This is a genomic window from Escherichia sp. MOD1-EC5495 (genome assembly GCF_002965965.1).
GTDB classification, from domain to species: Bacteria; Pseudomonadota; Gammaproteobacteria; order Enterobacterales; family Enterobacteriaceae; genus Escherichia; species Escherichia ruysiae.
Map to the genome: position 1 here is coordinate 1 of NZ_PTRI01000020.1, position 57,671 is coordinate 57,671.

The following is a 57,671-nucleotide window of genomic DNA, read 5'->3' on the forward strand; positions in this document are numbered from 1 at the left end:
AGGCCAGTAATGGGTTAAGTGATAACAGGTGTCTGGAAATATAGGGGCAAATCCATTCTATATTCAGAAAAATGTTATTTCTTACTAATTCTCTCTCAGGTATGTCATTTTTATTTTCTGCCATCTGCTCTCTGAATGAATCAACGTTATACTGATGCTCAGTAAAAGTACGCTTTTCCACTATTCCGGCGTTATCAATCAGCTCTAACACTTTGTTATACATATAAGGCATATAGGAGGTCATAAAGTGATCAAAAATATTTACATTTACGCCTCTGTCCGGATTACAACCTTTGGGGAAAAAGTCAGTTAGATCTGCTTGCGTCAGTGATGCTTTAAATTCTTTCTGCTTCTGACCTGCCTGCTGCATCTCCTGCTCCGCCAACGCAGGAACCAGGTAAAGTTTAGCTTTAAGAGGAAGTAATTTTCTGATGGTAATACACCCTGCCGGCGTTGGCAGACCTCTTTTGCATTCTTTCCATTCCCGACTCTGAGTGACCGTGAGAAAGGCTACCGTATTGCCGTGATGCCAGAAGCAATCCCCCCAGGTTACCATCTGGTAAGCCAGAAGTTCACCCAACGACCAGAAAAAGCCCAGTGCCCCCCCCAACCATCCCCATAATTTATATAACTCGTTATCCAGGTTGGCTTCTACGGGTACGGCTGGAATTGGATCATTATCGTTAACATGACGGAAATGGGTAATCTCCGACAATTGCATCACAGCATCGCGGGTAAAGGTTCGCGGCATTCCATAAGTATAGAGAACTGGATTAATATTTTTTAATTTTGCTGCATGAATTAATGCTAATGCCCCACCTAAACTATGTCCACAAATAAAGAGCTCTTTGTTTTCAACTAATGCTCTTAGTATCTTTATTTCATATTTAAATTTCTTTTCTACCCGACTATATCCACTCCAAAATCCCGTATGTACTTTTCCAGCAGAAAGTAACGTACTACATCCCGTTTTATTTATATCGCATAGTTCTGGACTTACTGGTCTGAACTCAATATCCGTTCCTACATCAAACAAGCTAGCCGTCCCACGCCAGGCAACGATTATCTTATCCACGTTATAAACATAATAAAGCTGCGTATCACCGTCTGCCTTTGTCACAGCAGTATTTTCCTTTGCCTGTGCTGTTCCATGCGAATTCTTACTGTCTACCTTAGGCGAAGTATCTCGCGAGGTATCCATAAACACTGGAGGATAATATCGATTACTGTAGGGAACATCCTGTACTAATGTATTCCATGCGGAACCATCTTTATAAAGTTGGGGTAAGCGAGAAAGATCCTGGCACTGGTTAATAAAAAAACGTGTAATTGACACCGTATCCAGAGTACTGCCATTTGCATAGGCAAGCGTCGCTGCCGCCCCAAGGTTAATTCCATTCGCAATGGAATAGTCCTTTTGATGGTGTAGAACAAGCTCCCACGATCTGAAGGGGCATATTTCTATTACATGACGTTTTTCAAGTTCATTCGTTCGGAATTTAAAGCCCTTAAATGCCGTATTTGCAGGAAAGTGATATGCGGGTAACATTTCCCCTGGTCTTAATTCAAGGTTTGGTGAACTCTGACAAAGTTCACCGATAACGGCATAATGCCAGATATACCCTTTTTCTTCAGCTTCAGGACGCACAACAGAATCATTTTCTGCATCGCGGCTAACACGTAAGGCACGTTTTTCCATTTCCGTAGCCAGTTGATTGCCATCTAACGCCAGCCTTAATTCAAGCCCATGCGGCATATCAATGCGAATAAGCCCATCTGCCTCACTTTGACCCGTATACGTAAGGTTATCAACTGGTCCGGATACTGGATGCGAACTTTCAGCACGCCATGGTATATTCGCTACGGGATCTCCCTGCTCATCAACCAACTGAATTTCAACCCAGTAAGGTTTCTGTTTTCCAGCCGTAGCTTTTTCCTCTGTATGCGTCACAGATGTTACTAATGTATTTCCTACCATAAACATCCTTCTTTATGCAGGTTAAAAAATTTATGAGCTCTTTTCTCTTGTAAGATAAAATGTCCCAACCTTAATTATCTCCGATAAGAATACAGCGGCAAGAAATATCGCCCCTACTTTGATTGACATAGTTTTAAACATCCATGGCAATATCGAAATAGAAGGGATCATGAAGAACAATCTGAATGGTGTTTGAATATAGACAACCCAATTCACATACTTCCACTTTTTTAAGAACATTACAGCAGAAAAAACAATCGAGACATTAAGCAATAACGAAAAAGAAAAAAGGACTTGCGAATACGCCCCTTGCTGAGGATAAATATGGCTAAAAGACAATATATCATCAATTAAAGGAATTCGTCCCTGAGAGATATTCAGCCAGATAAATCTGACGATGAAAAAGAGATCAAACACCGCCCAACAATACAATATATGTTTCTGTTTTAAGCTAAATTTCATTTAATTCCCTCATAGACATCATCAGCGGTCGTTGGTTGCCAGTGCCACGACTGACCTGTAACAGCCCAGGCATCATCACCTTCCAAAAAAGTTTGCGTTACCTTTCTCTGTTCTCCGTAACGATATACTGCTGATTGCTGCTCTATCTCGGCTGTAGTATCAGATGGCAAAGGCTGCCATTCCTGGATTTTATCTCTTTTCGTATTCATATAGTCCTTCCCTTCAGAACCAAAAATACGGCCCTCATCTCCCATAGAAGTTAAACGGTTGATTGCCATAATTGCAGTATTCTTCAACCCGTAATAATCATGATCAACAGTAACCCAATGCCCAGGACCTTCATCTTTTATCTCACGTGGAAACTCAATTTTTACATTACCTGGTGTCGATGAGTAAAACGGTGCAGTCTTCCCTGACGAGTCAGATATTCCTTCAAGTACCTCGCCATCTGGAGGGGTTACTCTATAACTAGTGAATGGTTTGATATCCCCTGATTCAGGATCGGTAACAGTAAACGTTCCGCTATACCCCTTAGGGAAAGTAAGAGGTTGAGAATCAAGTGTCGCAGCTCCCGTCTGATTAACATTGGCCGCTTTCAGCAAAATATTCCCTGAACAGCCCAGTTCAATATTCCCACCACTGAGCTTTATATAAGCACCACCACAACTTAAAATCAGTTCCTTGCTGGCATTCACCTTCACGCTTCCCTCACCACTGGTGAGAGTAATGTCCTGTAATGCTGAAACATTCATGGCATCAGATTGTGCCTGAATATCAACCTTCCCTGCCCCAGCATACATTTTCATTCCTGCTGCTTGTGCAAACAAACTTACAGACTTGCTTGCCGCTACAGTGAATGATTGCCCGGCGCTAATATCGGTGTTTTTACCTGACATGAGGCCAATACTTGCCCCACCTGAAGCAAGTCGGACAGTCTCAGGACTTAGAATGCCTATTCCAGCCGGTGCAACAGCCAGCATTCCTGGCATTTTCAAATATTTCAGTGAGCTGTTAAGCGTCTTTTGACTGTCGATATCAGATACCGTTGCCTTCGCCCCTTTCGCGGCTGACTGAAGATTACATTGCGCGTGTTGTTGGCTTCGGTGACGGGGTCTGCGTGGCGGGAGTCGTGCAGCGCATGGGCGATATACGGCCGGTCCGGGTCGCCTTCATGGAACGCGATGGCAACCTCCGTCCCCTGTATCAGCGGGAAGTGAAAACCGTATTTATCCCCGCCGTACGGTCTGGCAAAGCGCACCGGCATACTTTCCATGCCCTGACTTTTGTCGTCACGGTCGGCATCGAACTTCACCCGGTACATCCCCGACGCATCCTGCCACGCGTGGATATCGTTGTCCCTGGCGCTGGTCACCCGCGCCGTCATTGTCCCGCTCACCACCGGCCGTTTTTTAGCTGCCGGACGCCAGCAGCGGTTTTCGTAATACGGCATCCCTTCCCACGTCACGGTCAGGGCATCCTTACGGCTCGCACTGTAGACCGTGCGGATAATCACAATACCGTTGTCCGTTTCTGACGGCAGGGTCGGCGGAACAGCCCGTTCACTGATGGTCAGCACCTGAGCCGGGGAAAGCCGGGCATCATTACTGCTGCCGCTGACCATTGTCTGTCCTGACAGGAAGCGTTCATGCTCAAGCCGCGCCCAGAAATTGCCGGTTTCCGCCGCCGGGGTGATTTTGTCGCCCCGTTCAAGATGACGCGGCAGGTAATGGTACACATCGCCGTAGGTGTTCCCTTCCCCGTCGCCACGGGTCATGTCCGCCGGCACCGACGTCAGGATGTTCTGCGCTTCACGGTGATTGTAATCATCCGCCGTCACCGAACGTGCCACCACATGATGCCGGACGTTAATCCCCCACACCGAATCCGCGCCATTGTCACTCATCCCCGACGGACTGCTGAGCGCCAGCGTTTTACCGAAAGTCCAGGCGCTCTGCCTGTCGGCAAAGTGCACCACTTCCGTCAGGGTGTCCGGCTGCAGGGTGAAAAAATAAAATATCCCCACTTCAGCCAGCAGGCGCTCAATAAACGCCAGGTCACTTTCCCGGTACTGGTTTATCTGCTCACGCTTCGGATAACCGGCTTTAAGAGTGAACTCATACTCCCAGCCTCTGAGACCATGCTCCTGCAGGACTTCCGTGACCACTTCCGGTACAGATTTATTGACGAAAAAACGGTGGGTGCGGTACTGCCTGCCCAGCAGGGACAGAAACGGCTCAATAATTATCCGGTACGTCGCCTGGTCACGTGAACCGCTGACACGACTGAAATCTGTCACCACCCCGTGCACCACTTTCTGCCCGCTCAGCCCTGTCAGTGGCCCTGTTCCCATGGTCAGCGTCGCCGGTTTACTCAGTAACTGCGATGCACTGATGTTCAGGTCACTGCTGGTAAACAGAACGGTGTAATGATACAGCCCGCTCATGCACTCCTCACCACTGAAGGCCTCCACATCCGGCGATGCGGTACAGGACGGAATATCCAGACGGTAGCGGTTCAGCCCGCCTTCAGTTAATGCAGACAGGGCGTTATTCAGCGTATCTGTCAGACTCATAATATTGACTCCATGGGATAACCCGTTGTCCATGACGCTGTTACCGACGGGCAGGTTGCGGGATTAAATAAGGGATTCAGCCGGTAAGAAAAAGAGTGATTATGGCTCCAGCCCAACGGCACTAATAATGACCTTTAATAACAACAGTCTCATTTCAAAATACCCAAATTTTTGCAGTACAAAATTATCAGCAATAATCCGTGCCTGCTGTTCCATCGGATAATCACTTAGCTCCTTTAGCCAGGTTTAAACTCCAGTCCAATCCCTTCATCATCATTCCAGCCCAGCGTCAGCGAAATCGGCTTTTGTTTCGCCGCCATATGAACCAGCAATTGCTGACTCAGTACCGGCAAAATTTGCTGGTTGAGCAGGTTGTCGATATTGCGCGCTCCGGTGTCCGGTAGCAGGCAGGCACTGGTCAAAGCGTCATACAGACTCTCGTCAACATATGTGGTCAGGCCATAGTGGCGATGCAAGCGCGTGCTGACCTGTAAGAGTTTCATTGCCACGATGGCACGCATCGCCGCTTCCGTTAGCGGGCGATAAATCACCGTCTGGAAGCGGGCAAGCAGCGCAGGCTGGAAGTGTTCGCGCAGGATCGGGCGCAGCAGTTCGTGCAGGTCGCCTTCACTGGCATCTGGCTGTTCATCAAGCAACTGCATTACATAGTCGCTGCCAAGGTTTGAGGTCATCAGAATGACCGTATTGCGAAAATCGATTTCACGGCCTTCGCCATCGCGCATAAAGCCCCGATCAAAAACCTGATAGAACAGATTCATCACGTCACGATGCGCTTTTTCGACTTCATCGAGCAGCACCACGCTGTACGGGCGCTTGCGCACCGCTTCGGTGAGGATGCCCCCCTGCCCGTAGCCGACGTAGCCTGGAGGAGAGCCTTTCAGTTGGGAGACGGTGTGCGGCTCCTGATACTCGGACAGGTTGATGGTAATCAGTGATTTTTCACCGCCGTACATGACGTCAGCCAGCGCCGTTTCGGTTTTCCCTACACCACTTGGGCCAACCAGCAGGAACACACCCTGTGGGCCATTCTCAGAAGTAAGGCCTGTTTTCGCGGCACGCAGGCGCCGGGAGACGGCTTCAAGCGCCGCATTCTGCCCGACTACGCGTTTGCCGATTTCGTTTTCCAGCGTCAGCAGTTCGGTCTGCTCGTTTTTCATCAGCGACGACAGCGGGACGCCCGTCCAGTCAGCAATCACGGTAGCAACGGTACGCACATCCACATCGACTGAAAGTAACGGGTTGCTGTGCTGCATACCGTTCAACTCCTGTTGCAGGGAGTACGTTTTACTCTGACGGGAAATGTCCTGGCGGCTTTCCAGCAGTTGTTCGGTAAGTTTCAGCTCCTGACCGTACCGGGTTTCCAGTTCGTTGAGTTCAACGTTGAAGGTGTTCTTTTCCTGTTCTATTGCCGTCAGGCGTTCACCGTAGTTTTGATTACCGACAGCCATGTCTTCCTGTAGTGCCTGCCTCTCCATTTCAAGAGCGGTGATCCGGGAGCGGATACGGATCAGTTGTTCAGGCACGGTGTCGAGACTCATGCGCACACGGGCGCTTGCGGTGTCGAGCAGGTCAACGGCTTTGTCCGGTAGTTGGCGACCGGTGAGATAACGTCGGGAAAGCGTAACGGCAGCGCGAACCGCATCGTCGGTGATATGCACATTATGGTGTCCGGCGTAGCGAGATTTCAGGCCACGCAGCATCAGGCAGGCGGTGTCATCGTCGGGCTCGTCCACTTTCACCATCTGAAAGCGGCGCTCAAGTGCGGCATCGCGTTCGAAAAATTGTTTGTATTCAGACCAGGTTGTAGCGGCGATGGTTCGTAATTCACCACGCGCCAGTGCCGGTTTCAACAGATTGGCGGCATCCGCACCACCAGCCTGGTTACCCGCGCCGATGATGGTGTGCGCTTCATCGATAAACAGCAAAACTGGTACTGGTGACTGCTGCACTGCATCAATCACGTTTTTCAGACGCTGTTCAAATTCCCCCTTCACACCCGCTCCTGCCTGCAGCAGACCGAGATCAAGAGTGCGTAGCACGACAGGTTTGAGCGACTCCGGCACATTGCCTTCAGCGATTCTGAGCGCCAGCCCTTCTACCAGTGCCGTTTTACCGACACCCGGCTCACCGACCAGAATCGGGTTATTTTTTCGGCGGCGAGAAAGAATATCCACCATCTGGCGAATTTCAGTATCACGCCCAAACACCGGGTCGATTTTGCCTTCGCGGGCTTTAGCAGTGACGTCGAGGGTAAACTTATCCAGCACGTTTTGCAGTGCCGGGCTGAGTTCTCCCTCTTTTATCTCCACGACAACGGGATTTCCAACAAACGCCAGCTCCGCTTCCTGTTGCATTTCAGGACGCTCGTCTGACTGAGCATCCAGTAACGGGCGCAGGCGTTCCAACTGACTCAGGCCCAGGGTCAATAACGGCCACAGACCATCGCAACGCACCAGGTTCTGTTTATCAACCAGAGCCATCATCAGGTGATGACTTCGGATCTGCGCCTCACCCGCCAGTGAGGCAATCAGCCAGGCTTCTTGCATCAGCGTCTGGATGTTTTCTGAAAGCTGCGGACGACTGCGCACTGAGCGCGGTTGTTTGTCGAGCCAGCCAAGCAAATCCTGCCAGAGGCTGTCCATGTCCCACTCGTAGCGACGAGCCAGCACAGTGAGATCGCCCTCGCCCTGCTCCAGTAATTTCAGCAGCCAGTGCTCCGGCAGAATTTCCGTATGCGCACGGGTCTGGCAGAGCGAAGCCGCCCCTTCCATCGCACGGGCACAGTAAGGGTTCAAACGTCGCAGCAGGATGGCTGGATTTTCCATGAATTTCTCTCTTTGTCGGTTCCTGGACACGCTACCGCCCCTCGCTGTTTCCCAGGAAGGAGACCAAAGCGCATACGGTCAGGCTGGCAGATTGTGGGTTCTTTGCTGAAAGCCCGTTGACTTCAGACGTTCAGCAAAAACGAAAAAGCGGACAGAGAAGCTCTGCCCGCTCGTGACTTACGCGGTCGCGCGTTCGTTCCATGAATCGGAATGAATGATGTTGCCGTCTTTGTAGGTCCAGGTGATTTTTTCGTAGCGCAGTTCGATCTGCTCAAGGTGGTTGTGCTTCTCGAAAGAAGGATCTTTGATGTCGTGCATTACAGGGTTCACCTTCACCACTTTCACGTTCTCAAGTTTGGTGTTGAAGTACTCGACCTCCTGACCCGCATCGTTAATTTTGTACCACTTGAATTCTGCAGACTTGAGGGTCTGTCCGGTGGTCACCGCCTTGTACAGGTATGGGCTGGAGGAATCGATTTCCTTGGTAAACAGGAACGGTGTGTGGATTCGGGTGCCGGTCAGCTTGCCTGTGTTGTTATCGGTCGGGATGTACAGATTATGTTCCTGAGCCACCACTTCGATGCTGCCTTCACGATCCTGAACGTCCACAGACCCTTTGATGTCCGCGCCGCCATCGTCCTTCAGCCAAAGATAAACAGGAATTGCCATGGAATTACTCTCTATTATGTTGTGATGCGCCATCATCCTGCGATGACGCCAGGGTGTGACCCGGTATCTGACAGGCATTAGCCTGCGATACCAGACTGATTTCGACACGGCGGTTTAGCGCACGGCCTTCCGGGGTGTCATTGGTTGCGAGCGGGCGACTTGCACCATAGCCCTGCACCGCAAAACAGCTTTCCGGCACGTCACCGGTGTCATGCATCCAGTCGCGCACCGCTTCGGCACGTTTCTGAGAAAGCGTCTGATTTCGTTGTGCGTTGCCGGTGTTATCTGTGTGACCGGCGACCACAATCAGCCAGCCAGGCCTTGCCTTGACGCCCACCAGCGAATTAATCAGCATTTTGGTGGACCCGGCTTTCAGCGCCGATTTGCCGGAATCGAACAGCGACATGCTGTCAAGGCGGATAGTCTTCGGCTCCTGTACGATTTTTTTGATAACCGTCTGCGGTGACGGTGATAGTGATGGTGGTAGCGGCAGGTCATTCACGGCGGCTTCAACAGCAGGTATCAGACGCGACCCCTGATATAACCCGAGGCGATAACGCAAGGTTCACCGCGCCGCTGCCAGTCCTCCAGCAGTGCGCCATCAGCGCGCAGACGCTGCTGTGCCTGGAGTTTAGGCGTGAGAGGGGTGTCGGAGAGACGGTGGTATAAGGCAAGATGGCCGCCGACATTGCGGATCAGACGCTGGTTGTTAACCCAGGACGCCAGCATCGCCAGTGCAAGAAAAATGCTCCCCAGCAGCCCGGCATAGCGCCAGAACACCATCCGACGACTGACGCCACGACGACGCGGCAGCGCCGACAGCAGCTGTTCAGGCAACGGCAAAAGCTCACCGCTCTCCACCGTATCAGGCGGCAGCGCAGTAACAGAGGCAATGTGTTGTTGCCAGAGGTTCCCGGCGAGACCGCTCACGGGAGCCATGCACAGCCCTTGTATACAGGGCTTCAGAGCTGGCAGTTCTCCCTGACGCTCCGACAGCAGACTGTTAACTGCGGTATTCAGCCAGGCAAGTCCACTGTCCAGCCATAGCACCTGGCTCAGGCGGGACAGCCACTCACCCGAAGTTGTTTCTTGAGCCCAGTCGGTCAGTGACAAATTCCCCTGACCGGGTTGATATACCTGGAGTCCTGCCCGTTGGCTGACAGTAGTAAACCAGACCGGCTCAGCATCAACACAAGCGACTGGCGGTGACAGCCAGATAACGATCCACTGCGGCGGGAGTTGACCAAGTGAGATATGGCATTGCGCAACAGCACGCTGCCAGCCACGCAGACTCTGGGTTAACTCCGCATCCGAGGTGTGGCGTTCGGGTAAGATCGCCAACAATATCGAGATCTGTGACACCAGAGCCGGACGAATCTGACTCAGGTGTTGAGCCAACAATGGCAACTGCTCTGCATCTTTTACCCACAGATACCAGCCCTGACGGGTTTCACGATGCCGTGTCCCCTCCGCAAATAATGCGCTGTTATCGCCACACACCAGAATGACTGCCCCCTGAAAATCTTCCGGTGGCAGAGACTCACCCACAATATCCCTGAGCGCCGGTGCCCGTATCAGTGATGTCCGATACTGACGCCAGAGCATTCCCCCACAGACCCAAATAATTAGCAGGCTGAATGCCACACGGCTCCCGACCGACGGTGACCAGAATCCCAGGATAAGCCACAGTGCCAGTACGCCCGCCAGGACGGTTAACAGACTCCGGTAAACATCACGCATCCTTTACCCCGGCCTGACCGTCTGACTCACCAGTTCGGTGAGGGAGGAAGAGAAGAAGTACCACAGCGCAGCCAGTACTGCCGCCCCGATAATCCAGGAAAGCCAGTACAGTCGGCGACCGCTGCGCAGACTGGATACCCTGGCGACAATCGGCGCATCCTGAGCAAGCGTAAAAGCGGGCACTCGTTCCCCCAGCGCACGCACCACGTCTTCACGACGTTCGTCGTTCTGCGCCCGGTACTGTCCAACAAATCCCAGTTGTAAAGTACGATACATACAGGTCAGCACGGCCATGTCCGGTGCGGACTCTTTCAACAGGTTGCGGATACGCTCCCATAACACCTCACCTGCGTTCAAAGTACCGAAGAAATGAGCCTGCAACGGATCACGGCGCCAGGCCAGATAACCATCGTCAGAAGTGCCCCGATTGAGAACGCTTTCATCCAGCAAGGCGCACAGCGCGTATACCATGTGCTCCTGGCTGCTATCACTGTAGCCCGCATCCGAAAGCGATTTGCGCACTTCCTGAACCAGACGACAGGCCCGGCGATAAAGCCCTTCCCCGTCCCGAACTTCTTGCCCGCCGCGTAGCTGGCTGGCCATCAACCAGCCTAGATAGAAAATCTGTTCAATCTGGCTGAGACTGGAATTATTCATGCACGTAACACCGCAAACAGTTCAAGTTTCACCTCCCCCAGTGAGCACGGGGTGTAAAAGGTACAGCTACCCGCCTCCAGCATCGCCCGCGCCGCATCGGTACTCAGATCCAGAGAGAAGAACTGGTTTTCAAGGCGCAGAGGGATCGCCGCAGGCACATGGCTGAGTGGTTTTATAACCATGCCACTCAGCGCCACGTTCACGACATCTGAAACGTCATCGAGACTGCCTGCCTTACAAAGCTGCGGGAATTTCACTTGCAGTTCGTGATTCGGCATGGAGGAGCGAACGGAAAGATAGAAATCAGCCCCTTCACGCAAGCGGGCATCATGCAGCGATCCTTTCCAGAACTGATCGGCATGATCCAGTTGAATACTGATAACCCGGGAGGGCAGACTGGCTTCCAGCAATTTATCGAGCAGAGCCAGCAACGGCGGGAACACTCGTTCAGGCGTATCATGCTGATAAACAGGAATATCACTGGCATCGTGCTCCAGTGAAAACGTCAGCAGGCTGCCTGCCAGGCGGGTCAATTCACGGTAGAGCAACTCCGGGTGGCGTCCCGGAGTCTGCATCAGTTCGGTCAGCACGGGCTCGGCGCTATTCAGGGCATTGAGTAGCCAGAACAGAGAAACATCAGCCACCGCAAAATCGGCCAGACGCTCGTTGCTTTCGCGACGCATCGCCATCAGACGCTTACGTCGTGCCTGCAGACGAACCAACAGATCGCTCAGTTCAGCCACAAGCAAAGGGCTTGCCGCAATCGAGAGCATCGGTGGGATAAAAGACGGATCACGATTCCACTGTCCCTGCGCATTACGTGCCAGACGAGCCACCGGACAGGTCAGGTAAGCGGTATTTTCCTGCGTAGATAAACGAAGCGTGACGGCATTACGCAAAATGGCCAGTTCACCACTTTCATGCCCGGCAAGCTCCTGAACCACTACGCGTTCAGATTTCCAGCGACGCGGGCGCTCACTGTCCTGACCATTATCCAGATTGCCACCACTGGCACTCAGCAACGGCAGCGCCACAACGACTTCAACAACCTCAGAGCCGTTTGCGACGGATAAATCACAGACCGGTGGAAGATTATCCGCCAGGTCAGTATCAACCATCGTGCCGTCCTGAAAACGTACCACCAGACGGGTAGCATTCAGGCTTGACAATACAAGGGCTGCGGTATCGAATTCAGCATTCACCACGCCCCAGGGATGGGAAATTCCCATTCCTGCAACAGTGTCAGCAATATGTTCGTCCCAGCGAGCCTGCTGCTGGAACTGTTGTGGGGCCAGCGCGGCTCCATCCTCCCAAAGTGGGCGAAAAATTTTCATCCCTGATTTCCCCTCGCCTTACGACTTGGCTTTCGGCATCTGGGAAACCAGTGAGAGATTGATATCCATCCCTTCCACCTGAAAGTGCGGTACGGCGTAGAGTTTCACGCGGAAGAAGCCCGGATTATCATCAATGTCTTCCACCACAACTTTCGCATCACGCAGCGGGTGAGATGCCTGCAACTCATCGCCCGGGTCGGTCATTTCAGTCACAAGACCACGAACCCAGGTGTTAAGCTCCAGTTCCAGCAACCGGCGATCCTTGGTGGTGCCAATGTTTTCACGTTGAATCAGCTTCAGATAATGAGCGATGCGCGACAGCAGGAAGATGTAAGGCAGACGCGCATTGATGCGGCTGTTGGCAGTAGCATCCGCAGTATCGTAGAGAGCGGGTTTTTGCGTGGAGTTCGCCGAGAAGAAGCACGCATAATCGCGATTTTTGTAGTACGACAGGGGAATGAAACCGAGATTCGCGAACTCGAACTCGCGGGTTTCCGGGATCATCACCTCTGAGGGGATTTTTACCTAGTTGCCAGTGCCAAGATCATACAGGTGAATTGGCAGCTCCTGCACCGCACCACCCGCCTGTGGACCACGGATTTGTACACACCAACCGTTATTGATGAAGCTTTTCACCATGTTGGCCGCAAAAGCAAAGGTGGCATTGGTCCACAGGTATTTATCGTGATCCGGGCCTTTCACCTCTTCAACATAATTAAAACTACGCACCGGTACAGTGTCCGGGCCATACGGCAGGCGACCCAGCACGCGTGGCATAACCAGCCCCAGATAACGGGAATCGTCCGTATCCCTGAAACTTTTCCATTTAATGTACTCGGCGCGGTCAAAGTAGTTACCGATATCTTTGATGGCCGCAACGTCTTCCATTGACTCTTTCAGGAAAAATTTCGGACCTGCAGAACCGATAAATGGCATATGAGCCGCTGCGGACACTTTTGATAAATTACGCATCAGCGCCACGTCCTGCGCAGATGCATCAAACTCATAAGCGGAAATCAGCGCGGCAATCGGCTCGCCTCCCGGCGTGTCGTACTCATCAATGTAGGTATGTTTGTACAAACCACTCTGGATAATTTCCGGGCTATCTTCAAAGTCCTGACGCAGGTCTTCTTTAGATATATCCAGCAGTTCAATTTTCACGTTCTGGCGGAAATCTGTTTTATCGACCAGCGATTTCACGCCGCGCCACAGACTTTCTACCGCCTGAAAGTCCTCATGATGCATAACGGCATCAAGCTGACGGCTGATCTGGAAATCCAGTTCAGCGATATGGTGGTCAATCAGATTTTTGTCGAGCTTTTCGACTTTCGATCCCGATTTTGTCAGACACTCCAGGAACACCTGCATCCCGGCCGTTAAACGTTCATCCGCAGTGGCATCCGACATCGCCTGTGCGTCCTGCCAGATATCCAGAGAACTCAGCTCAGAGACCGGACTGAGATTAATTTTTTCAAACAGGGAAGCATAAACTCCAGCAGCAGCAGGACGTTCAAGCACCACACTCTCGCCACCAGCATTCTCATTTTTTACAGACATCAACATTTTCCTTATTAATCCGTTAAATCATCGTGACCGTTACGGCTGTTTAGGTGCCAGAGCTGATAGTTCTGCTCTGAGTTCTGCACTTAATGCCGGGTCCAGCAAAATGTTTTCCAGTTCTTTACGGAAAGTCTGGTTATCCAGAAGGTTCGCTTTTAAATCACGAAGTAAATTACGCATGGAAAGCATGGCTTTTAGCTGTGGTATTTGTCGGGAGACCTGTTCCGGGGAGAAATCCTTTATGCTCTGGAATGTCAACCTGATGCTGTCTTCACTACCGTCATCAGCAAGTGTGTTATTAACGATAAGATTTACTTTTGGGGAATATTCAGAAAGAACCGCATCAAAATTATTTTTGTTAAGATTAACTTTTTTACGTTCAGATAATGGCGCGGATTCCTGACCATTACTAAAATCACCCGCAACCAGTAACTTCAGGGGTAATTCTGTTTTCTTACTTGCTCCCCCGGTGTGCAGATCTAATTTCAGATTAATACGGCCCTTCGGTATCTCCCGCTGGAAGCTGTCACTCATAGTTCCCTCTCGTAATTCAATTAAAGTCAAATTAATCACAATACTTAATTAACTCGATGCTAAGGCAATGTGGAAATGAAAAAAGCAATGCAGATCAACATATTGAGAATAAAAAATAATGGGAAAATTGCCTGACAATAAAAATAATCGCAGCCATATCAATTGATTAAAAACGTCTTTATAAATATTCCTAATTATATTTTTATTATGTTATTTTGTTTTTTATTTACCACAGCATCTGTTAATGGACAGGCCATATATAGCGCAAAACACTGACTTACCCGCGCCTATGCCACAGATACTGTTATCTGATAGTTATGCCCATGTTGCCTAAGTAATTCATAAGTATTCGCCGTGTACTGACATTAAATTCTTGTCCGGCAATCAGGTCATACCCGTATCCACAGGTCTCAATATTGGAAAAGAGATTTTATTTTAAGCAAGCTTAAATTTGCATTACAGCATATTCAGGCCTACACCCGAACGACCTGATTAACCATAAAAAATTGATGCAGCGCAGCATGTTAATTATTCCTGGATCTTACATTGTCATTGCACAGTAAATGTAGAAACTTATGCGTAACGGAGTATTTATGAGTTTTAAACGTTTGGTTATAATTACCGCAATATCCTGTATGTATACCGGATTTGCATTTGCCGCGAACGTCACGTTGAACCCTGCCCAGGTAGAACATCTGAATAACGTCATTAATCACGAGGTAAAAGGGAAAGATGACCGTAATTTTGTCTATACCAACTGGACAGAAGCTCAACGTGTGGCCGAATTTATTTGCCGACCACTCGCTCTGAAAGAGCTACAGAAGCGGTACACCGACGTAGATAAGGTTATTTTCGATCAGGGAAAACATAATATGCAGCGTCTGGTCTCACCTGCATTGCTGACAGGTAATGGCCAGTACCGTAGAGGGATTAACTGGACGACTTTTCACTTCGCCTGTGAACTGTCAGTGAAAACCGGAGAGGCGATGGGATTCAGGCTGTTGAGAAATAAAACCCTGACCATGGCTCCGGGGCCCGTTATTCGTTCCGGGGAGATCGACCAGTGAAAAATATTCTTACCGCATTTCTCATCATCACTCTCCCTGCTTTCTCCGCCACGGCAGCCAGTTTTGACTGCCGCCAGTCCCGCAGTGCGGATGAAAAAGCAATTTGTTCATCACATAGCCTGAACGATTTGGATGTGGAGATGAGCGTTAAGTATCAATTTCTTCATGGGCTTTACGCGATGGGAGCCGCCGGGGAACTGCATGACTCACAGGTACTATGGCTGGCTGAACGTCGCCAGTGTGGTGGCAATACAACCTGCCTGACGAAAGCATACAAGCAGCGCCTGAAAACGTTGAACCATCTTTATGACGCGATTAATAAACCACTCTGAGTCTGGAGTGAACTGGTGGTTGTCGGAGACGCCTTCATACAAGGCACCTCCTTACCGGCGCGTGTAACGCAAAAAGAGCCTGATGATTGTTCTTCCATCGGCTCTTTCTCTGAAGTGAAAGAAGGCCCAGGACGGACGTACTCGCTGGCATATGTGGCTCCAGCTCAACCAATGATAATCACTATCGTTATTTTTTATTTAATAATAATCTCCTGAAAAATAGATATAGCCAAAATTCAATCCTGCCTGGTTTAATTCCGCATCAATCACCAGAAATAATCAATCTCTCAACTATCATATCATTTAATATTCACCACCAAAATTTTATTATTTTCTTCTGCTTTACAGGGAAATTGTCAATCTGTTTATTATGTCCGGTTTAAATAGTTAATCACAAAACATCATCGCCATTGCTGACGTGTTTTATTCATTGATAACAGTGCCATACGTTCTTTTTTTACAAAGAAAAAATCAATTGCTAAATTGTTTTTTGACTTAATAGTTAAGCGCGAAACATTTTAATAAATGATAAAAATCCTAAATTCCTTGTTCATAATGTAGGGGTGTGTTAAATAGGTGGGCAAAATTTGGTTCCCCCTTCTCGCCTGTAATATTGCAGCATCTTCGCACTCCCATGAGACATTGCGACTTAATAAGAAGGTGATAAGCCCTGCATAAGCGCATGGGCTGACCATGGTTTTATATTCATAAAAATATTTCGTTATAACCCATTGATTTAATATCAATAATTTATTGTGGGTTCGGGTTTGTTGTGACTGTGGCATTATTTCCGTGCAAAGGAGCTGATATGTCTGAAAGACATTTACCTGATGACCAGAGCAGTACTATCGATCCATATTTAATTACCTCTGTTCGCCAGACCCTGGCAGAACAAGGCGCAGCATTACAAAACTTGTCTAAACAACTGGATTCCGGGCAGTACCAGCGTGTCCTTAATTTGATAATGAACTGTAAAGGGCACGTTATTCTTTCGGGAATGGGTAAATCAGGGCATGTCGGTCGTAAAATGTCAGCGACGCTGGCCTCTACCGGTACACCGAGTTTCTTTATTCATCCGGCAGAAGCATTCCATGGCGATCTGGGTATGATTACGCCCTACGATCTCCTGATCCTTATTTCCGCCAGCGGCGAAACGGATGAAATCCTCAAGCTGGTTCCTTCACTGAAAAATTTCGGCAACCGAATTATCGCCATTACCAATAATGGAAATTCCACGCTGGCAAAAAATGCTGATGCCGTGCTGGAACTCCACATGGCGAATGAAACCTGCCCGAATAATCTTGCACCAACAACGTCCACCACGCTGACCATGGCGATCGGTGATGCGCTGGCTATTGCCATGATCCATCAGCGCAAATTTATGCCAAATGATTTTGCACGTTATCACCCGGGCGGTTCATTAGGCCGTCGCCTGCTGACCCGCGTTGCGGATGTCATGCAGCATGATGTTCCTGCGGTGCAACTGGATGCGTCATTTAAAACCGTGATTCAACGTATCACCAGCGGATGCCAGGGAATGGTGATGGTAGAAGACGCAGAAGGCGGGCTGGCGGGCATTATCACCGACGGTGACCTGCGTCGCTTTATGGAAAAAGAGGATTCTCTGACATCCGCCACGGCTGCGCAGATGATGACGCGTGAACCGCTGACGCTACCGGAAGACACCATGATCATTGAAGCGGAAGAAAAAATGCAAAAGCACCGCGTCTCAACATTATTGGTGACTAACAAGGCAAATAAAGTCACTGGCCTTGTGCGCATTTTCGACTAATTAAGCAACGGGGTGCGAGAGTTTAGTCTCTCATTGAGTTTGCGCCCCACTGAAACTTTGATAATCGTTACATGTTGATAAAAGTGAAGTCTGCCGTATCCTGGATGCGTGCTCGTCTGTCTGCCATCTCACTGGCAGATATCCAAAAACACCTGGCGAAAATCATCATTCTGGCACCGATGGCGGTGCTGCTGATCTATCTGGCTATCTTCAGCCAGCCTCGCTATATGAGCGAGTCGAAAGTCGCCATTAAACGCTCAGATGATTTAAACAGCGGCAGCCTGAATTTTGGTCTGCTTCTGGGTGCCTCTAACCCCAGTTCCGCAGAAGATGCGTTGTATCTGAAAGAGTACATCAACTCGCCGGATATGCTGGCGGCGTTGGATAAGCAACTGAATTTTCGTGAAGCGTTTAGCCACAGCGGGCTCGATTTTCTTAATCATCTTAGCAAGGATGAAACCGCAGAAGGCTTCCTCAAGTACTACAAGGATCGTATCAACGTTTCGTATGACGATAAGACCGGATTGCTGAATATTCAGACGCAGGGCTTTAGCCCGGAGTTTGCGCTTAAATTTAACCAGACCGTGTTGAAAGAGTCAGAACGCTTTATCAATGAGATGTCGCATCGCATTGCGCGCGATCAGCTTGCCTTTGCAGAAAGCGAGATGGAAAAAGCGCGCCAGCGTCTGGATGCCAGCAAAGCGGAACTGCTCTCTTATCAGGACAGCAACAACGTCCTGGATCCACAAGCCCAGGCGGAGGCCGCGAGCACGTTAGTCAATACGCTGATGGGTCAGAAGATCCAGATGGAAGCAGACCTGCGTAACTTGCTGACATATCTGCGTGAAGATGCACCACAAGTGGTAAGTGCGCGTAATGCGATTCAGTCATTGCAGGCACAAATCGACGAAGAAAAAAGCAAAATCACGGCGCCACAAGGTGACAAATTAAACCGCATGGCAGTGGATTTTGAAGAAATCAAATCAAAAGTAGAGTTCAACAGCGAGCTGTACAAACTGACCCTGACCTCCATTGAAAAGACCCGTGTAGAAGCGGCTCGTAAGCTCAAGGTGCTGTCGGTTATCAGTTCGCCACAGTTGCCGCAGGAATCGTCTTTTCCAAACATCCCTTATTTGATCGCCTGTTGGTTACTGGTGTGCTGCCTGCTGTTCGGCACCCTGAAACTATTGCTGGCTGTTATTGAAGATCACCGAGATTAACGCTGTCGCTGAATGAGTTTGTGATGAAATTATTTAAATCAATTTTACTGATTGCCGCCTGTCACGCGGCGCAGGCCAGCGCGGCCATTGATATTAACGCTGACCCAAACCTGACAGGAGCAGCGCCACTCCCCGGTATTCTGAGCGGACAGAAGTCGGATACGCAAAACATGAGCGGCTTCGACAATACCCCACCGCCAGCGCCGCCGGTGGTGATGAGCCGTATGTTTGGTGCCCAACTTTTCAACGGCACCAGCGCGGATAGCGGTGCGACAGTGGGATTCAACCCTGACTATATTCTGAATCCGGGCGATAGCATTCAGGTTCGTTTATGGGGTGCGTTCACCTTTGATGGTGCATTACAGATTGATCCCAAAGGCAATATTTTTCTGCCAAACGTTGGTCCAGTGAAAGTTGCCGGGGTTAGCAATAGCCAGTTGAACACTCTGGTTACATCAAAAGTAAAGGAAGTGTACCAGTCCAACGTCAACGTCTACGCCTCCTTATTACAGGCGCAGCCAGTAAAAGTGTACGTGACCGGCTTTGTGCGTAATCCCGGTCTGTACGGTGGCGTGACGTCTGATTCGTTACTCAATTATCTGATCAAGGCTGGCGGCGTTGATCCAGAGCGCGGGAGCTACGTTGATATTGTGGTCAAGCGCGGCAACCGCGTGCGCTCTAACGTCAACCTGTATGACTTCCTGCTGAACGGTAAGCTGGGGCTTTCGCAGTTCGCCGATGGTGACACTATCATCGTTGGGCCTCGTCAACATACGTTCAGCGTTCAGGGCGATGTCTTTAACAGCTACGACTTTGAGTTCCGCGAAAGCAGCATTCCTGTAACAGAAGCGTTGAGCTGGGCGCGCCCTAAACCTGGTGCGACGCACATTACGATTATGCGTAAACAGGGGCTGCAAAAACGTAGCGAATACTATCCGATCAGTTCTGCGCCAGGCCGTATGTTGCAGAACGGCGATACATTAATTGTGAGCACTGACCGCTATGCCGGCACCATTCAGGTGCGGGTTGAAGGCGCGCACTCCGGTGAACACGCCATGGTACTGCCTTATGGTTCCACCATGCGTGCGGTTCTGGAAAAAGTCCGCCCGAACAGCATGTCGCAGATGAACGCGGTTCAGCTTTATCGCCCATCAGTGGCTCAGCGTCAGAAAGAGATGCTGAATCTCTCGCTGCAAAAGCTGGAGGAAGCGTCACTTTCTGCCCAGTCCTCCACCAAAGAAGAAGCCAGCCTGCGAATGCAGGAAGCGCAACTGATCAGCCGCTTCGTGGCGAAAGCGCGCACCGTGGTTCCGAAAGGTGAAGTGATCCTCAACGAATCCAATATTGATTCTGTTCTGCTGGAAGATGGCGACGTCATCAATATTCCGGAGAAAACATCGCTGGTTATGGTTCATGGCGAGGTGCTTTTCCCGAACGCGGTGAGCTGGCAGAAGGGAATGACCACCGAGGATTACATCGAGAAATGCGGTGGCCTGACGCAGAAATCGGGTAACGCCAGAATTATCGTCATTCGTCAGAACGGTGCCGCCGTCAACGCGGAAGATGTGGATTCACTCAAGCCGGGCGATGAGATTATGGTTCTGCCGAAATATGAATCGAAAAACATTGAAGTTACCCGTGGTATTTCCACCATCCTCTATCAGCTGGCGGTGGGTGCAAAAGTGATTCTGTCGTTGTAAGGAGTTGAAATGAGCAAAGCAGTTATTGTCATTCCGGCTCGTTATGGCTCATCACGCCTGCCGGGTAAGCCGCTACTCGATATTGTTGGTAAACCGATGATCCAGCATGTTTACGAGCGTGCGTTACAGGTGGCGGGCGTCGCAGAAGTTTGGGTGGCAACTGACGATCAGCGTGTTGAACAGGCCGTGCAGGCGTTTGGCGGGAAAGCCATCATGACGCGTACCGATCATGAATCCGGCACCGATCGGCTGGTCGAAGTGATGCATAAAGTCGAGGCAGATATCTACATTAACCTGCAGGGCGACGAACCTATGATTCGCCCGCAGGATGTAGAAACGCTGCTGCAAGGAATGCGTGACGATCCCGTGTTGCCGGTGGCAACGCTATGCCACGCGATTTCTGCCGAAGAAGCGACGGAGCCCAGCACAGTAAAAGTGGTGGTGAATACCCGCCATGATGCACTTTATTTCAGCCGTTCGCCGATTCCGTATCCGCGTAATGCTGAAAAAGCGCGCTATCTGAAACACGTCGGTATTTACGCTTATCGTCGCGATGTGCTGAAAAACTACAGCCAGTTACCGGAGTCCATGCCGGAGCAGGCGGAATCACTGGAGCAGCTACGGTTAATGAACGCGGGAATCAACATTCGAACGTTTGAGGTTGCCGCAACCGGTCCGGGCGTTGACACCCCTGCATGTCTTGAAAAAGTGCGCGCCCTGATGGCACAGGAACTGGCTGAAAACGCATGATTGGCATTTTCTCGTCCGGCATCTGGCGTATTCCACATCTGGAGAAATTTCTGGCGCAACCGTGCCAGAAACTTTCTCTGCTGCGCCCTGTTCCGCAAGAAGTTGATGCTATCGCCGTGTGGGGACATCGCCCCAGCGCGGCGAAACCAGTCGCCATCGCCAAAGCAGCGGGAAAACCGGTCATCCGTCTGGAAGATGGATTTGTGCGTTCACTGGATCTTGGCGTCAATGGTGCGCCGCCGCTTTCTCTGGTGGTGGATGATTGCGGCATTTACTACGATGCCAGCAAGCCTTCGGCGCTGGAGAAACTGGTACAGGATAAAGCCGGAAATGCAGCATTGGCAGATCAGGCCAGAGAAGCGATGCACACCATCGTGACCGAAGATTTGTCGAAATATAATCTGGCGCCTGCGTTTGTGGCTGATGAGTCAAAACATTCAGACATCGTTCTGGTTGTCGATCAGACATTTAATGATATGTCAGTGACGTATGGTAATGCGGGTCAGAATGAGTTCGCCGCCATGCTGGAAGCCGCGATGGCGGAAAATCCTCAAGCGACAATTTGGGTGAAGGTGCACCCAGATGTACTGGAAGGAAAGAAAACAGGTTATTTCGCCGATCTGCGCGCCACGCAACGAGTACGTTTGATTGCGGAGAATGTCAGTCCGCAGTCGCTGTTACGACACGTTTCCCGGGTTTACGTCGAGACCTCCCAGTACGGCTTTGAAGCCTTGCTGGCAGGAAAACCAGTGACATGCTTCGGTCAGCCCTGGTATGCAGGCTGGGGGTTAACGGACGATCGTCATCCGCAGTCCGCTTTGTTATCTGCCCGACGCGGTTCTGCCACGCTGGAAGAACTTTTTGCCGCTGCATACCTGCGTTACTGTCGCTATATCGATCCGCAAACGGGAGCAGTAAGCGATCTGTTTACCGTGCTGCAATGGCTGCAATTACAACGCCGCCATCAGCAGCAGCGTAATGGCAATTTATGGGCGCCAGGCTTAACGCTGTGGAAGTCGGCGATCCTGAAACCTTTCTTACGAACGGCGACAAACCGGCTGAGTTTTTCACGTCGCTGTACTGCGGCGAGCGCCTGCGTGGTATGGGGTGTAAAAGGAGAACAACAATGGCAAGCCGAAGCGCAGCGAAAATCACTGCCATTATGGCGAATGGAAGATGGTTTTCTGCGTTCATCCGGACTTGGCTCTGACCTGCTGCCGCCGCTATCGCTGGTGCTGGATAAACGCGGTATTTACTATGACGCCACACGCCCCAGCGATCTGGAAGTGCTGCTGAATCATAGCCAGCTAACGCTGGCGCAGAAGATGCGAGCGGAAAAATTACGCCAGCGACTGGTTGAAAGCAAACTGAGTAAGTACAACCTGGGAGCCGATTTCTCTCTACCAGCCGAAGCCAAAGGTAAAACAGTTATCCTGGTGCCGGGTCAGGTAGAGGACGATGCCTCTATTAAAACAGGCACTGTCTCGATTAAGAGCAATCTTGAGTTATTACGCACAGTACGCGAGCGTAATCCACACGCTTACATTATTTATAAACCGCACCCGGATGTACTGGTGGGGAATCGCAAGGGCGATATTCCGGCAGAACTGACTGCTGAACTTGCTGATTATCAGGCACTGGACGCAGATATTATTCAATGCATTCAGCGCGCAGATGAAGTGCATACCATGACGTCACTGTCGGGGTTTGAAGCGTTATTACATGACAAGCACGTACATTGTTACGGCCTGCCTTTCTATGCCGGTTGGGGTTTAACCGTCGATGAACATCGCTGCCCGCGTCGCGAGCGAAAATTAACGTTAGCGGATCTGCTATATCAGGCGCTGATTGTTTATCCAACCTATATCCACCCAACACGGCTACAACCTATTACGGTTGAAGAGGCGGCGGAATATTTGATCCAGACGCCGCGCAAGCCGATGTTTATTACCAGAAAAAAAGCGGGGCGAGTAATACGCTATTACCGCAAATTAATTATGTTCTGCAAAGTCAGATTTGGCTAAACAATTTCACAGTTGACTATTACGCAAATTATTTATGCAAGGTAATGCACTAACCGTTTTATTATCCGGTAAAAAATATCTGCTATTGCAGGGGCCAATGGGACCCTTTTTCAGTGATGTTGCCGAGTGGCTAGAGTCATTAGGCCGTAACGCTGTGAATGTTGTATTCAACGGTGGGGATCGTTTTTACTGCCGCCATCGACATTATCTGGCTTACTACCAGACACCGAAAGAGTTTCCCGGATGGTTGCGAGATCTCCACCGGCAATATGACTTTGACACTATCCTCTGCTTTGGCGATTGCCGCCCATTGCATAAAGAAGCAAAACGCTGGGCAAAGTCGAAAGGTATCCGCTTCCTGGCATTTGAAGAAGGATATTTACGCCCGCAATTTATTACTGTTGAAGAAGGCGGAGTGAACGCATATTCATCGCTACCGCGCGATCCGGATTTTTATCGTAAGTTACCAGATATGCCTGCGCCGCATGTTGAGAACTTAACACCTTCAACAATGAAACGTATTGGCCATGCGATGTGGTATTACCTGATAGGCTGGCATTACCGTCATGAGTTTCCTCGCTATCGCCATCACAAATCGTTTTCTCCCTGGTATGAGGCACGTTGCTGGGTTCGCGCATACTGGCGCAAGCAACTTTACAAGGTAACACAGCGTAAGGTATTGCCGAGGTTAATGAACGAGCTGGATCAGCGTTATTATCTTGCCGTTTTGCAGGTATATAACGATAGCCAGATTCGTAACCACAGCAATTATAACGATGTGCGTGACTATATTAATGAAGTCATGTACTCATTTTCGCGTAAAGCGCCGAAAGAAAGTTATTTGGTGATCAAACATCATCCAATGGATCGTGGTCACAGACTCTATCGACCATTAATTAAACGGTTGAGTAAGGAATATGGCTTAGGTGAGCGCGTCATTTATGTGCACGATCTCCCGATGCCGGAATTATTACGCCATGCAAAAGCGGTGGTGACGATTAACAGTACGGCGGGGATCTCTGCGCTGATTCATAACAAACCACTCAAAGTGATGGGCAATGCCCTGTACGACATCAAAGGCTTGACGTATCAAGGGCATTTGCACCAGTTCTGGCAGGCCGATTTTAAACCGGATATGAAACTGTTTAAGAAGTTTCGGGGGTATTTATTGGTGAAGACGCAGGTTAATGGGGTTTATTATGGGGGAAGGTTTTTTAAAAACAGAATGATGGTGGAAAATAAAACACATCTCGCAATAAAAAACAGATAATAGCCCATGTATTATCTAGTTAAATACAAACCCTACAATAAATCATATAAATGCATCTATTATTACATATCTTAATCTACATACAATTATAAATATTTATTTCAATGGCCTTGCTCTCTTTTATAATCACTATCCTATATAACTATTAAAATATAATTACTCATATAAAACAGCAGCAATGAAGATGTTTTAACATACCATTCAAATAAATCACTTTTCTCAAATGCAATGTGAATTTAACCGATAAAAATGGATAGGTAAATTAACACCAAACTAGTCATCTGAAAATTATCGATACGCATTTGGTTATTAGTATTTTAAATAACCTATATCATAAATATCCCACCAGTATCTTTGGCGGGATATTTTACAATTGACCAAAATTATTTTTATTTCGCAAAATAATGTTATTTATTGCACTGTAAAATACTCATCTAAAAATATTGCTTTCAGATTGTTTTTTTTCATCCACCCTTTAATGTCGGAAAGATATTCGCTGGAATTCTCCATTATTATAATAAATATTCTATTTTTTTCATTTTTTTCTTTGCTTTTTAGAAAAGATTCTATTTTATTTGGCTTGCAGGACCACACAGGGCTATTTACGTTCAACTGTGGATAAATTTCAAATATTTTAGAAATAGAAAAAGATGGTCTATCAACACCTGTGTAATACAACTTTGTTTTTGAATTAACCGTATTTATTATTGCAACATCACCAGAAATAAAATTAATTTTATTTTTTTCACCAACTAAATACTGACATGCTTTTGTTTGTTTAGGATTTGTTTTTAAGCGATATTCAAATCCGAGCCTTATTAAAATATTTTCAAATATATCATATGTGATTTCATCATATGATGAATCCTTATAATGTACTAAATAATTACATAACAAATATATTAAAAAAGATTTAAACTTTAGCTCCTTCTCGTATTTTTCATCATCTGATTGATGAGCAAACTCACGATAAATAGATATTATTTCCTCCCCTGAACGAACATCATATGTAAAACCCTTCCCCGTATAAATACTGTTCCCAAGTACAAATGTCAATTTATTCAAAATAAGAGATTCCAAACCCACCGTAGAGTTTATGACCACATTAAACTCTGAAGCTTTAAGCAAGGAGTGTAGGTTAATATCTGAGTTAATTATGCATCCAGCCGGATAATCAATTTGCCTTTTTTTATTCTCAGGATGAGGGCGAATAACAAGAGAAAAACCTAATTTTTTTGCGACGGGCATTAGTTCATTAATCACTTGTCGCATTTTTTTAAATTTAGGTGAATTTATAATTATATTGGAATCACCTTCTATTTGCTCACAAAAAAGAATAAAACCTTTATTTTTAATTTTTAATTTTTGGAATATTCTTTGTTTATCTGAAATGATCAAATCATTAGTGTTAACAATCGTCTCATTAGCATCAGAAAAGTTTTTTATATAATTATCAGCGAAATGAAATTTATTGTTTGGCGGTATGTCGATGTAACTTCCCGCAAGATAGCTTTTAAAATTAACACCTTGATAATCCACAAGATAAGTAGATGGCAGAAGCCCTCTTTCTACAAAGAGAACCGGAACATCTATAATCTTTGCAACAATTTTAGGAATGAATATCATATGAGGTCCATTTCCATTCCAACTTACCAAAAAATCTGGTCGTATTTTCTCACAAAGATTCAACAATGTCTCAATCAAAAGAATACAATATTTTATTGATTTAGAAAATTTATCTTTCTCATAATGCTCTGGAAACATTCTCTTATGGGTTAAAATATCAACTCCAATATTTACTCCTCGATAGCTCATTTTTGCGATAGGAAGTTCATGATTTTCCCTATACCACTCTTCTGCCAGATCTCTATTTTTTTTAGTAAACATTTCTTTTAGTGAATGTGTTATAAAGTCATGCTGCATGAAAAAATTTTTATGAGAGCTTTCGACCTTCACAATCTCACTAAAAACTCCTTGTCTTCTTAATTCCATTGCAATATGTAGATTTATATCCATTAATAATCTGGCATCCATACCGAAAATTAAAGCTTTTTTACGGGAAGGCGTTTTACTTTCATTAACTGGTGTTTTTCTTATGCTATTTACCTGTTTTATACAAATATTATCCCTAGGTAGTTCTAATATTTCCCTCCATTTTATAGCCACACTTTCGAAACTATATTCATCTTTAGCTAACTGCAGTGCATTTTCTTCTAACTGTATTCTTTTCTCGTTATGAGTAAGTATATCATAAAGCGCAGAAGTGAAATCATGCCATTGATCTGCAATAATGGCATGAACACCATTTTTAATATTAATACCATCACAACCCAAGGTGGTTGTTACCATTGCCTTTCCATAAGAAAGAGCCTCAACGGCTTTTATTTTCATACCTGCGCCGTTGAGTATTGGGCAGATTACAACTTTTGCTGAATTATAACATTCTGATAGATCTGGAACACGACCAAGACGATTAATATGATTTCCTTTAATTTTTTTTATAGCTGCGCAATTGCTTACATCTCCTGCTACAGCGATCAACGGCATTTTTCCAAGTAGTTTCGAAAGCTGCGGTATAACATTCGCATTGAACTTCATGAATCCTTCTATATTAAATGGTGAACTAGAACCTACAAACAAAATATCATATTTATGTTTAGAGTCTCTATTTACACATGTTTTAACGTTATGAAATCCGGGTATGAACACAGTATTTTTGATGCCAAATCTACGCTTGAATTCCTTTTCTTCATTTGGATTAATTGCTATTACTGTATCAAATTTATTAATACATTTTCTCTCACTTTTTTCAAATTTAGCGAGATCAAATCTATCGTTTGGTTTTATCTTTAGGGCTCCTTTCATTATCTCTGTAGCAAAATCGTGTGTATCAACTATTGTTTTCCCCTTGTAACCTCGTGGAATTACATCGGATAGTTTCAAATAATTAACAATTACATAATCGGGTGACTTAGTTTTTATATATTTCCTTACAACTTTTTTAAATGTATATGGACAAGTCTCTTGCGTACAAATCCTGTCCGCCCCAAAAAGACTCTCATCTATCTTTTTTAATGCCGAAAAAACATTATCTTTTGAGAATTTAGGATGCCTTTTTACAATTACATCAGATAACTTATAAGCTTTTAAAACATCTTTCTTTACATCAATGCTTTTCCGTTCTTTTTGATTTGAGTTAAGTATTGCCAGTGATATTTTACAATTTAATGATTCCAGCAGTTTGATTGTTTGATGAATTCTGTTTTGATTCCCTTTAAATGCTGGATATGGGATTTCCGGGGTTACTATTAAAATATTCTTCATTCTTTACCTCTAGGAAACAAACTCGACATTTATAGTAGAAAATAGCATTTCAATTAGCAAATCAAACGCGCTGAACAAATAACAAGTTGCCCCATTAACTATTTATATAATTTTTATTGTTGCAAACAAAAAACTCAGTCATTTCTTGTAGTTTTATCATCAAGAGAAGATAAATTATATATTTTTATTAAGTCAACTTTCAGGCGCATGATTAAAAAACATATGAATATGTTAATATAAAATAAGTTTTCCTTCTATATACTCCTCTATCCCCTCCTGAACATCCTCAAAAAACCCAACCGCATTATCGTCTTTAAACACAATCGCCACATCACAAAACTCTTTCAATGAATTCAAACTATGTGAAACCATTAAAAAGCTAGACTCTTTATGCCTTTCTTTAAATAAGTGGGCGCACTTCTCTTTAAACCTGGCATCACCGACTGCGGTTACTTCATCGACGATATAATAATCAAACTTAAATGCCATGCTTAAACCAAAACCCAGGCGAGATCGCATACCAGATGAGTAAGTTTTGATCGGCATATCAAAGTACTTGCCGAGTTCGGCAAATTCTTCGACAAACGCAATTTTCTCTTTCAGTTCTTCTTGCTTTGCGTATAACCGCGCAACAAATTTTACGTTTTCGCGTCCGGTTAAACTTCCCTGAAATCCACCGGCGAGGCCGACTGGCCATGATATCGTTTTATTGGTGATGATCTTTCCGCTATCGGGGCGGTCAATGCCACCAATCATTCTCAGTAACGTTGATTTACCTGCACCATTACGACCAATAAAGGCAACGCTTTTTCCTGAAGGGATTTCAATGTTTAAATCCTTAAACACATAGTGTCGCCCCGTTGGCGTACGATATGACTTCGTCAAATTCTCAATCTTAATCATGATGTCAGCATTGCCTCCTCACGAGTTCGGTATAACGCCAGACCAATGAACAGGGTTATCAATGTAAACATTGCTAGGTAGTTCAGACTCACGCCTTCGCTAATATAGCCAGGCATAACGGCCTCGCGACTTAACTCCACCACATGTACTAATGGGTTCCAGAGAAGATAAGACCAATATTGCTTAGGAATTGAGTGCAGAGGGAACATGATGCAGGAGATGAAATAAAGGGGCTTAAGAAGTATCGGTAGAACCTTTTGCATTTCGGGGAAGGTTTTACCAACGACCATAAATATTAAGCCAATGCTGCATGAAAGTATGATCAGCAGACTCCAGGTGGCCACAAGTTGTAAAAAATTTGTTATCTCGAAATATTCGCCTGCCATCCAGACAATGAGCATAAGCAGAATATAAACAGCGACGTAAATCAGCGTCTCAAGCAGAGCGCGCGCAATGATCGTATCGATGGGTTTTACTGGACGATAATTAAACAGTCCCTGGTTCGCTTCAATAGCACCTACAGAACGATTGCTGATACTGCTAAAGATAAAAAAGGGAATCAGGCCATTAAGTAAAAACACCGGGAACGAGATGTCTGGCATCGTGCGGTGCATAATGTAACCAAAAATGCCCAACAGTATCAGCAAATGCGCAGAGGGTTCGAGAATCGCCCACAAATACCCCAGACGAAACTTACCAAAACGTGTTCGTATTTCTCGTAGAAATAATGCCTCTACGGTGACTTTCTGGACTTCAAATCCACTTCTTGCCATTTGATGATGTGATCCTAATCTCTTCAGGTACGCTACCGCCCTTGGCTTAACAGCTACCAATACACTGGAGGTAATACTTGTTTGTAATTGGATAAAATACGTTCAGACGGTTTGACTTTTTAATAGCCGCAAACAATTTCAGCAGAAATTATTTCCGCAGGGATAAATTAATCTATTTCCGTCTCATTTCTTCTAATCCATTCTTCAGGCATGAATGTATTCGGTCTTCTGGTCATTTCAGAAAACTGGCCGTTTTAGAATGTAGAGTTAATTTCTCAGGAAATTATGCGTAACTCTTTTTGCTTAGCCTGTATGGGTAAAAAAGACGTAAAGCACCATGCGTTCTGGATTACTCCGGAACACACTTATTCAAAAATGAGCTTTTAATTTCACAAGAAATTATTTTTGCTTTTACTGTTAACTACTGGATTATAACACCACCTATAAATTTTAGGCGTAACAACACCTGCAATCTGTTTCACACCAGAACGCACGAATTTATTACCAATCAATTATTTACCGAGAAACTATTTCCCTATTTAAAATTCACTCATGTACTTCTTATTTATATCTTCAGCCCCCTCTTTGCGGTCATATTTGTGATATTCGTCACATTTAAACAATGTTATTTAAGTCGCAGGAATAATTCCAGCAGCAATTATTGTTGTCGATTAAAATATATGTCTTGATTATTTATCGCGTTTATTTTAACCAGCGTTACAGCCAGCACTATCCCTCAGTAGATATACCTGAGCAGACATTGTTTCAAATCGACGGATAGTTTCTGTGGAAATTATTTTGCTTACTTAAAATTTCCTTTCTGATTGTCTCCAGGAATTTTAGTAATTTCCAGGCTACACAAAATACAGATCACACAAGAATTATCCTATATGTTTTGACCTATCAATTGCCACTCAATGATTCATTACATCTATTAATATTCATGATGTATTGCCACACTTAAGCATATTTATAGGACGCGGGGCTGCTTCAGGAGAGAACTCGTATCTGTTGTTTTGCAGAACATTCAGTGATGACGGGAATGGGATATTTCTTATTGCAAAAATATTCAATTAAGTGAGTGGATAAGAAGATTATACACTCACCTTTCGGGTTTAATTTCACAGGGAATTTACTGGAACACTTATCCTCTTATCAACTCCAGTCGCTGCACATTCACCATCCCTGGCTTCTCACCTGCGCTGACATCAATTTGTGTCACCCGCAGCGCATACTTTTCATCCAGCGCGTTTAACCAGTTCAGCAGGTCATTAAACACCACAGGATCTATCCAGACCTGAATATTCTCCCCGCGCTCAGCTATCCGCTTGATGACCACAGAATGCGCGGAAGCACTGTCACTAATGACCCGCGATACCTGCGCAGGCGTTGTTGTGGCGGATTTTCGCGCTGCGATAATATCCGGCGCGGCGCTCTTCAGTCGGGTGTTCATCGCCACCAGCTGCTGCAACATCGTCTCCTGTTGCTCTACCCGTTCGCTCAAAGGCTGCCAGATGAGGACGTAATATCCGGCGCTAAACAGAAACACCGCCGCTGCCAGTAACATGCCTTTTTCGCGCGGCGAACGCCCCGCCAGGTGTTGTGCCAGCCAGTGTTCGCCACGGCTTAACTGGCGTTCACGCCATTGCTGAAAATAGTGAATAAATTTATCGCGTAACATGTTATTTCCTCCGCAACGTTACGCCGCCGGAAACCGCATCACCCTCTTTCTGTAATGCGTCCTGTTGCACAACATAATCTGCCGCCAGTGCGCTACGCAGTTTGTCGAAACTGGCAAAGCTCGCTGCCCGCAACTGAAGGTGGAGCGTCTGGCGTTTTTGATCAAAGGTGAAGCCACGCATCTCGATGTCGGAAAGTGACGCCGTTTTCAGGGTGCTGGCAATCGCTGACAACTCTGCGAGCAGCCTGGTATCGTCGGCCTGCGGGCGATATTTTTTCAGCGCCATCGTCACCTGAGAGCGTAAATTCACAATCCGCTTCTGCTCCGGGAACAACGTTAAGAACTGTTTTTCCGCCTGGGCGCGGCTTTGCGCCACCTGTTCACTGACGCTCCATAACGTCACACCCCGTTCCACTGCCAGCGCAACCAGAATCAGCAATACCGGCAGAGCCATCACCCGCCAGCGCGCCCACTGTTTTCGGTAGCTGACGCGAGGCTGCCACGGCCCTGTTAGCAGGTTCCCTTCCGGTTCGCCATAAGTGGTAATGGCTGGCAGAGCCGTAACGGTCAGGCGTTCAGCGTCTACGCCAGCCCATGTCGATAGCTCTTCCGGCGCAATGCCGACCACGGTTAGCGAAAGCGGTAAATCCTGCTCATTGAGCTGTGCGCGGAACATAACCGGAGCCAGCGCACGCCCGGCGCTCCATCCCCGACATTCATCGATGCGGCAGATAACCCGTTGCGCATCGCCAGCCATAAATCCACAAGGAATGGACATCCAGTCCGGCGCGACGGTAGCGCGGGTGATGCCGTTTTCCTGCAACCACTGCGCAATGTTGCGCATATGCTGCTGGTGAATCACTGCCACGGTTGCCAGTTGCTGGTCGATTTTCAACGGGGCGAAATGCAGTTCGTCGATATCCTGGTTCAGCTCTTCTTCCAGTAAGGCGGGCAGAATAGTCGGTATCTGCTTGCGGGCGACATCAGGCAGTTCAACCTGCCAGACGCTGATCCATTCGCCGGGAATGTAGAGTCGAATCGCATCGGTTTGCAGCCATTGCTGAAGCTGTTCGTTGTCGACGTCAGGCCAGATACCGCACTCCACGTCGGGTGTACGGCGCTGCCAGCGGATGGGGTCGGTGGCGCAAAGCGGGAAAAAAATCTCAAGCATGGAACTCACTCACTTTCTCCTGTCTGATGCCAGAGAACCGAAAAGTGTTGTGGCCCCATGCGGACAATTAACGAGTTCATCGTCAGTTCAATCTCATTCACGGTGATATCCGAACGCAGCCAGAAGTAATTGCTGTCCACGCTCAGGACGGTTTTTAGCTGTTTTTTAGTACGCTCATCGACGTCAGCAAGTAGCGGCTGTGCAAGAAACTGATCGACATCTTCCCAACCCTTTGCCGGACGTTGTTGTAGTAACGCCCGCGCCTGAACAGGGCTTAACCACGGATCAAACAGCGCCTCGAGAATCACGCTTTGCGTGACGTCTAATGTGTTGATGTTGATTTGCTGGCGGGTCATCGGCAGCGCACAAACCAGCGGTTTCAGTTTTTGATAGAGTCCGGCGTCCATTCCCTGCACCACTCGCATCTCGCTGATATCAGCTAACGGTTGATTAGCGGCATAGAACGGCACCGAGCGGGCGAGATACTCGCTGTCTTCACGCCCCAGACGCGTCTGCACGCTGCGATCTTCGTCAATAAACTCCCACAGGCTTTCGGCTATCAGTTCGGCTCGATAAGCAGGCACATCCAGGCGCGAGATCAGGGCAATCAACTGTTGTACCGCAAGCGGACGCGATGCCGTCGTCGGCTGAGCGAGAGCATTCAGGTTAAAGCAGGCCTGTGCGTCACGCAGGGTGACGGCAATTTGCCCCTGCGGCAGAGGAAAAAAACGAGGGCCGGAAGCCCACGGCTGCGCCAGATGCACGCGTTGTTCATTTTTCAGGCTCAGACTGAGCGCGCTCAGCGCCAGGCTTTCTGCACTGGCGCTGTACCACAGCGCCTGCTGGTACTCCTGCTGGCTGCGCGTTCGCCCAAGTTGTTGTTGCATCCGCCCGGAAAGCGTGATGGTTACCAGCATTATGACCGCCAGCAATATCAGCACCACGACCAGTGCCATTCCGCGTTTTGGTGGTGAGGTGGTCATGATAATTGCGGCCCGCGTAACAACCAGATGCGTTCAATCTCGCCCCATTGCGGCGAATGCAGAGTCATGCGCACCGCCACAGGGATCGCCTGCCCTGACGACCAGCTCTCCTGCCAGCGCGTGCCGTCGTAGAATTGCAAACGGAGCGAATCCGCCGGGATTAATTTTTGCGTTGTTGGCTTCACGCTGCCTGCTGCATCGGTCAGCGGCCAGGACAATCGTTCAAGATAACCGTCATGAATGCGGTAACCGACGGTGAGCAGATTACTGCGCGGCAGGCGCATCAACGGATTAACCACACCGCCACGCACAAAGCGTATCCCTTCACTCTCAGACGCCAGCACGCCAGCGCCAACCAGTAACGCCGGTTCCCGCTGCCCCTGCTCGCCTCTTACCGGGCGTGGCATCATTTGTGTCAGATCGTGGGTCAGAAAACTCATCGTTTGCTGCATGAGGTTTAGTTTTTGATCGTGTTCGGCGACGGCGCTATTCACGCGCGTAACGCCGTTTGTCACCTGCTGCGCCATCAGTGCCAGCGAGGCAAAAATGGCGATTGCCACCAGCATTTCCAGTAACGTGAAACCAGCGCGAGTCTTTTTCATTGCTGGCCTCCCACGGCGCTGAACCAGGCGCGTCGTGACTGAACCACCGACGAAAAGTCTTCGTGACGGCTGACTTCAATATCCACCGCCTGAAGCAGCGCGTTACCTGTATTCAGCGGTGTGGTTCGCCAGTACCAGCGGCTTCCTGCCATATCGCTCTCGCCCTGATGCCTGACCGCCCGTTGTTCGCGGGTCATCAGGTAAAGTAGAGCGGTCTGGTTTTCAGCTACCCAGCCAGCTACCGTTTTCTCCTCAAGAACTTGCTGATTACTCAGCGCACCGCTGGCAATCTGTAACACTGCCATGGCAGCCAGCGCAAAAATCGCCAGCGCGAGCATCACTTCCAGCAAGGTAAATCCACGCTTCATGGCATCCTCTCATCACATTGACTGAGGGATAACGCGCCATCGTGTGCCAGTTTTACCGCCCAACATGCGTTTTGCGCCGCCGAATAGAATCGCAGCGTAAACGGCGTGGCGGGTTCAAAAGGCGAAAAACGGATCTGCGGCGTCTTCTTTTTCGCCTCTTTTTGCAGCTCCAGTTCAATATCATGCAGCGTCAGGCGACGACGTTGCAGCTCCAGAGTATATTCCTTCTGCCAGATATCACTTCCGGGTTGTAACAGCATCTGCACCTGTTTCGGCACCGTAACCTGTGCCGATAACCGGGTCGCAGAAACGGGCAACCACTGCCCCTGACGACGCTGCATAAACTGGTAGCCAGGCGGGTCGATTAACACACCGAGTGTCTGTCCTTCGATCACCGCCCTGTCCTTAAACTGCGCAAAGCGAGTCAGAAAATCCTGCGCCGCTTTTTTCGCGGGCGATTCAGAATCGGTCGCAAAAGTCTGTACCACGCCCACACTGGCAAGGCCGATAAGGAAAATCACCAGCATGATTTCCAGAAGAGTGAATCCGCGTTCAGGCACTGATTACTGAAACTCCTGCAAATTCCAGTTACCGATATCTGCGCCAGCGCCTTCTCCGTTTTCCTGACCATCCGCCCCTAAGGTGTAAACATCAAACATCCCTTTTTCACCGGGGCTGAGATACTGATAATCATTGCCCCACGGATCTTTTGGCAGTCGTTTAATGTATCCACCTGGACGGTAGTTGCGGGAATCCGCCATATTGGCCGGTTGCTGGATCAGCGCCTCAAGCCCCTGCTCGGTGGTCGGATAACGCCCGTTATCCAGTCGGTACATATCCAGCGCGTTTTCCAGCGCCACGATATCGCTGATGGCTTTTTGCCGATCCGCTTTCTCTTTGTTGCCCAGCAGGTTAGGCACGACCAGGCTTGCCAGAACGCCAAGAATAACAATCACCACCATCACTTCCAGCAGGGTAAAACCTGCCCGTGGTTTTTGTGTGCGGGATAACGAATTCATGTGATAACTCCGTAAATTACATTCCAACCATATTGTTCAGTTGCAGCATCGGCTCAAGGATGGCGATGACGATAAACAGCACCACGCCCGCCATCATCACCACCAGTGCCGGTTCAAACAGCCCTAACGCCAGTCCTACCTGGGTATCAAATTCCCGCTCCTGGTTGACTGCGGCCTGTTCAAGCATGGTTTCCAGCTCGCCGCTCTGTTCACCGGAGGCGATCATGTACAGCATCATCGGTGGGAACAGGCGAAGCTCCGCCAGCGCGGCGCGCAGACTGCTTCCTTCGCGGACGCGATCTGCCGCCAGCAGCAGTTGTTGCTCGACATAGCGATTTGCCGACACGGCGGCAGCGGTCTGAATGCCTTCCAGCAGCGGAACACTGCTGGCGGTGAGGATGCTTAACGTGCGGGAAAAACGCGCCGTATTCAGCCCGCGCGCAACACGCCCCGTCACGGGCAGGCGCAGCAAGGTTTTATCCCAGCGCAGGCGCATAGCAGGATTTTTGAGTAACCGTTGCCCCAGCACCAGAAGCCCCAGCAAACCTGCCAGCCAGTAAACGCCGCTGGCCTGTAACGCGTCGCTCATGGCGATAAGCGCGCGGGTGGAAGCGGGCAACGCGTGTCCGAGATGATCAAACTGTTCGATAATTTTCGGCACTACCGCCGTCAGCAAAATAGTAACCACGCCCGTTGCCACCACCAGCAATACCAGCGGATAGAGCATGGCCTGCAACAGACGTGATTTCAGGCGCTGGCGCTGTTCGGTGTAATCCGCCAGGCGATTGAGCACCACATCGAGATGCCCGGATTTTTCTCCGGCAGCCACCATCGAACAAAACAGAGAATCAAAGACGCGGGGATGTTCGCGCAGGCTGTCCGACAGGGTGTAACCTTCCTGAATCCGGCTGCGTAGCGCCATTCCGAGGCTTTTTACATGCAGTTTTTCGCTTTGCTCACTGACCGCCTGTAAGCAGGTTTCCAGCGGCATTGCTGCCTGTACTAACGTTGCCAGTTGGCGAGTGAACAGCGCCAGATCTGCCGCCGCCACGCGACGATGTGCGTGCCGCCGACGCTGCAACATTCCCCCTGACGAAGCATTCAGCCGGGCTTCAATGTGCACGGGAATGAGCTCTTTACCGCGCAACAACTGGCGGGCATGACGCGCGGAATCCGCCTCAATCATGCCTTTGGTTTTGCGACCATTACGCTCCAGCGCCTGATAGTAAAACAGTGCCATTACGCCTCCATGGTTACCCGCAGAACTTCATCGAGAGAGGTTTCTCCGGCGAGCACTTTCTCAATGCCGTTGCTGCGGATACCCGCAGAGTGTTGCCGGACATAACGTTCCAGCTCCAGTTCCCCGGCCTGACGGTGGATCAAATCACGCAATGTGGCATCCACCACGATCAGCTCATGGATGGCAGTACGTCCGCGAAAACCTTTGTGATTACAGGCGGGGCAGCCCTGCGGATGGTACAGCGTGACAGTACGCGCGTCGGTAATCCCCAGCAGGCGTTTTTCTTCGTCAGTGGCAGGCGCGGGCTGGCGGCAGTCGGGGCACAGCGTGCGAATCAGCCGCTGCGCCATCACGCCCGTCAGACTGGAAGAGAGCAGGAAAGGCTCCACGCCCATATCCTGCAAACGCGTAATCGCCCCCACCGCCGTGTTGGTATGCAGCGTGGAAAGTACCAGGTGCCCAGTGAGCGACGCCTGAACAGCGATTTCTGCGGTTTCGGTATCGCGGATTTCACCGACCATCACCACATCCGGGTCCTGACGCAAAATCGCGCGCAGGCCACGGGCGAAGGTCATGCCGACGCGGGTGTTGACCTGCGTCTGACCGATCCCTTCAATCATGTATTCGATGGGGTCTTCAACCGTGAGAATGTTGCGCGAATGGTTGTTCAGCTCCTGCAATCCGGCGTACAGCGTGGTGCTTTTGCCGGAACCTGTCGGCCCCGTCACCAGAAAGATACCGTGCGGTTTGTGTAACAGCTGGCGCAACTGCGCGGTCAGTTCATGGCTCAACCCCAGACGCTCCAGCGTCAGGCGGGCCTGGTTTTTGTCCAGCAGTCGCAGCACCACGCGCTCGCCCCAGGCGGATGGCATGGTGGAGACACGCACGTCAATCGCCCGACCGCCCAGCAGCAGCGCAATACGTCCATCCTGCGGTACGCGCTTTTCGGCGATATCCAGCCGTGCCATCACCTTAATACGCGATACCAGCAGCGAGGCCAGTTTGCGCCCCGGACGCAGCATTTCATGTAATGTGCCGTCAACACGAAAACGGATCACCAGACTCTTTTCAAACGTCTCGATGTGGATATCCGAAGCGCCTTCTTTAATCGCCTCTGCCAGCATGGCGTTGATCAGTTTGATGATCGGCGCATCGTCGTCACTTTCCAGCAGATCTTCCGTTTCCGGCAGCTCTTCTGCGAGGGTAAAAAAGTCCTCGGCAGAACCGAGATCTTCCATCAGCTGGCGAGCCTCGGAAGAGTCCCGCTGCCAGACCGCATTCAGTCGCTGTTCAAACTCGGCCTCATCGATTTGCCGAAGTGTAAAGGGTGTGTTCAGCCCCCGCTGTAGCTCCTGCAAAACAGAGAGCGACAGCGGATGCACATGGAGGATCTCCAGCGACGATTCGCACCATGCCACCAGACTAAACCGACGGCTGAAACTGTAGGGCAGACGCACGGTGTTAGCGGTGGTTTCCTGTGCTACAGGCACCATTAACGTGTTCTCCCGGCATTGAGGAACGCGCGTACTTCCGGCGGTAAGGTCTGGTTTTGCGCTGGCAGTACCGGCTGCGCGGTGTGCGGCATCAGGCTTAAGCCTTGCTCATCGCGATAGATCTGCTCGGCGCGCATGTAGTTATATTTGCGCTGCGACACGCCGTCTGCCGCCATACCGTCACGCAGAATCGTCGGGCGGATAAACACCATCAGGTTACGTTTTTCTTTTTTATCCGCCGTCGATTTAAACAGGTTACCAATCAACGGGATATCGCCCAGCAGCGGCACTTTCGCCACACTTTCTCCCGCCTGGTCGTCCATCAGACCGCCAAGCACAATCAGCTCACCATCGTTAGCCAGCACGGTGGTTTTCAGTTTGCGCTCGCCAAACACCACGTCGAGGCTGGTCTGCCCTTCCACTTTCGAGACTTCCTGCTCAATCACCATCTGTACCGCGTTACCTTCGTTAATCTGCGGCGTGACTTTCAGCATGATGCCGACTTTTTTCCTCTCTACGGTGTTGAAAGGATTGCTGTTATTGGAGCCAACGGTAGATCCGGTTAATACCGGAACGTCCTGGCCCACCATGAAGAAGGCTTCCTGGTTGTCCAGCGTGGTGATGCTCGGCGTAGAAAGGACGTTAGAGCTGGAGTCGTTTTTAACCGCCTGTACCAGCGCCATCCAGTCGCCTTTCACCACGCCAACCGCCGTACCGCTAAAGCCGGAAAGTAGCTGGGCAAGCGTGGAGAGATCGCCGTTGGTGTCCGGGTTAATGGTGGTAGCGCCGTTTTCGCTGATCACCGTGGAGCCTTTCTGCGGTTTCGCCTGAGAAATGGCTGCCCCCAGCGTGCCGATAGGGATCTGCGTGCCGTTGGCAAACTGCATTAACCCGGCATCTTTCGACGCCCACTGCACGCCGAAGTTGATATTGCTGCCTTCGGCAACTTCCACGATCAACGCCTCGACATGCACCTGAGCACGGCGAATATCCAGTTGTTCAATCACGCTTTGTAGCGACTGCATGATGTCCTGCGGCGCGGTAACAATCAGGGCATTACTGTGTTTGCTGGCGGCGATGGAGACAACCTCACGCCCGCTACCGACCGTGCCTTCCGCCTCTTCTTTAGCGGCGGTGAGCGTGCCGCTGACCTGTTTCAGAACATCGACCAGATCTTCGGCTTTGCTGTATTTGAGATAGAACACCTGGCTGTTGCCGCTGCGCTCCATTTCTGAGTCCAGACGACGGATCAGGCGGCGCATTTTATCCCGCGTGGCGGGATCGCCGCTGATAATCACGCTGTTGGTGCGTTCATCGGCGACAATCTGTGATTTCAGCGTCGCTGGCTGGTTCTCGCCGCTGTTTTTAGTCAGGCTTTCCAGCACGCGAGCAATTTCCGAAGCCGAGGCGTTATCCAGCGGGATAACCTCTTCGGTGCGGTTCCCAGCATGATCCACGCGCTGGATCACTTCCGTCAGCCGTTCCACAACTGAGGCGCGTCCGGTAAGCATAATCACGTTGGAGGGATCGTAATTAACGACGTTGCCAGAACCTGCGCTGTCGATCATCTGGCGCAGAATCGGTGCCAGCTCGCGTACCGACACATTGCGTACCGGCACCACTTTAGTGACCATTTCATCACCCGCGTAGTTGTCGCTACCTTCACCGACCAGCGGCAGCGGCTCGACTTTCGCGGCACTGGATTTCACCACCTTCAGCACATCGTTTTCCATCGGTACGACGGCATACCCCTGCGCTTCCAGCAGGTTAAGGAATAGCTGGTAATACTGGCGTTCATTGAGCGGGGTCATCGTGCGAATACTCACTTTCCCCTGTACGCCTGGTCCCATGATGATGGTTTTATTAAGGTTAGCGCCGACGGTTTCGATGAACGATTTCAGGTCGGTATCTTTAAAATTGGCGGTGAAAGTGGCTTCTTCCGCCCAGACCGGTGAACTACATAATGCCGCTGCCAGCACCAGCGGCAGTAAACGCTTTTTTGTTTTGAGGCCAGTTGTCTTCTTACGCCAGACCGACAACGTAATATCACGCCAAAACACGATGAATGATTCTCCTGGATTAAATGCGGTTAGCGCAGCGCGATGGAAATGTCGTAGCGCGCACCCTTGCGTAAAACCGTAAGTTGAATGGAATCCATTGAAGGTAACTGCCGCATCAGAGCAATCATTGCTCGTGGATCAGTAAAATCCTGCTGATTTAACGCAATGGCGATATCGCCTTCCTTGAAACCGCTGGCATCGAACAGAGAACGATCTGCCCCCGGTTTCACTGCATAACCGACAATCCCCTCCTTACGCACGGGCGTAAGCTGGATATAGTTAAAAATTTTCTGCGGATCTTTCGCCAGTGCCTGACGCACGGCAGCCGGGATCTCAACTGGCGCACTGACAGCAGGTTCAGCAACAGCTGGCTTTTCTTCGTCACTGACAGCTTTTTTGTTGGTCACGGCAACGGTGGAACGCTCCTCTTCTGCCAGGCTCAGGCGCTCTATTTTTCCCTGATAGCGCAGCATCACATGGTCGCGGTTGATTTCCTCAATCACCGCGTTGTGAGAACCAAGCCGTTCCCCCTGCAGATAGACCTGCTGTTTGCCGCCTTCTTCAATAACCGCGCCGGGTCTGGCACCAAAGGCGATCCCGCGCAGCACCACATTAAGACGCGTTTCTGCCACCGGCGCTGGTTCGGGTTGTTTTACCGGCGCGGCGACGGGCTGATATTTGCCAAACCAGTTTTGCTGGCTGATTAATTGTACGTCTTTTTTATCGAACGTTTTTGCATCCGCACGTGCCGGTTTATTCGCCGATGGGGAAACCGCCGTATATTCCGCAGAAAAGGAGATATAGCGCCAGAGTGAATACGCCATTTTTGCAGAAATAATAAGCAGCACCAGCCAGAACATCGCGCGTACAATTTTTCGCAGATGCTCTTTGTCTGTATTAAGAGATTGTCTCTGGCTAAGAGTGTGACGAATTTTAGTCAGCCACTGAATGAGATAAATTCGTGCGTCACGAAAAACAACCCGCGCCAATTTATATACCCGACGTTATGCTTTGACTATTCCACAGGTGGTACGATCCAGTTTCCGCTGATACTGGTTACCTGTACGTGTATCATTAATCGTTATGCTGTAATTAATTCCCTCGGTAATCATTAATTTCACCGTCGGGTCTGCGCACATTTGTCGTTGATAGCTGTTTAAAAAGGCGTCAGGCGTCTGCGTGGTCTGGGCACCCGCTTCGCTGATAATGGTCATTTTTACCGTCGCACCGCTACTTTGCGCCAGCACTAAGGTATATCCCGCAGATTTAATTGGCAGGTTTTGACTGATATTTTGCGCCTGTTTTTTCGCCAGTAAACTGGCGTTTTCATTATGGCTGGCGCAGCCACTTAATAATCCTGTAACGCTCAACAATAGCGATATTAATACCCTCCCTGGCATCTTTTTTATCGACATGGTTAATAATCTCCAAGGTTATTAATAAGAGTAAAAATGTCACTTCGATAATGACGTTGTTATCATTAAAGCAATGCCTGTAGATAAAGTGTTGCTATACCGCCCAGACTTAAACACGGTCCAAAAGGCAGTGTGGTTGATCCTTTTTTTGTAATAACGGCATATATCAGGCCGCAGCATGAGGCGATTAAAGCAACATTGGGCAGCGACAACGCCCCCACCCAGCCACCTAAAGCGGCGAAGAGTAATACATCGCCCATGCCTAATGCTTCTTTACGCAGAACTATTCCGGCTATCCAGCGCAGCGAGTAAAAAGAGATAAACCCCACCAGTACGCCGGTGACTGCGTCTTGTAGCGTTAACGGACTCTGCTGCGCCCATGCTGCAATCAGCCCCGTCCACAATACGCCCTGAGTAAAGACATCGGGCAGCCATTGGTTATCGAGGTCGATGACACTCGCGGCAATCAGCCAGGCGGATAATATCATCACCGCCAGCCCCCATCCACTTTCCGGCCAGACCAGACTCGCCAGCAAAAAAGCGAGTGCCGTCAATAACTCCACCAGCGGATAACGCTTGCTGATTTTCGCCTGACAGTCACGGCAGCGCCCTTTGAGCATCAGCCAGGAGAGCAGCGGAATGTTGTCACGAACGCGGATGGTCTGCTGGCAATGCGGACAGTGCGAACGTGGCAGCGCCAGGCTTATTTTTGACTGCGCACTCGGCGTTTCCCCCTGAAACTCCGCCATTTGTTGGCGCAGCATGATGGGGTAACGCCAAATCACCACATTCAAAAAACTGCCGATGATTAATCCACCAACGGTTGCCAGGATGGGCATCACCGCTGGATATTGCTGAAAAACATCAAAATGCATGGTTAAAGGTTATGTGTTGTAACTTGCCGGATGCGGCGTAAAACGCCTTATCCGGCCTACAGGTATCTGCCAACGCAAGTAATTGCGGCTTTCTCTGTAGCTCCGATAAGTTGGCGCATCGGGCATATGTGTTAACCCGATGCGCCTTATTTCATGCCTACAGGCTTACTCGGCTGACATCTTATGCTCGGTAACCGTATTAATGGTTTCCGGCCCTTTTTCCGGTTTCGGCAGGCCAAGCGACGCCAGCGTCTTGTAAGCCGACTGGCTCACACCGCCTTCGAAGCTCATCTCACTTGCCCCCGGCAGCTGGTAAGCATTCGCGCCCGGATTCCATTTCTTAAAGAACTCCGAAAGATCCGTCTGAGCTACCCAGGAGGCACACAGCATCAGCGTGTCGGCAGCGTTACCGTTGGATTCGGCACAGTAATTTTTTTCGCCAAACTTAGTTTTACCAACATCATCGCCGCGTGCTTTACGGTGCATCAACTGGAACAGGTTCCAGCCTTTCATCCCTTCACGATTGCTGTAGAACGCTGGCAGTTGCCCCTCTGGATACCACTTCGTGATATCAAAGTTTTTCTCTGCCCACTCCTTCAGCTGTGCGTACATCAGCAGACGGTCACCCGCACCGCCGCGCGCCCATGCCTGACCATTGCTCTCGTTCAGATATTCCGGCGCAACGGTAATATCGTCAGCGACACGGTTCATCTTGCCGAGATAGCGATCCTGCATGTACAGCGCCAGCACGTTGTTCGCTACTTCAGTTGCGCCCGGTACAGTCAGCGGCGTTTCTGCAGCGTTGTGCCCTACTTCGTGCCAGATCAGCCAGTCGTTCAGCGGCGTCGTCGGCAGCGTGGTGCTGTTCGTCGAGAAGCTGCTGTTCATTACCGGATAACCAGAGTGCGCATCACCAATGGAGATCTGCACATCGTTAGTAAAACGATGTTTGTGACCCGTCAATGCTTTATAGGTAAACATCCGGTGCTTACCTTGCTCGCCATCACGACCGTAGAAGTCATTCATCGAGCTGGCAAAAGTATCCAGATCTTTAGCGAATTCTGCTACGCCACCAGTGAAATTGCTGGCCTCAAGGTTCTTCTTCGGCGTGGTGTAGACGAAAGAGTCTGACTCCAGCTCACCCAACGGCGCCGGTGAGTTCAGAGCGTTTTTCCATTTACCGTCTTTATAGAACGGCGCTTTTACCACACCGGTAAAGGTGAAGCTGGCAGATTTATTATTCTCCTTGCTGTCGCCCTTGATATAAATCAGACCACCGTAAGGAACCGTAAACTTCACCGTACCATTAGCCTCCAGAGTATACGTTTTAGTCACTCTCGGCGGACGGTTCAGCGCGACTTCATGCTTCTCACGTCCGGTCAGGTCGTCAGCCAGCGCCACGGTGACAGTCACAGGAACGTCCGCCGTAGACTCAATGGTGACCTCTTTCTGAGCCGGAGCCCACAGACCAGTAGACTGCATGTTACCCGCAAACCATTTGGTCGGATTCGAGAACAGGCTGATGGTTTCAGTAACCTTCTCACCTTCAGCCGATACTGCTCCCGGATACTTCTCGACATCAACTTTGATGTTCAGATCCCACCAGGAACGCCCCAGCATCAGACGCGTCAGCGGTTTTTCCATATAGTTGAGCGGATAGCTCGGGTTCATCATCCCGGCTTTGGCAGTATTATCTCCGTAGATCATATTGTTATCGACAAGCGATTTTTTCAGATCTGTAGAACACTGCGTGCCCTCGGTATAGGCATTGTTGGCATAGCAGTTCAAGAACTCAGTGAACGTTTTAAAGCCCAGCTCGTCATCCTTGTTGCTTTCGTAACGATATTTCGTATCGTTCCACAGCCAGACAGACATGTTCTGGTACAGACGTTCCAGATCGACGCTGCTCAGACGCTCACCTTTGCGACCATTGGTACGGAAGTAAAGCTCGTGCTGATACAGGCGCTGAATGTTGGTTCCCAAATCCGCTGCCTGTAGCATCGCTTTCGCGGTGTCGGCGCTGAGATTCAGTTGCGTATAGCGCGGAACAAACATGCCCCCGGTTACCGGAACACCCGTGCCAGGACGATGTTCCAGGCAGTTGACCTCGTAGTGGTAAGTCGAATCAGTACACTCTTTCAGCCCCGGGAACGCGGCGAAAATTTTCTCCTTCGCAGCCTTCAGAGAATCCTCCGTTTTATGATCGGCTTCATCAATAAAGGCATAACGCGTTTCCTGTTTGCCATCTACATCTTCCAGCCAGCTGGCAACTTCCAGCTTCGGTTTGTCATCAGGTTTGTTTTCTACCTGATATTTCCACTTAACTTCCCCTGTATCACTATCGATGGTGTACGGCAGCGCACCGTCTACGGCAGGATAACGTTCATAGACCCAAATACCCGTTGCGCGCTGCTGACGAACGCGGTTCGGATACCCTTGAGGATCGTTATTCACCACCGATTTGTTAAGCGCCATCGACAGACCTGCGGCATCAAGCAGACGTACAAAGCCAGATGCGCTCTCTTCCTTAAGGTTGCTCATCACGTTTTCCATGATCAGCACCGATCCGCCTTTGTTCAGATAGGCGATCAGATCGGTCACATCCTGCTGAGTCAGCTTCGGTTTGCTGGTGTCTGCACGCAGCGGGATTGCATAGGGATCGTTACCCACCTGAGTCACATACTCAAAGCCGTTGAGGATCAGCAGCGGCATTTTCTGCGGATCGAGATCGCCATAGCTACTTAAATGTTCAACGGAGATACCCGCAAAATCCGGATGGAAGCCAAACGCAGCACTGTTTCCTGTAACCTGACCATTACGTTTGAAATAAACCGTATCCAGGTTGGTGCCCACGGTCATGCTGGTTTTCGCGTCCGGCAGCCAGCGTTCATTTGACAGATAGCGCAACACGTTCTCCATGAAGTTCTTCATGTCATCCGGGTCGCTGTTGAGCGTACACTGCCCGTCTTTATTAACGCCCCCGTTCCAGCTGTAACCGTTCGGGCAACGCAAAATGCTGTTGTAGTGTGGGTTACCGATAACCATCAGTTTGCCCTCACCGACTTGCCCCAGCGAAATAAACGGCAGGTTGAAGGTGGCGGTATCGCGTGTCACGTTCTCTGGTCGCACAATGGAAGGCGCTTCTGTAATGTACGCCAGCTCGTTTTTATCCCAGGCACGTTTCTCGCCGAAGGCCAGCCAGTAGTTTTTATCATTACGCGCCATCAGAATCGGGAACGCCGCGTTGGAGATATTCACCACAGCCTGACCGCGCGCATTACCAGTACTGCCATAGAAGTTGGTAGAGTCATGGAAGACATGGAACTTGCTGACAGATTTGTAGCTCTGATCCACGCCCCACAGCTTGTTGATAACGCCCTGAATCTGACCTTCATTAATGCTGCGCGCGGTCAGCGAGAACCAGCGCGGAGAGTTACAACCGTCGGTTTTCGCACAGATTGCAGTATCGATCTCTTTGGCCTGACCCGTTTCAAACTGTTCGATAAATTCGTTAGGCAGCGTAACAACTTGATCACCTTCACCCAGCGTCGCACCGTTGGATAAAGAGAGATTGATAATCTCGTTGATCACGTTGGGATATTCAGCAAAGACCTTGCGCACATCGTCCGGAACGACACGGGTATTATTTTGTCCGGCTTTCGAATAGCGGTGGATCAGCTGATCGATATTTGCCCCGCGAACTTCATCGCCCAGTTCCGTCAGTGCAATAGTCGACTTGTTACCGCGCACTGAGCCAAGTTCAAAGGTGTCGATGCCAAAGGAGATGGTTTCCCCCCAGCTAAAGGAAAACTCGCCGTTTTCTCCGGTTACACCACGGCCAGAATTGGTGTAGTAGTTGACGCCAACCACGCCATTCCCCTGGCTATCTACCAGGCGACCTTCAGAAAGAATGATTTCCGTAGGTTGATACTGATAAAACTGTTCCGCGTTAGCCGACACGAAGGAAGCGTTCAGATCCGGCTTTGTTCCCGGCGTCGTGACGGGCACTACCGGTGAAGTATGAGTGGATGGCGCCTTATCGGTCGCGGCATTGTTTTCCACCTCTTCATTGACCAGCTTTTTGAACTCTTCCGGAGTCAGATCGATTTGCTTATACAGCGAGTCGAAGCGTTTACTCTCGATCACCGAGGAGAACGTCAGGCAAACCTGTTCTGTATCCGCCGGACAACTGTTCATGGAGGTTACCAGCGAGAGCGCATTGCTTTTCTTGTCGTCGGACTCCGCCAGTTCTTGCGAGTCCTCAAGGCTAAACGACACTTTTTCAACCGCACGCAGGCTACGCGCAGCTTCTGACTGAGTGTTGAAGGTGGCAATTGTCGTGTTACCCGCTACGCAAGTAACGTCCTCGCCAGGTGTAAAAGTAAAGCCGTCGCTGGATTCACCATTACATTTAGCACCGATTACCCGCTGGCTTCCGCCCAGGGTCAGATAACCCGTTTTCGTAGGAACAGGTTCTGGCTCCGGTTCTGGCGTTGGCTCTGGATCAGGTGTCGGGTCCGGAGTAGGTTCAGGCTCCGGCGTCGGCTCCGGGTTTGGTGTTGGATCAGGTTTCACTTCCGGCAAAGACCCTGTTCCAGAATCTACAGGCGGAGTATCGGAGGACGATCCTGAACCACCGCCATCACAACCGGCTAACAAGGTTGCGCTTAAAATAGTCGCTAAAAGCGATTTCTTATATTTAAATTTCTTATTCATTAATAACGCAAGTGACAAAATAAAGTTAAAAGATTCGTAACTGGGGAAATAGTTTTATGCTTTATCTTCTCTAATAATTTCCTCCATTCTTAAGAAAACTGCATTATTGATAACGAAACAGGTAAAATTTATAAGAATATCCCCTATACGATGTCAGTCGGGGTATTTATCAAAAGATTTAACAAACAAAAAAGTAACAATTATTCACAATGTGACTATCTCAAGTTGTTGATAGTTTTAACGATTGCGATTGCAAAAGCAACAGATAGCACGGTGTTTACTCATCAAGCGAACATAATTAATACAGACTTGTTTTGCGGGACAAAAAAAATAGATATTCTCACGCGCTTAATTATTTAGCGGGTTATCTGAACACAAAACATTATTGCCGCATAGATAATAAATCGGGAAATGATTTTTTTAATTAATAAGACAGAATAATGTAACCAGAAAAGAATGAAGCCGGATGATATTGACGATCATCCGGCTTTGTTGACTTACGAGACTAACATTCCGGTAAACACATACGCCTGCAACAGCGTGATAATGCCAATAACGCTGGCAAAGATCAGACTGTGTTTCACAGTGTAGCGGAACAGTTCAGATTCTCGGCCCACCATGCCTGTTGCGGCGCAGGCCACGGCGATAGATTGCGGAGAGATCATCTTGCCGGTCACGCCGCCGCTGGTATTTGCTGCCACCAGCAGGGTGTCAGAGACGTTGATTTGCTGCGCGGTGGTTGATTGCAGTGAACCAAACAGGGCATTCGAGGATGTGTCCGAGCCGGTAAGGAATACCCCCAGCCAGCCAAGGAACGGTGAGAAGAACGGGAACATCACGCCAGTGCCCGCCAGTACCAGCGCCAGCGTGGTAGACATGCCGGAATAGTTGGTCACGAAAGCAAATGCCAGCACCATGCCAATCGACAATATCGGCCACTTCAGGCTAATTAGCGTTTCGGCAAAGACGCCAATGCCTTTCTTGATCCCCACGCCGAGAATGAATATAGAGATAATCGCCGCAATAAAAATAGCGGTGCCGCCAGCGGACAGCGGGTCGAATTTAAACACCGCATCCATCGGTGTCGGCTGGGCGACAATGGGTGCCGCTTTCAGTACCTGCTGATGCAAATGAGGGATCTGGAAATTAATCACCAGCGAATAAAACGCACCGCCCGGCGCAAATAACGCTTTAAATGGCTTCATCGTCCAGATGGTGACCAGCACCGTTAAGATTAAAAAGGGTGACCAGGCGCGAATGATTTGCCCCAGACTATATTCTGAAGGCACGGGACCGCCAGAAGACGGTTTATTCACCACCATCGCACCTGCGGATTGCCCCATGCTGATTGCCGTTTCGGTATTTTTCGGTCGCCAGACTTTAAGGAATAAAGAAAGTGAGACGATACTCACCAGCGCCGAAGTAATATCCGGCAGTTCAGGACCAATGTAGTTAGAGGTAAAGAACTGGGTAACCGCAAAGCTACCACCCGCAACCAGCGCCGCTGGCCACGTCTCTTTCACCCCTTTCCAGCCGTCCATCATCGCCACCAGCCAGAACGGTACAAGAACTGACAAGAACGGCAACTGACGTCCCGCCATTGCACCGATGTCGAACGGATCGATTCCCGTTACCTGACCGGCGACCAGAATCGGCACGCCCAACGCTCCAAACGCCACCGGCGCAGTGTTGGCAATCAGGCACAGCCCCGCCGCATATAACGGTTTGAAGCCCAGCCCCACCAGCAACGCCCCCGTAATCGCCACCGGCGCGCCAAAGCCAGCCGCCCCTTCCAGCAGCGCGCCAAAGGAGAAACCAATCAGTAGCACCTGCAAACGTTGATCGTCGGTGATGGAGATAACCGAGCTGCGGATAATATCAAACTGCCCGCTGGCAACGGTTAATTTATAGAGGAATACCGCTGCGACAATAATCCACGCAATCGGCCATAAGCCATAAATAAAGCCATATCCCGCAGCAGCAAATGCCATATCAATCGGCATTTTAAAGGCGAATATCGCAATCAATATCGATAATATAAGGGTTATTGCTCCGGCGACATGTCCTTTCAGACGTAATACCGCGAGTGCAACGAAGAAGAATATTATCGGGATCAAGGCGACCAGAGCGGATAGCCCCAGTCCTCCCATCGGCATATACATTTGGGTCCAGGTAACCATATTGTTCAGTCTCTTATTATCTTTATATGCTTGATATACTTAAGGTTGTAATAAGCAAAAGAGGACTGAACTGTAAAATATAGGGGTTATACTTTACAGCAACAGCACGCCGCTAACGCAATTGCTACCTCTGGCATAACAAGTATATCGGGTAAGGGTTTCTGTTCCGCACACGCAGGCGCAGAGTATCGTTAAGATGTCCATATTGTTGTTTTAATCCCGCTAGTGATGCGCTACGGGTATTTAATATTGTTAAACCCTGATAATCGCTCCGGTTATTTCCGGGATAAATGTACTACCGCAGTAACTATAATAGCCCCGACAATAAAACTTGCCGGGGCTTTTGCTATTGCTATTAATGACTTTCTTTTTCGCGTAAACGCCAGGCGTGTAATAACGGTTCGGTATAACCGTTTGGCTGTTTCACGCCGAGGAAGATTAAATCGCTGGCAGCTTTAAACGCACACGAATTAGCGAAATTCCCCACCATCGGACGATACGCCGGATCGCCAGCGTTTTGCTGATCCACCACTTTCGCCATATTCTCCAGCGACGCCTGCACCTGTTCTTTAGTCAGAATACCGTGACGTAACCAGTTAGCGATATGCTGGCTGGAGATGCGCAGCGTTGCACGGTCTTCCATCAGCGCCACGTTGTGAATATCCGGCACTTTTGAACAACCAATCCCCTGCTCCACCCAGCGCACCACATACCCCAGAATACCCTGTACGTTGTTGTCCAGCTCTTGTTGGATCTCTTGCGCCGACCAGTTAGCGTTTTCAGCAACCGGGATGGTCAGCAGATCGTCCAGCAGCGGTTCAAATTCAGCATTGAACTCTGTGTTGGCAATGTTGGCTTGCACGCTCTGTACGTTGGTTTGATGGTAGTGTAGCGCATGGAGCGTAGCGGCGGTCGGCGACGGAACCCAGGCCGTGTTTGCCCCGGCACGTAACTGGTCGCCCTTCTGGCTGTACATGTCAGCCATCAGATCCGGCATTGCCCACATGCCTTTACCGATTTGCGCTTTACCGCGCAGCCCACAGAACAAACCAGACAGCACGTTATTGCGCTCGTAGGCTTTGATCCACGGCGTCGATTTCATCTGGTTTTTACGCAACATCGGCCCCGCTTCCATCACCGAATGCATCTCATCGCCGGTACGGTCGAGGAAGCCGGTGTTGATGAACGCCACGCGGTTGCGCGCCTGGGCGATACAGCTACGTAAGTTCAGCGAGGTTCGGCGTTCTTCATCCATAATGCCCATTTTCAGGGTATTCGGTGCCATGCCGAGCATCGTCTCAATGCGGGTAAACAGTTTGTTGGCGAACGCCACTTCCTGCGGACCGTGCATTTTCGGTTTCACAATATAGACGCTGCCGGTACGCGAGTTTTTCTGCACTTTTAAATCGTAGAGGGCAATCGCGCCAGTCATGACGCCATCAAGAATACCTTCCGGGATTTCATTGCCTTCGCTGTCCCAAATCACAGGAATGGTCATCAAATGACCCACGTTGCGGATAAACAGCAGCGAGCGCCCGTGCAGAGAAATTTCAGAGCCGTCGGCAGCAGTGTACTGACGATCGTCATTCAGTTTACGCACGATTTGCCGACCGTTTTTCTCCATCTTCTCTTGCAGAGTGCCCTGCATCAGCCCCAGCAGGTTGCGGTACAGCAGGATTTTATCTTCCGCATCAACCGCAGCGACCGAATCTTCGCAGTCGAGAATGGTACTGATGGCAGCTTCGACGATAACATCGTTGATGTGCGCCGGATCGTCTTTGCCAATCCGCCCGTTGGCATCGATTTGCAGCTCGATATGCAAACCGTTATTTTTCAGCAAAATGCAGCCCGGCGCAGCGGCATCACCACGATAACCGACAAACTGCGCCGGGGTACGTAACGTGGTTTCCGTGCCATTTTTCAACTGGATACGTAATTGTTTATCGACCACGCTAAACGCCACCGCATCCTGATAGCTGCCATTTTCCAGCGGCAGTGATTCGTCGAGAAAACGCCGAACCCAGGCGATAACCTGCTCGCCGCGCTGCGGATCGTAGCCGCTGACCATCGCCCCTTCCTGCGGGATGATGTCGCTGCCGTACAGCGCGTCGTACAGTGAACCCCAGCGGGCGTTCGCCGCGTTCAGCGCATAGCGGGCGTTCATTGCCGGAACCACCAGCTGTGGCCCCGCCTGACTGGTAATTTCACTGTCGATGCCCGTGGTTTCCACCGTCACGTGCTCCGGTTGCGGCACCAGGTAGCCCAGTTCACGCAGGAAAGATTTATAGGCCGCTTTGTCTTTTACCGGCCCCGGATTGCTGCGATGCCACTCGTCGAGCGCCGCCTGAATGCGATCGCGTTCTACCAGCAACTGACGATTTTCTGGCGCCAGATCGTGAACAATCTCATCAACATTGCGCCAGAACGCGGCAGCATCCAGTTCCACGCCCGGCAAAACTTCTTCATCCACAAAACGTTTAAAATTGGCGTCAATGCGTAAACGGCCCTGGGTCATGGTTTCACTCATTATTTATCTCCTCGTTTTCGCTTATTTCGCCAACACCGCTGCTGCCGCTTTCGCGACCTGCGCATCCTGTGCTCCGGTTAAACCAGAAACGCCCACGGCACCAATAATTTGCCCATCCACAACAACCGGTACGCCGCCTTCCAGCGACGTCAGTAACGGTGCCGTCACGAACGCGGTACGTCCGTTGTTCACCATCTCTTCATAGCCCTTAGTTTCACGACGCCCCAGCGCGGCGGTACGCGCTTTCTCCTGGGAGATGTAAGCCGCAATCGGCGCGCAATCATCCATGCGACTTAACGCCAGCAGATGACCGCCGTCATCGGCAACAGCAATAGAAACAGACCAGTTATTTTTCTGCGCCTCTTCCTGACCTGCGGCAATAATTGCACTCGCCATTTGCTGGCTAAGAATGACTTTAGTTTTCATTTTGTTATTCCTTTTCAAGGGCTTGTTCTACAATTTCAATCCAGTGGCGCACAGAGGTACGACCGGCGCTCGCCAGATGCGTCTGGCAACCAATGTTGGCGGTGACGATCATTTCCGGTTTGCCGCTTTCCAGCGCATTCATTTTGTTATCCCGTAGCTGGCGCGCCAGATCGGGATGCGTTAACGCATATGTTCCCGCCGACCCGCAGCACAGATGGCTGTCGGGAACGTCGGTTAAGGTAAATCCCAGGCGCAGTAATACTTTTTCCACTTCGCCGTTCAGCTTTTGCGCATGTTGCAGAGTACACGGGCAGTGGAAGGCCAGTTTTTTATCGCCGCGAATTGCCAGTTTTTCCAGCGGTTCCTTGCGCAACAGTTCGACTAAATCGACCGCCAGTTCACTGACCTGACGCGCTTTATCGGCATACAGCGCATCGTTTTTCAGCATCTGCCCATACTCTTTGACGAACGCGCCACAGCCGCTGGCAGTCTGCAAAATAGCCTCGGCACCTGCTTCAATTGCGGGCCACCAGGCATCAATATTATTGCGCGCCCGCGCCAGCCCTTTCTCCTGCGCATTAAGATGATAGTCCACCGCGCCACAACAGCCTGCTTCGTTAGCTGGCATGACGCTGATCCCCAAACGATCCAGCACTCGCGCAGTTGCCGCGTTGGTGTTGGGCGAAAGCGTAGGCTGGGCGCAGCCTTCCAGCATTAAAACCCGACGCTTATGGCGCAGCGGCGGACGCGGTTTAGCTTTCACCGTTTCGGCAGGCAGTTTTGCTCTGACCTGTTCCGGCAAAAACGGTCGCAGCACCAGCCCTACCTGCGTCAATGCGCGAAAGACCGCCGGACGCGGCACTACCTGGCGCAATCCTTCGCGCAGCATTCGCTCCGGCAGTGGACGTTTCACTTTCTGCTCGACAATATCACGCCCGATATCCAGCAGAGTGTGATAGCGCACACCAGAAGGACAGGTGGTTTCACAGTTGCGGCAAGTGAGACAGCGATCGAGATGCTCCTGCGTTTTAAGCGTAACTTCGTTGCCTTCCAGCACCTGTTTAATCAGATAGATGCGCCCGCGCGGCCCATCCAGTTCATCCCCCAGAAGCTGATAGGTTGGGCAGGTTGCGGTACAAAATCCGCAGTGAACACAGGCACGCAGGATGCTGTCGGCTTCCAGCGCCCGCGCGTTCTGACGCATCTCTTCGGTTAATCGGGTTTGCATAGCCTGCTCCTCAAAGTTCCGCGTACATGCGACCGGGGTTAAACACGCCGCAAGGGTCGAGCTGCTGTTTAAGCTGCTGGTGATAGCGGAATAAAGGGGCTGGCAACGGGGCAAAGCCGCCATCTCCGGCACTAAAGCGAGTCGCATGACCGCCAGCGTTGCGGGCGATGCGGTGGATTTGATTGTCATCGGCTGTCGATTTCAGCCAGCGTAACGCCCCGCCCCAGTCGATCAGTTGTTCGCCGGGTAAATCCATCATCGGCGCATCGGTGGGTAAGGAAATGCGCCATAAAGTGCCCGGTAATGAGAAGAACGGCAATTGTTGTTCACGCAATTGCTGCCAGAACTGACCCGTAACCTCTTCGCCCCCCAGCAGTTCACGCGCTGCTTTTACCGATCCTTCGCCGCCCTCAAGGCGGATCCACAACGCATTGTCGAAGTAACATAAGCCACTAATGGGTAGCGGCTGGAGTTGCCACTGGGCGATTTCGTTCATGGCTTCTTGCAGGCTGATTTCCCGACGCAGGCTCAGGGTGGCGCGCGGTCGCGGCAACACTTTCATTGAGATTTCAGTGAGTACGCCAAGACAACCGTAGCTTCCGGCCATTAACCGCGAGAGATCGTATCCGGCGACGTTTTTCATCACTTCGCCGCCAAAGCGCAGATGTTTTCCAGTGCCGGTAATGATGCGCGTACCGAGGACAAAATCGCGTACCGATCCGCTCCACGGGCGACTCGGCCCCGCCAGCCCGCAGGCGACCATCCCGCCCCAGGTGGCTTCTTCACCATAATGCGGCGGCTCGCAGGGGAGCATTTGCCCGGCGCTCTCCAGCGCCGCTTCAATCGCCACCAGCGGCGTTCCAGCGCGAGCGGTAATCACCAGTTCGGTCGGGTCGTAATTAACAATGCCGCGATGACAACGCACATCCAGCGTTTGCCCGGTGACAGGGCGACCTAAAAAGGCTTTGCTATTGCTTCCCTGAATTACCAGCGGCGTTTTATCGCTAATCGCCTGACTCACCTGCTCCAGTAGCACCTGGCTGTAATCACACTCGCGTAGCATCAGAAACGCTCCAGTTCAGGGAAAGGTAAATGACCGTGATGCACGTGCATGGCACCAAATTCAGCGCAGCGGTGCAGTGTGGGAATGTTTTTCCCTGGGTTCAGCAAACCATCAGGGTCAAACGCCGCCTTGACCGCATGGAAGGTCGTGATTTCATCGCTGTTGAACTGGGCGCACATTTGATTGATTTTTTCGCGCCCGATGCCATGTTCCCCACTGATGCTGCCGCCCACTTCGACGCAGAGTTCGAGGATCTTCCCACCCAACTCTTCCGCACGGGCAAATTCACCGGGTTCGTTGGCATCGAAAAGGATTAACGGGTGCATGTTGCCGTCTCCCGCGTGAAAGACGTTGGCAACGCGTAAATCATATTGCTGTGATAAACGGGCAATGCCTTCCAGTACGCCAGGCAGCGCACGGCGCGGAATGGTGCCGTCCATACAGTAGTAATCCGGCGAGATACGCCCCACCGCCGGGAAGGCGTTTTTGCGACCGGCCCAGAAACGCACGCGCTCCGCTTCGTCCTGTGCCAGACGGACGTCAGTCGCGCCCGCTTTCAGTAAGATGTCGTTAACACGCTCGCAGTCTTCCTGAACGTCAGACTCCACGCCGTCCAGCTCGCACAACAAAATCGCTTCGGCATCGACGGGATAACCAGCATGAATAAAATCTTCCGCCGCGCGGATCGACAGGTTATCCATCATCTCCAGCCCGCCGGGGATAATGCCATTGGCGATGATGTCACCAACCGCAAGTCCGGCTTTTTCTACCGAGTCAAAGCTGGCTAACAGAACCCGCGCCACGGGCGGCTTCGGCAGCAGTTTTACCGTCACTTCGGTGGTCACGCCGAGCATACCTTCCGATCCGGTGAACAGCGCCAGCAGGTCAAAACCAGGCGAATCCAGCGCGTCCGATCCCAACGTCAGCGCCTCGCCGTCCAGCGTTTGCACTTCGATTTTCAGCAGGTTATGTACGGTCAGACCATATTTCAGGCAGTGGACGCCTCCGGCGTTTTCCGCCACGTTGCCGCCAATAGAACAGGCGATTTGCGAGGAGGGATCCGGTGCGTAATAGAGATTATGCGGCGCAACGGCCTGGGAGATCGCCAGGTTACGCACGCCCGGCTGCACGCGCGCGCGGCGACCGACGGGGTTAATATCGAGGATCTCTTTAAAGCGCGCCATCACCAACAACACACCTTTTTCCAGCGGCAACGCGCCGCCAGAAAGCCCGGTGCCTGCGCCACGGGTAACTACCGGTACACGCAGACGGTGGCAGACAGCCAGAATCGCTGCCACCTGTTCCATCTGCTTAGGCAGAACAACCAGTAATGGACGCGTGCGATACGCGCTCAACCCGTCACACTCGTAAGGAATGATCTCCTCATCGGTATGCAGGATCTCGAGTCCAGGGACATGCTCACGCAGTGCCATCAGTACCGATGTGCGGTCGACATCGGGTAAAGCGCCATCAAGACGCTCTTCGTACAAGATGCTCATGAGTAGGCTTCGCTTTGTTGTGTTGTGTGGCAGCTGATTTTTGCGCGCTGCTTCTGTGAACAGTTATTAAGCGGGCTTTTTGTTTTCGTCTATCTCTTTAGCTACCGGTCAGACCATTTTTTTTCCAGCTCTGTGACCTTGCCTTGGTTAACTTAATGTTAAATTGATGTAACATAATCACTTGCGTGATGTACGTGTTTTGCAAATTAAGAACAGAAAAATTGGTCCTACCTGTGCACGAGGTCCGGGAATGAAAGATGAGCGTCGCCCTATTTGCGAAGTGGTTGCAGAGAGTATCGAACGGTTGATTATCGACGGCGTGTTGAAAGTTGGGCAGCCGCTTCCTTCAGAGCGCCGACTGTGTGAAAAGCTCGGCTTCTCACGCTCCGCACTGCGTGAAGGACTGACCGTGCTGCGCGGGCGCGGGATTATTGAAACGGCGCAGGGGCGTGATTCCCGTGTGGCTCGTCTTGATCGGGTGCAGGACACCAGCCCGCTGATCCATCTGTTCAGTACGCAGCCGCGAACGCTGTACGATCTGCTCGACGTTCGCGCACTGCTGGAAGGTGAATCGGCAAGGCTGGCGGCAACGCTGGGAACCCAGGCTGATTTTGTCTTGATTACCCGCTGTTATGAAAAAATGCTCGCCGCCAGTGAGAACAACAAAGAGATTTCGCTGATCGAACATGCGCAGTTGGATCACGCTTTTCATCGGGCAATTTGTCAGGCTTCCCACAATCAGGTGCTGGTGTTTACTCTGCAATCATTGACCGACCTGATGTTTAATTCGGTGTTTACCAGCGTGAATAATCTCTACCATCGACCACGGCAGAAGAAACAGATCGATCGCCAACATGCGCGGATCTATAACGCGGTTTTGCAGCGGCTGCCGCATGTCGCCCAGCGCGCCGCCCGCGATCACGTGATGACCGTAAAAAAGAATCTCCACGATATCGAGCTGGAAGGCCACCACTTGATTCGCTCGGCGGTGCCGCTGGAGATAAACAAGGTGGGAATGTGAGCCGAGTTTTCGCCCTCACCCTCTTCCCCTGGGGCGAGGGAACCGCCCCTGCGCTTAATGGGATCTGGTATTAAATGTGCTTTTCATACAACCGGTAACGTTTATACGGCTCCGCCCCAATGCGTTCCAGCATGTTATTCATGCCTGTATTGGTTTCGAGGATCCATGACATCTCCAGCGCATCAATCTTCCTGCGAGCAAAGGGATCGCGTAATGCTTCAATCAGCAGCAGCGCGATCACCGGGCCAATGCGGCTAAACTGATACTCGTCACGTACCCCCATCAGCGGCACTCGCGCAGTTCGCACACCGCTGACTTTTAAGCGCCACAGCAATTTTGCCCAGCCGAAGGGAAAGAGCGATCCATTCAGATCGGCAACCGCTTCGTTGATGTTCGGTAAGCCGACAATAAACGCACAGGGTGCAGAATCAATCTCGGCGATGTAGATCATATCGTCCGGCACCAGGTACTTAAGCTGATCGCCCATGGTCGCGAACTCATGTTCGGTAAACGGCACAAATCCCCAGTTGTGCTGCCAGCCAGAGTTGAAAATCTCACGCAGAACCTGCATTTCTTCGGCAAACCGCTGGCGATTGA

Annotated in this window: 39 protein-coding genes and 3 pseudogenes (1 of these 42 running past the window's edge); 9 read left to right on the forward strand and 33 right to left on the reverse strand. The window is 50.1% G+C overall.

Annotated elements, in window-relative coordinates:
- From BEG40_RS16130 to tssB, 9 genes and pseudogenes are all read right to left on the reverse strand, one after another.
- Window positions 1–1,978 (reverse strand): lipase family protein (locus tag BEG40_RS16130; protein ID WP_105285745.1); only part of this gene is annotated, 1,978 nt, incomplete at its 3' end.
- 1,037 nt (window positions 1,979–3,015) lie between these two features.
- A pseudogene (locus tag BEG40_RS22155) lies at window positions 3,016–5,012 on the reverse strand (type VI secretion system Vgr family protein); the annotation flags it as partial.
- Between the two features lie 236 nt (window positions 5,013–5,248).
- Window positions 5,249–7,858, reverse strand: coding sequence for a type VI secretion system ATPase TssH (gene tssH, locus BEG40_RS16150; RefSeq protein WP_105285747.1), 2,610 nt, complete (start codon window positions 7,856–7,858; stop codon window positions 5,249–5,251).
- A gap of 177 nt (window positions 7,859–8,035) precedes the next feature.
- Window positions 8,036–8,527: a type VI secretion system effector Hcp gene (gene hcp, locus BEG40_RS16155; protein ID WP_001007319.1), complete on the reverse strand. Its 492-nt coding sequence runs from the start codon at window positions 8,525–8,527 to the stop codon at window positions 8,036–8,038.
- Window positions 8,528–8,531: 4 nt separating this feature from the next.
- A pseudogene (locus BEG40_RS16160) lies at window positions 8,532–10,267 on the reverse strand (OmpA family protein).
- A 3-nt stretch (window positions 10,268–10,270) separates the two neighbouring features.
- On the reverse strand, window positions 10,271–10,924 hold the full coding sequence (tssL, locus tag BEG40_RS16165) for a type VI secretion system protein TssL, short form (RefSeq protein WP_105285748.1): 654 nt from the start codon (window positions 10,922–10,924) through the stop codon (window positions 10,271–10,273).
- A complete protein-coding gene (tssK, locus tag BEG40_RS16170) occupies window positions 10,921–12,258 on the reverse strand; it encodes a type VI secretion system baseplate subunit TssK (protein ID WP_105285749.1) in 1,338 nt (445 codons plus the stop codon). The genes tssL and tssK overlap by 4 nt, the downstream gene beginning before the upstream one ends.
- Window positions 12,259–12,276: 18 nt before the next feature.
- A pseudogene (gene tssC / locus BEG40_RS16175) lies at window positions 12,277–13,821 on the reverse strand (type VI secretion system contractile sheath large subunit).
- 33 nt (window positions 13,822–13,854) lie between these two features.
- Window positions 13,855–14,352 carry a type VI secretion system contractile sheath small subunit gene (tssB, locus tag BEG40_RS16180; protein ID WP_105285750.1) on the reverse strand — a complete coding sequence of 166 codons (498 nt, stop codon included), beginning with the start codon at window positions 14,350–14,352 and terminating at the stop codon, window positions 13,855–13,857.
- 593 nt (window positions 14,353–14,945) lie between these two features.
- On the opposite strand from tssB, the gene BEG40_RS16185 reads away from it, so the two are divergent.
- The 8 genes from BEG40_RS16185 (at window position 14,946) to BEG40_RS16220 (ending at window position 24,507) form a co-directional block, all read left to right on the forward strand.
- Window positions 14,946–15,419: a hypothetical protein gene (locus tag BEG40_RS16185; protein ID WP_105285751.1), complete on the forward strand. Its 474-nt coding sequence runs from the start codon at window positions 14,946–14,948 to the stop codon at window positions 15,417–15,419.
- Window positions 15,416–15,751, forward strand: coding sequence for a lysozyme inhibitor LprI family protein (locus BEG40_RS16190; RefSeq protein WP_105285752.1), 336 nt, complete (start codon window positions 15,416–15,418; stop codon window positions 15,749–15,751). Before BEG40_RS16185 ends, BEG40_RS16190 begins: the two co-directional genes overlap by 4 nt.
- Window positions 15,752–16,559: 808 nt before the next feature.
- The gene (locus BEG40_RS16195) at window positions 16,560–17,543 is read left to right on the forward strand and encodes a KpsF/GutQ family sugar-phosphate isomerase (RefSeq protein ID WP_001298261.1); all 984 of its coding nucleotides are present in this window, start codon (window positions 16,560–16,562) and stop codon (window positions 17,541–17,543) included.
- Window positions 17,544–17,614: 71 nt separating this feature from the next.
- The gene (locus BEG40_RS16200) at window positions 17,615–18,763 is read left to right on the forward strand and encodes a capsule polysaccharide export inner-membrane protein kpsE (protein ID WP_000905918.1); all 1,149 of its coding nucleotides are present in this window, start codon (window positions 17,615–17,617) and stop codon (window positions 18,761–18,763) included.
- 23 nt (window positions 18,764–18,786) lie between these two features.
- Complete coding sequence (locus BEG40_RS16205) at window positions 18,787–20,463, forward strand: polysaccharide biosynthesis/export family protein (RefSeq protein WP_010348153.1); 1,677 nt, start codon at window positions 18,787–18,789, stop codon at window positions 20,461–20,463.
- 9 nt (window positions 20,464–20,472) lie between these two features.
- Window positions 20,473–21,213, forward strand: a complete 741-nt coding sequence (kdsB, locus tag BEG40_RS16210) for a 3-deoxy-manno-octulosonate cytidylyltransferase (protein WP_105285753.1) — start codon at window positions 20,473–20,475, stop codon at window positions 21,211–21,213.
- Window positions 21,210–23,237, forward strand: coding sequence for a capsule polysaccharide biogenesis protein (locus tag BEG40_RS16215; RefSeq protein ID WP_105285754.1), 2,028 nt, complete (start codon window positions 21,210–21,212; stop codon window positions 23,235–23,237). The genes kdsB and BEG40_RS16215 overlap by 4 nt, the downstream gene beginning before the upstream one ends.
- Window positions 23,238–23,271: 34 nt before the next feature.
- The gene (locus BEG40_RS16220) at window positions 23,272–24,507 is read left to right on the forward strand and encodes a capsule polysaccharide biogenesis protein (protein ID WP_105285755.1); all 1,236 of its coding nucleotides are present in this window, start codon (window positions 23,272–23,274) and stop codon (window positions 24,505–24,507) included.
- 411 nt (window positions 24,508–24,918) lie between these two features.
- Here the strand turns inward: BEG40_RS16220 and BEG40_RS16225 are convergent, their stop codons facing one another.
- The 23 genes from BEG40_RS16225 to glcD all read right to left on the reverse strand — a co-directional run bounded on the left by BEG40_RS16225 (window position 24,919) and on the right by glcD (window position 56,053).
- On the reverse strand, window positions 24,919–27,831 hold the full coding sequence (locus tag BEG40_RS16225) for a glycosyltransferase (RefSeq protein ID WP_105285756.1): 2,913 nt from the start codon (window positions 27,829–27,831) through the stop codon (window positions 24,919–24,921).
- Window positions 27,832–28,062: 231 nt separating this feature from the next.
- Window positions 28,063–28,734, reverse strand: a complete 672-nt coding sequence (locus BEG40_RS16230) for an ABC transporter ATP-binding protein (RefSeq protein WP_105285757.1) — start codon at window positions 28,732–28,734, stop codon at window positions 28,063–28,065.
- Complete coding sequence (locus tag BEG40_RS16235; RefSeq protein WP_032226235.1) at window positions 28,731–29,507, reverse strand: ABC transporter permease; 777 nt, start codon at window positions 29,505–29,507, stop codon at window positions 28,731–28,733. The genes BEG40_RS16230 and BEG40_RS16235 overlap by 4 nt, the downstream gene beginning before the upstream one ends.
- A gap of 1,144 nt (window positions 29,508–30,651) precedes the next feature.
- The gene (yghD, locus tag BEG40_RS16240; RefSeq protein WP_000942774.1) at window positions 30,652–31,188 is read right to left on the reverse strand and encodes a GspM family type II secretion system protein YghD; all 537 of its coding nucleotides are present in this window, start codon (window positions 31,186–31,188) and stop codon (window positions 30,652–30,654) included.
- 1 nt (window position 31,189) lies between these two features.
- On the reverse strand, window positions 31,190–32,368 hold the full coding sequence (gene gspL, locus BEG40_RS16245) for a type II secretion system protein GspL (RefSeq protein WP_105285758.1): 1,179 nt from the start codon (window positions 32,366–32,368) through the stop codon (window positions 31,190–31,192).
- Complete coding sequence (gspK, locus tag BEG40_RS16250) at window positions 32,365–33,342, reverse strand: type II secretion system minor pseudopilin GspK (RefSeq protein WP_000213664.1); 978 nt, start codon at window positions 33,340–33,342, stop codon at window positions 32,365–32,367. Before gspK ends, gspL begins: the two co-directional genes overlap by 4 nt.
- Entirely contained in the window at window positions 33,339–33,944 is a 606-nt protein-coding gene (gspJ, locus tag BEG40_RS16255) for a type II secretion system minor pseudopilin GspJ (RefSeq protein WP_105282614.1), read from the reverse strand. The genes gspK and gspJ overlap by 4 nt, the downstream gene beginning before the upstream one ends.
- Window positions 33,941–34,312, reverse strand: coding sequence for a type II secretion system minor pseudopilin GspI (gene gspI, locus BEG40_RS16260; RefSeq protein WP_105285759.1), 372 nt, complete (start codon window positions 34,310–34,312; stop codon window positions 33,941–33,943). Before gspI ends, gspJ begins: the two co-directional genes overlap by 4 nt.
- A complete protein-coding gene (gspH, locus tag BEG40_RS16265; RefSeq protein ID WP_001115158.1) occupies window positions 34,309–34,872 on the reverse strand; it encodes a type II secretion system minor pseudopilin GspH in 564 nt (187 codons plus the stop codon). The genes gspI and gspH overlap by 4 nt, the downstream gene beginning before the upstream one ends.
- A 3-nt stretch (window positions 34,873–34,875) precedes the next feature.
- Complete coding sequence (gspG, locus tag BEG40_RS16270; protein WP_001087292.1) at window positions 34,876–35,331, reverse strand: type II secretion system major pseudopilin GspG; 456 nt, start codon at window positions 35,329–35,331, stop codon at window positions 34,876–34,878.
- A gap of 16 nt (window positions 35,332–35,347) precedes the next feature.
- Entirely contained in the window at window positions 35,348–36,571 is a 1,224-nt protein-coding gene (gene gspF, locus BEG40_RS16275) for a type II secretion system inner membrane protein GspF (protein WP_001173424.1), read from the reverse strand.
- A complete protein-coding gene (gspE, locus tag BEG40_RS16280; RefSeq protein ID WP_105285760.1) occupies window positions 36,571–38,064 on the reverse strand; it encodes a type II secretion system ATPase GspE in 1,494 nt (497 codons plus the stop codon). Before gspE ends, gspF begins: the two co-directional genes overlap by 1 nt.
- Window positions 38,064–40,124 (reverse strand): type II secretion system secretin GspD, encoded by a 2,061-nt coding sequence (gspD, locus tag BEG40_RS16285; protein ID WP_105285761.1) that lies wholly within the window; start codon window positions 40,122–40,124, stop codon window positions 38,064–38,066. Before gspD ends, gspE begins: the two co-directional genes overlap by 1 nt.
- A gap of 29 nt (window positions 40,125–40,153) precedes the next feature.
- Entirely contained in the window at window positions 40,154–41,113 is a 960-nt protein-coding gene (gspC, locus tag BEG40_RS16290; RefSeq protein WP_105285762.1) for a type II secretion system protein GspC, read from the reverse strand.
- Between the two features lie 15 nt (window positions 41,114–41,128).
- Window positions 41,129–41,539, reverse strand: a complete 411-nt coding sequence (gspS2, locus tag BEG40_RS16295; protein WP_021551401.1) for a type II secretion system pilot lipoprotein GspS-beta — start codon at window positions 41,537–41,539, stop codon at window positions 41,129–41,131.
- A gap of 65 nt (window positions 41,540–41,604) precedes the next feature.
- Window positions 41,605–42,414, reverse strand: a complete 810-nt coding sequence (pppA, locus tag BEG40_RS16300) for a prepilin peptidase PppA (protein WP_016159805.1) — start codon at window positions 42,412–42,414, stop codon at window positions 41,605–41,607.
- Between the two features lie 165 nt (window positions 42,415–42,579).
- On the reverse strand, window positions 42,580–47,130 hold the full coding sequence (gene sslE, locus BEG40_RS16310; protein ID WP_105285763.1) for a lipoprotein metalloprotease SslE: 4,551 nt from the start codon (window positions 47,128–47,130) through the stop codon (window positions 42,580–42,582).
- 497 nt (window positions 47,131–47,627) lie between these two features.
- A complete protein-coding gene (gene glcA, locus BEG40_RS16320; RefSeq protein WP_000259282.1) occupies window positions 47,628–49,310 on the reverse strand; it encodes a glycolate permease GlcA in 1,683 nt (560 codons plus the stop codon).
- Between the two features lie 355 nt (window positions 49,311–49,665).
- The gene (glcB, locus tag BEG40_RS16325; RefSeq protein WP_105285765.1) at window positions 49,666–51,837 is read right to left on the reverse strand and encodes a malate synthase G; all 2,172 of its coding nucleotides are present in this window, start codon (window positions 51,835–51,837) and stop codon (window positions 49,666–49,668) included.
- A gap of 21 nt (window positions 51,838–51,858) precedes the next feature.
- The gene (locus tag BEG40_RS16330) at window positions 51,859–52,263 is read right to left on the reverse strand and encodes a GlcG family protein (protein WP_000853256.1); all 405 of its coding nucleotides are present in this window, start codon (window positions 52,261–52,263) and stop codon (window positions 51,859–51,861) included.
- A gap of 4 nt (window positions 52,264–52,267) precedes the next feature.
- Window positions 52,268–53,491: a glycolate oxidase subunit GlcF gene (gene glcF / locus BEG40_RS16335; protein ID WP_105285766.1), complete on the reverse strand. Its 1,224-nt coding sequence runs from the start codon at window positions 53,489–53,491 to the stop codon at window positions 52,268–52,270.
- 10 nt (window positions 53,492–53,501) lie between these two features.
- A complete protein-coding gene (gene glcE / locus BEG40_RS16340) occupies window positions 53,502–54,554 on the reverse strand; it encodes a glycolate oxidase subunit GlcE (RefSeq protein WP_105285767.1) in 1,053 nt (350 codons plus the stop codon).
- Window positions 54,554–56,053 (reverse strand): glycolate oxidase subunit GlcD, encoded by a 1,500-nt coding sequence (glcD, locus tag BEG40_RS16345; protein WP_000026094.1) that lies wholly within the window; start codon window positions 56,051–56,053, stop codon window positions 54,554–54,556. The genes glcE and glcD overlap by 1 nt, the downstream gene beginning before the upstream one ends.
- Window positions 56,054–56,303: 250 nt before the next feature.
- Here glcD and glcC point away from each other — a divergent pair, with 250 nt between their 5' ends.
- Window positions 56,304–57,074: a transcriptional regulator GlcC gene (gene glcC / locus BEG40_RS16350; RefSeq protein ID WP_105285768.1), complete on the forward strand. Its 771-nt coding sequence runs from the start codon at window positions 56,304–56,306 to the stop codon at window positions 57,072–57,074.
- 70 nt (window positions 57,075–57,144) lie between these two features.
- On the opposite strand, the gene yghO is transcribed toward glcC, so the two are convergent.
- Window positions 57,145–57,671: the 3' end of a protein YghO gene (gene yghO, locus BEG40_RS16355; RefSeq protein WP_105285769.1), read on the reverse strand. 598 nt of this gene lie beyond the right edge of the window; the window shows 527 of its 1,125 coding nt (coding positions 599–1,125); the start codon falls outside the window, past its right edge — the gene reads right to left on this strand; the stop codon is at window positions 57,145–57,147.

Excerpts from the sequence above, each read along its gene's own strand:
- gspF (WP_001173424.1), bottom strand. The coding sequence starts at position 36,571 with ATGGCACTGTTTTACTATCAGGCGCTGGAGCGTAATGGTCGCAAAACC.
- glcA (WP_000259282.1), bottom strand. The coding sequence starts at position 49,310 with ATGGTTACCTGGACCCAAATGTATATGCCGATGGGAGGACTGGGGCTA.
- glcC (WP_105285768.1), top strand. The coding sequence starts at position 56,304 with ATGAAAGATGAGCGTCGCCCTATTTGCGAAGTGGTTGCAGAGAGTATC.
- BEG40_RS16220 (WP_105285755.1), top strand. The coding sequence starts at position 23,272 with ATGCAAGGTAATGCACTAACCGTTTTATTATCCGGTAAAAAATATCTG.
- BEG40_RS16215 (WP_105285754.1), top strand. The coding sequence starts at position 21,210 with ATGATTGGCATTTTCTCGTCCGGCATCTGGCGTATTCCACATCTGGAG.
- yghD (WP_000942774.1), bottom strand. The coding sequence starts at position 31,188 with ATGTTACGCGATAAATTTATTCACTATTTTCAGCAATGGCGTGAACGC.
- glcB (WP_105285765.1), bottom strand. The coding sequence starts at position 51,837 with ATGAGTGAAACCATGACCCAGGGCCGTTTACGCATTGACGCCAATTTT.
- glcE (WP_105285767.1), bottom strand. The coding sequence starts at position 54,554 with ATGCTACGCGAGTGTGATTACAGCCAGGTGCTACTGGAGCAGGTGAGT.
- tssH (WP_105285747.1), bottom strand. The coding sequence starts at position 7,858 with ATGGAAAATCCAGCCATCCTGCTGCGACGTTTGAACCCTTACTGTGCC.
- gspJ (WP_105282614.1), bottom strand. The coding sequence starts at position 33,944 with ATGAAAAAGACTCGCGCTGGTTTCACGTTACTGGAAATGCTGGTGGCA.
- hcp (WP_001007319.1), bottom strand. The coding sequence starts at position 8,527 with ATGGCAATTCCTGTTTATCTTTGGCTGAAGGACGATGGCGGCGCGGAC.
- tssB (WP_105285750.1), bottom strand. The coding sequence starts at position 14,352 with ATGAGTGACAGCTTCCAGCGGGAGATACCGAAGGGCCGTATTAATCTG.
- BEG40_RS16330 (WP_000853256.1), bottom strand. The coding sequence starts at position 52,263 with ATGAAAACTAAAGTCATTCTTAGCCAGCAAATGGCGAGTGCAATTATT.
- BEG40_RS16195 (WP_001298261.1), top strand. The coding sequence starts at position 16,560 with ATGTCTGAAAGACATTTACCTGATGACCAGAGCAGTACTATCGATCCA.
- gspG (WP_001087292.1), bottom strand. The coding sequence starts at position 35,331 with ATGAATTCGTTATCCCGCACACAAAAACCACGGGCAGGTTTTACCCTG.
- BEG40_RS16235 (WP_032226235.1), bottom strand. The coding sequence starts at position 29,507 with ATGGCAAGAAGTGGATTTGAAGTCCAGAAAGTCACCGTAGAGGCATTA.
- BEG40_RS16200 (WP_000905918.1), top strand. The coding sequence starts at position 17,615 with ATGTTGATAAAAGTGAAGTCTGCCGTATCCTGGATGCGTGCTCGTCTG.
- gspE (WP_105285760.1), bottom strand. The coding sequence starts at position 38,064 with ATGGTGCCTGTAGCACAGGAAACCACCGCTAACACCGTGCGTCTGCCC.
- tssK (WP_105285749.1), bottom strand. The coding sequence starts at position 12,258 with ATGAAAATTTTTCGCCCACTTTGGGAGGATGGAGCCGCGCTGGCCCCA.
- pppA (WP_016159805.1), bottom strand. The coding sequence starts at position 42,414 with ATGCATTTTGATGTTTTTCAGCAATATCCAGCGGTGATGCCCATCCTG.
- gspI (WP_105285759.1), bottom strand. The coding sequence starts at position 34,312 with ATGAAGCGTGGATTTACCTTGCTGGAAGTGATGCTCGCGCTGGCGATT.
- tssL (WP_105285748.1), bottom strand. The coding sequence starts at position 10,924 with ATGAATAATTCCAGTCTCAGCCAGATTGAACAGATTTTCTATCTAGGC.
- BEG40_RS16230 (WP_105285757.1), bottom strand. The coding sequence starts at position 28,734 with ATGATTAAGATTGAGAATTTGACGAAGTCATATCGTACGCCAACGGGG.
- sslE (WP_105285763.1), bottom strand. The coding sequence starts at position 47,130 with ATGAATAAGAAATTTAAATATAAGAAATCGCTTTTAGCGACTATTTTA.
- BEG40_RS16205 (WP_010348153.1), top strand. The coding sequence starts at position 18,787 with ATGAAATTATTTAAATCAATTTTACTGATTGCCGCCTGTCACGCGGCG.
- glcD (WP_000026094.1), bottom strand. The coding sequence starts at position 56,053 with ATGAGCATCTTGTACGAAGAGCGTCTTGATGGCGCTTTACCCGATGTC.
- BEG40_RS16185 (WP_105285751.1), top strand. The coding sequence starts at position 14,946 with ATGAGTTTTAAACGTTTGGTTATAATTACCGCAATATCCTGTATGTAT.
- gspS2 (WP_021551401.1), bottom strand. The coding sequence starts at position 41,539 with ATGTCGATAAAAAAGATGCCAGGGAGGGTATTAATATCGCTATTGTTG.
- kdsB (WP_105285753.1), top strand. The coding sequence starts at position 20,473 with ATGAGCAAAGCAGTTATTGTCATTCCGGCTCGTTATGGCTCATCACGC.
- gspK (WP_000213664.1), bottom strand. The coding sequence starts at position 33,342 with ATGACCACCTCACCACCAAAACGCGGAATGGCACTGGTCGTGGTGCTG.
- glcF (WP_105285766.1), bottom strand. The coding sequence starts at position 53,491 with ATGCAAACCCGATTAACCGAAGAGATGCGTCAGAACGCGCGGGCGCTG.
- BEG40_RS16225 (WP_105285756.1), bottom strand. The coding sequence starts at position 27,831 with ATGAAGAATATTTTAATAGTAACCCCGGAAATCCCATATCCAGCATTT.